Below are 50512 nucleotides of genomic sequence, written 5' to 3'. Positions count from 1 at the left end.
GTTTCCTCTCATTTTTAATGCTATTTATTCTCATTAAGCCTCTTAATTTTTGAGTGACCTTTAGTTATTATGTACTACTTCAATGGCTTTTTTGATCTGTGACAGTTGAGGGTGCGGAATGTGGGTTAGATAGGGTATGATTAATTCACTACCTTCAACAGCAGGAATCTGATCGGTATTCAGTGCTTCTGTTTGATATTCAGCAAAATTCATAATGCAATTCCTTAAATATTTGATAATTTATTTTTTGGAAGCCCCGTTTTTAATAAAAATCTTTCTTTCGTCAAGAGATCGATCACGTTGTAGCGGGTGGCGTGGATGTCCATTTTTTGTTAAATCATCACCATTACCTTTACTATCAACAAGATAATAAAGTGTTTTACAAGAAATGAGATTTAGCACTTCTTCCACACGATATTTCTTCGCACTGGAATTATCAAGCCCCGCTCCCCACGCTACAATAATTGAATCAGCACGTTTTGTGGCTGATAGAATATAAAGGTTATTTTTGTGTCCCACAATGTCATCTCCTTTTTTAAGTGCTTCATTGAGTTCTTTGGGTTCTGTTGCAATATAAGCGAATAAATTAACTACTTCAAGAGAACCATAATTCCATGACCTAGCCAAGTCAATACATTTCTTGATAGTGGGATCATTTTCCTCTTCCCCTGCACCAGCCGTACTTGGGTTAAGCATTACAAAGGTAACTTGCGGCAAATTTTCATCCCATATACGCCGTAGTAAATAGCGATATTTTCTCTTTTTTGGATCTTTATAGTCGAACTTAGCATATCCTGGTTTTCTTTTCTTATTCATGTTTTACCCTGAATTACTGTTGATTTATAAATAGTATAAGATATCAAAACAGACACAACTGTTGAGATTTTTCTGTATCTGGATTTTGAAAAAGGCTTGATTTTTTTATCGGAGTTTTTTGCCCATTTTTGTTATGTTGTTTTGATATACAATTCGGAATTTCAGATGTAGTTTTTACTAAAGAATCTAACTCTAAAGATAATTGCTGACCATTATCCTGCAAATTAGGAATTTCTAATGGTGGTAATCTCTGTGCTAAAGTTTCTTGAACTTTATCATTAATACACCATTTAGGTGGATAAAAATAATCAATTGGTTGAGGAGTTGCTGTGAATTTGGCTTTGATCTTTTTGCGATTACTTTTTAAATCAGGAAAAGCGGCTCGACAGTATTTATCAGTTTCACAAAAAAGATTTTGACAGTCTATAGCTTTGAGTGGACGACCCCAGAGAGATTTAAAATTTAAACCCAAACGTTGAAATTGATTTTCTTGATTTTCTGTCATCCAATAAATGATATCAGCATAACTTTTTCCTTTAGTATCAATAAAACATTTATCAATACCCCGTTCTGCACCTGGTCCTGCTATAGTAAAACTGTTATCATCAAAGTTGATAACTTCACTATAATTAATATCTGTTGCTAATTGGTAAGCCATAAACTTTGTATGTATTATGCCAGGGATGTACATGGCGAGGATTGCCAGGAGATTTCCCCCTTTGGCAAACAGTTTATGGTTATTTTTGGCGATGGAGTCAAGATGGTACATGGTTAAAGATTCACGACAAACTTTACCAGTGGGTTAGGGTCGCAGCGGGACGGGAACCTAGTCCATCAGAAGCCGCAGTTGATAGTCAATCAGTGGAAACAGCAACAATGATTTCCCAAGATGTAGGTTATGATGCAGGTAAAAAGATACATGGGCGCAAACGGCATATAAGTGTAGATATGTTAGGGCTGGTTTTGCGTGTCTTGGTAACGTCTGCGAGTCTTCCAGAACGGGAAGGAGCCAAAAAAGTTCTCCATCGAGTTCATAATACAGGGAATCAGGTTAAACGATTAAATACTATTTGGATGGATGGAGGATACCGAGGGGATGAATTTATGCGTTGGGTAATGGATATGTTTCGGTGGATTGTCACAATTGTTCTCAGACCTTTGGAGAAAAAGGGTTTTGTCCATTTACCTAAGCGTTGGGTTGTGGAGCGTACTTTTGGCTGGCTTAATTGGTGTCGCCGTTTAAGCTCTGACTTTTAAAACATCCTCTTAGAGATGTTACCATAAATCTATCAATAAAATCCTGAATATCTATGATGTGAGGATTTATTAGGAAAGGTACAAATTTATCTTCTATTAAACCTAATTACATACCTATTGATGTAACTCAGGTTACAATAACCTACAATTTGAAAATTTAATACAGTTTGTTACATAATTAGGTATTGTTTAGGATTAAGCTATTTAGATATTTTTAGACGTGCGATCGCACTAAATATTAATAACCTAATGAAAATAAATGATATCAAACATTTATTCCAATCATAACCAAATATCAATACGGCAGGTTTTATGCTTTAATCGTAAGGACAGATTGATTGGTTAAAAAGAGCTACAGTTGAGAACATAATCAAATCAAATTAAGTTTAGAAGATTCTCAATCTTTTGTAGAATCACTACTACATCCTCCAGCACCTAATGAAAGGATGATGAAAGCTGCGGCGGAGTATAAAAAAGCAATAGGATTAAAATGACTATTCCTAACTTTAATTACATTATTGAACCTATTTCATCTCAACACAACCGAGATGATTTTTCCTGTGGAATAGAAGCACTGGACTATTATTTAAAAAAGCAAGCTAAACAAGATGTACGACGATTTTTGACAGCAGTATTTGTTTTAATATGATTTGGAAAAACAACATATTGCTGGTTATTATACATTAGCTTACTTATATATTGTGAGTGTTTATACATATTTATAATGTATTAATCAATGTAAGAAAATACTAGTATAATTACTGTTGGTATTGGTAGTGATAGTGGTAAAATAAATATAATTGATTGAAACTAGGTTCAAAAAATGTATCAAAGTGAGTTATTATCTTAGATTTTCATATTTGGTATATTTATAAATATTTGGGTAATTAGACATTTTACAAAGTGATTTGTTTAATGAAATATTACCCAAAATATGCTCATTTTTTTGTCATTCAAAATAAAGGTTATCAAACATTATGAATGCAATTTCTCAGGTTTGGGATATTATTTGGGATAATGATCTATTTCATTGGACAACAGTTATAGTTCTTGGTGTAGCAGTAAGTTATGAAATATATACAGTTACAAACTATTGGAGACAATCAAATATAGATAAGAAAGCTGTTGAAAAGTTATCTGAACTTCTCAGAAATAAGGAAAGAATAGCAGGAAAAATCAAGAATCAAAAGAAATATTTAGATGAATGGATTGATGAACATTTAGAAACAGAAAATGATGAACCCATTATAACCAATAACAAATATATACTCAAACAATATCCAGAAATATTAACTCATTCTACTCGCAGTAACTTACGATTTGTTGGTACATTATGTACAGCTATTGGTGTGTTAGGAACATTTTATGGTATTCAAGCAGGTATAGGAACTATTCCCTTAAATAATCTGAATAATACACAAGCTTTACTATCAGGAGTAGCGGGTTTATTAGAAGGGATGAAAACTGCATTTTCTACATCTTTGATGGGATTAGGATCTGGCAGTTTATTTACTATATGTCTCTTTATTACAGACTCAATTAGGCAGTCACAACATGATAAAGTTAGCAGAAGTTTACACAGAATTACTGTTACTAAAAAAGATAGCAGTGATGATGCAGTCAATAGTTTAAAAGAAATAGCTGCAAGTTTTAAAAACTTTGATTTTAACGCTAATTTAAGAGCATCCCAAGCATTAGAAAAAGTAGCTCAAAATCTTGATGCTAGAATTATTGGTACAGAAGTAGGAAATGCAGTTAGTTTGCAATTAGATAGAACAATTGAAACTAGATTAACTCCTGTATTTAATAATATTTCTGATTCCCAAAAAACATTAACTGAAATTAGCACAGTTCAAAGAACTGTACTGGAAAACTTAATTATTGAAATGAAAAATCAATTAATTATTCCATTAGTAGATAGACTAGATCAAAGTGCAACTTTAACTCAACAAGCATCCGCAGCAGTAACTAAATTAAATAATGAATTAGGAGGAATTTCCGAAAAATTAGCTAATTCAATTGTGACCATTCAACAGTTTCAACAAGAGACATTAGGAGAATTAAATAATTTTGCTAATAGCTTACAATCTACCTTATATAATTTCCAAAGAGACACCACCAACGTTTTACAAGAAACTGGAGTTTCTATTACCAAAGCAGTGGAAACAAGTATTACAGGTATGGAATCTCAACGGGAAGCATTTAAAGAAAGTGCAGCACAAGCAGCAAATACATTTAGAGGTATTCGAGAAGATTTAGAACAATCTTTAACAAGTCAGTCTGAACAGCAAAAAGAGATATTACAAGTAGTTTATTCCCGATTTTTACAAATATTAAATCAAGCCAATGAGAACTTCACAACTCAAACACAAACATTAGAAACTGTAGGTAAAGAAGCATCACAATTAATGAATAATGCTAAGGAAAACTTAGAACAAACATTAACTAATATTGATGATACTTTACAAAATACCCGTGTCACTGTACAAGAGGAATTACAAACATTTAGAATTGAATATCAAAATAGTTTAACTCAATTTTTTAATGAACAAAATCAATTATTAGAAGGTACATTAGGAACTCAAAGAAATGCTTTACAAGAAGTTGTTGATAATTTACGTGATGCTTTCGCAGAAGAAACCCAACGGAGACAATCATTAATGAATGATTTAACTAATACTATTAATGAAGTCACTAGAGGTATGAATGAAATTGATAAGGTAACTAATACTATGCAAACAAGGGTGAGAGAAATACAACAATTAGCAGCAGCAATGGGTTTAAACTCAGGAGAAAGATTAACCCAATTACAAGAATTGTCTCGAAATATTGGTACAGCAACTCAAGAGTTTAATCTTTTGCTTCATAGTTGGGAAAATCATCTTAATAACTATATGAATGTTTCCACACAATGGCAAACTAAATTTTTTAATGAAGCTGATAGTTCAATTGCAAAAGTATGTAGTGGTTTATTAGAAACTGCTAACCTTTTAGTTAAAATTGAAAATGATCGTCGGTTGAATTAATAGTTGAATTAATAACTTATTTTCCTAAAAACAAATTACCAAAAAATTAATATCAACAGGTAAATTATCAAATGTTTAATGATGTCAATTTCAACAAAAATCATGATGATCAAGATGAAGAAAGTTCCGCAACTTATCTTTCTATTGGTGATTTAATGTCAGGTTTATTAATGTTTTTCGCTTTGCTTTTTATTACTGCTTTAATTCAACTAAATGAAGCCCAAAAATATATTAAAGTAACATTCATAGATGAGTTACAAAGAGAATTAAAAGCTAATAACATTCAAGTGAAAGTTGACCCTAATACCGGAGATATTAGCTTGAGAGATAGCATATTATTTGATACTAATAGTTCTAAATTAAATCCTCAAGGTGAAAAAACATTACAAAAATTAATCCCCATTTATAGCAAAGTAATTTTTGAAACTCCCAAAGTTAAAGATCAAGTTGAAAGAGTGATTATTGAAGGTCATACTAGCGCTGATGGTGACTCTAATATTAACATGGAATTAAGTTTAATGAGAGCGTGGCAAGTTGCTAAATATACATTATATCAAATGCCATTTTCTAATAAAACTCATAAATCACAGTTAGAAAGAAAAATTATGGTAGTAGGAAGAGGTGAAAATGATGCTAAAACAGGAGATTTACCAACAGATAGAAAAGTAGTATTTCGTATTCAATTTAAAGGACAAGACTTAGGTAATTTAAACACACCAAAAAAATAGGCTAAAAAATAGACTAAAAAAAAGAAAATTATGATTAATCAAAATCTCCAGGAAATTATTCCACCAGACCATCAACCCCATAGATTAATTGACCTTGCAGCAAAACAGAAACCAAGTAATATTACTCTATCTATATTAGCATTCAAAGAAAAAATTGATCAAAATAGAATTGAAGAAATTAGTTTAATAGAATGGATATGGTGTATTGATAATGATCAAGTTTGGGAGAAATTGCCAGAATTAGATAGAAAACAATTAGCTTTAAAAATGTGGCATATATCGTTAAATAACGAATGGTTATATTTTACCTTAGTTCGTCGTTTAGCTTGGTTTTTAAATGGTCAAAAAAATGTGATAATATCCGATTTAGTTAATAGTTTTTACACCTGGAGTAACTCAATTTCTGTACAGAATAATCTAGTTATTAAAATTTTGGTTACTTTAGGAACAGATCAAACAAAAACAGAATTGGTAAAAATTACCTGTGAACAAAATTTAACTCGCAATGAATTATTAAAGAAAATAAATAATGTATTACCAAATATTCCTATTTTTAAAGATTATGTTTTGGAAATATCACCTTATTTTGCTAAAGTTCTACATCCAATTACTTTGGATAAAGTCAATTGGTTATTACGTTGTTTTGATGAAATGGAAGAAACAACTGAAGTTACTTCAGTAGAGTATCTCTTAAATCATCTTTCTACATCAATAGTTGGTAATTTTCCTGAGTTGGTTAATTGGTTCAAAAATAACTATAATAATTCTAGTAAACAATCAAAATTATCCAGTCAAGCTAGACAAAAGTTAAGAATTTGGATCGGTGCAGTTAATTATCAAGACTTTTCTAATTTAGTAGATTTAATTATTAAGCGAATTGGTATCACACAGAAAGAGGAAAATCAATTAACCAAACGTCAAGGTTTTTGGGCTAATTATAGTAATAGTTTTATGAGAATAAAGATTTTACTACCTATGCAATCTTATCAAATTATTAATCATGATTTGAGAGTAGATCAAGATGTTCAAAAACTACTACCAGATGGTAGTGATAATACAGAAATATGTATTTTTGATTTAGGAAATCAAGGTTTAATTGTAGAGTTTTTTAGAGGTAGAGGAAGCGAAACTAGAATTTTTCCTCAAAATAATGATATAGAAAGTATTTTATTTGGTTCTCAACCATTATCAGTCAAAAAGATTAGAAAATTAGGAGGTGAAGCACATGATCATGTTCTTGGTTGGCAATGGTCTTGTGAAAAATTATTAAGAACTAAATATACAATTTTACCAAATACAGGAACTCTATCTTTTATTGGATTACCGATAAAATATGGTAAATATAATGTTAACTTGGGTTTACCACAACCTGACTATCAAAAATTAAATGAACGTGAAAATCAAGTAAGAAAATGGAAACAGATAATTAATCAATTAGAATTAGAAGCCAAACAATCAGTATTATAACCCTATAAATCACCATGAAAGATATTTTTAAAAACCCATCAATAGAAAGATTAGTTAATGAAATTGTTGCTTTAAATCATGCTTGGAAAGCTGCTGTAGAATTATTTGGAGATGATAGTCCTTTATCCCAAAGTGCAAGAGATTTAAAAGGATGTTTACAGGTAAGATTATTACAGAGTTATCCAGATCAAGTTTATTTAATCATAGATCAAGAAAGTTCAGAAACAGCAGGGGAAGAAGTATATAGTCTGCGTTTAGTAACTCCTATTAATAATCGCAATAATGCTGAACATCTACCTGTAAGAGTTGCAAAAAAATTACTTTCTCAGGAAGAAATTGCTAAACTTGAAAACGATGTGATATAAAAACATCAAGTTCCATCTAAAATACAAAATCAAACCATCAATTTATCAATAATATCCTGAAAATCCTTAAATCCTGGATATCCTGATTCAGACATTGCTGATTGTGTTAATATTTACAATCATTATAACCTCTGCTGAGTCGGAATAATAATCATCGAAAAATAAGGTACAGCATCAGGATCAACCTCATCTAATGCTAAAATACGCTGTTGTGTAGTAGTAGCACGTTCAATATATTTAGCCCTATCAATTAACCCTAACTCATGCAAAAGATCCCGTACCTTGCTAAAATGACGGCCAATCTTCATAATTGCCGCTGCATCAGTAGATAACAACTTACTTGCTAACACCTCTTTAGGCAACGTCGCAGGTAAAACCGTTAAAATATCATTATAGTATGTAAATGGTATACCTAACGCTACTGGACAAGCCATTAAAGAAGATACCCCAGGCACAACTTCCGTATCATATTGGTGAGATAAGCGTGTAAATAAATACATAAAAGAACCGTAGAAAAACGGATCACCCTCACACAACACCACCACATCACGACCAGCGGCTAAATGGACCTCTATGGCTTCTGTTTCCTTATTATAGACAGATGTCGCCTTTTCCGGTTCTAAGGCGCGAGGAAGGTGATATAACACCTCTATTTGATCACCGGGAAGATACTGAGATACTATCTTACGGGCAATACTTTCCTTATCCGTAGCTGATTGATAGGCCAGCACAGGGGCAGAACGTATTAATCGCAAGGCTTTTAACGTCAGAAGTTCAGGATCTCCAGGACCCACACCAATACCGTATAAACGACCTCCAGAGTGATTCATTATTCTTCCTCACTTGCTAGGGCGTTAATAGCAGCAGCAGCGATCGCACTTCCACCCCTTCTACCATGCAATGTAATATATGGCACACCTCGACTATCTTCCGCTAAAGCCAATTTAGACTCCGCAGCCCCCACAAAACCCACAGGAAAACCTAAAATTAAAGCAGGGCGAGGAATCTCTTCCTCCAACATCTCCAAAAGGTGAAATAATGCTGTAGGTGCGTTACCAATGACCACTATTGCCCCTTCTAAATGAAACCGCCATAATTCTAACGCTGCGGCGGATCTTGTAGTTCTCAGTCTTTTGGCCAGTTGGGGAATTTCAAAATCTCCCAAGGTGCAAATAACCTTATTTCTGCTGGGTAGTCTTTTTCTGGTAATTCCTTCCATGACCATGCGACAATCACATAAAATAGGTGCACCAGCAATTAAAGCCTTCTTACCTGATTCTGCCGCATCGTTGGAAAATTGTACATCCTTAACAATATCCGTCATACCGCAAGCGTGAATCATACGTACAACCACTTTAGCAATGTCTGGAGGAATGTGGTCTAAATTAGTTTCTGATCTGATGATCTCAAAAGAATGACGATATATTTCGTCAGCATCACGAATGTATTCAAACATAAGGTTCTCAAATGATTAATTTACTAGTAATTGGTTTAATTGGTCAGTAGTATAACGGAGAGTAAATTCTCTAAATGATTCATCATAACTAAAACGTTGATTTTGATAAACCTCTAACATTTTGGTCATTAAGTAAGGAATCTTATAACAAGAAACACATTCATACAACAATCTCCCACAAATATAAATTTGATAACTGGGTTCATTTACAGTAGTTTCTTCTGACTCTGCTAGTGTTACACCAATCAGAGTAATATCACCTTCTGTGTGTTGAGCGCAAGATTTGCTGCAACCGCTAAAATGAATATTAATCGGAAAATCTATGGTTAAGTTAGTCTTATTCTCCAGATATTCAGCTAACATCAAAGCATCTATGTTCGCCTCTGTATGTGCTGAATTACATCCTTTTCTTCCCGCACAAGCAACTAAATGACTTTTAATATTTTTGGGGTTAGTAGTTAAACCTAAATTAGTAATTTCTGTATTAAATTCCCTAATTTTATCCCCAGGAATATCTGTGATTAATAAATTTTGCCAAGGTGTTAATCTAAAATTATTTGTCAGATGATGATCATACTCTTGACTAACATTAATTAAACCACGAAGTTGCCAAGTTTCTAACTTTCCTAATGGTAAAACAACACCAAGATAATATAACCCTGGTTGTTTTTGAGGATGAATGCCTAAATGTTTTTGTTGTCTGAAAGTGAGATTTTCAGAACTTGCAATTTGCAGTGGATACGGTTGTAAAAAATTCAAAGATTTGAGATATTCTCCTAAACCAATATTATTGATAACCTCTCTTAACCTGGTTTTACGTTGTTGAGTAATATCAATATTTTCTAAATAGGTATTAGCTAAAACTCCTAAAACTTGCAGATATTTTTCCACAGGAAATAAAATTCCCGTATCCTGTGGAGGTTGTCTTTTTTCTCCATAACTTAAATACAGTCGAAAGTAAATTTGATCATTAATGATTTCTGCCAATAAAGTAATATCATTAAGTTGATTAATTAGGGAAATTGCACCTTTACCATCAAAGCAAATACTAAACTTAGCTGATAATTCACCTAAATGAGAATTTTCAGTAATATAATTATCCCATCCTTCAACAAAAGGAAGAGTATTAATAATTTCTTCACTGTCAATTCCGGCAATAGGACTAGTCATAATATTGCGAATATGATCTATTTGATAATTAATAGATCCTAATCCTAATTGTTGCAACTTTGCCAAAGTAGGCAAATCTATTTCTTGGTGAACTTCTCGAATTTGAATATTAGCACGATTGGTAATATTTATATATTTTTGACCATAATTATCAGCTATATCAGCAATAGTTAATAATTGTTGATGGTTAATTATTCCTCCCGGTATACGTAACCGATAAATAATACCATCTTGGGCAATTGTAGAATAATATAAACCAGGACAAGGTGTAACTAACAATGGAACTTTCTCCTCCTCTGTGCGACGCAGAGACAGAATATGATTAAGTTCTCTTTTTGGCGTTCTGACTTAGGCAATGTTTATCTGATCTTTGTGATCTTGAATCATCCAAAAATGCCATTACAGTTGCGGCACAGTCTCGGAATTTCACCGAAGTTTCCCAAATATAAGAGATGAATTATTCTAGCATAATTATCTACAAATAATATTCTCAGCTATCTTAATTTTTGTAAAGTGGTGCAGGCATCTTGCCAGCAAGTGTTATCTGCCTTAATATGATTTTTTTCACGCAGAGTCGCAGAGTGACAGAGAGTATATGATTGTATAATTATGTATACAGCACGTTTCATCTATCTGAGATATACTATTAGCACAGTAAGATGCCTGCACTACAAGGATTTTATCATTAATATCTGTACCTCGTAAGATCGAAAACTGCTGTAATTTCTTTTTTCTCCTGACTCGGTGACTCCTACTAGGTTAATACTAGGTTATCTCGATGAACTACGGTATCTGCACCTGCATAACCTAAAATATCACGAATTTCACGGGAATGACAACCACAAATTTTGTGTAATTCTTGACTATTATAATTTACCAAACCCCTAGCAATTTCCTCTCCACTACTATCACAAATCTGTACCGCTTCTTGAGTATCAAATTCTCCTGAAATACTTTTTATTCCTGCTGCTAATAGCGATTTTCCCCCTTGGGTAATTGCTTCAATTGCACCTGGATCTAAATATAATTGACCTTCTGGAATTAAACCATAGGCGATCCATCTTTTCCGGGCTGAAGTTGGTTCTGGTTGAGGTGTAAAATGTGTTCCTATGGGTTCTCCAGCAATGATTTTAGGGATGTTTCTAGGAAAACGCCCGTGAGTGATGACTGTGCGTACTCCTGCGGCTATGGCTATTCTAGCAGCGGAAATTTTCGTGATCATTCCTCCTGTTCCCCACTGTGATCCTTGTCCACCAGTTTTAATCTGTAATTTTGTTAATTCGTCAATGCTATTAACTATACTAATTGGTTTAGCATCAGCTACGGTTCGAGGATCGGCTGAGTATAAACTATCTACATCTGTTAATAAAAATAACCAATCTGCTTCTACTAAACTGGCTACTAAGGCTGATAATGTATCATTATCACCGAATTTTAATTCTTCTATGGCTACTGTATCATTTTCATTGACTATGGGAATTACTCCTAAAGTCAATAATTCCTTAAAAGTATTGTATACATTCAAATAGCGATTTCGTTGTACTAAATCAGCCCTAGTTAATAATACTTGGGCGATCGCCTGTTCTAAGGTAGTAAATAAATCATCATAGATCCGCATTAACCGCCCCTGTCCCACTGCCGCTACTGCTTGTTTAAGAGCGATCGATTTAGGACGTTCAGTTAAACCTAAACGCGCACAACCGACTCCCACCGCACCAGAAGAAACTAAAATTACTTGATGTCCTGCCCTACGTAAATCACAGATAGTTTCTGTTAATGTGGCTATAGTAGAAAGGGCTAGTTGGGATGTTTCTGGTTGCGTGAGACTTGAAGTACCAATTTTAATGACAATTTTTTGACCCATTGCTTATACCATCCCTCTCAAAATCCCAGATTTATCGCACTTTTGTCAACCATCAAGTCTGCTACCGCTGCCACATTAGTAGGGTGTGGTTCGACAAGCTCACCAACCACGTCAGACAGCATAAATCATGTAAATAAACATATTCTTGATATCTGACGCACCCTACATCAGATTTTTGGTGTGACACCTATGTAAGTCCTACATAAATTAAGGCAATTTTATCAAAAATTGGTGATGACATCATCAAAAAAACAGTACAAAACAGTAAATTACTAAAATAAATGATAAAATGAGAATGATTATCATTCTGATATTGTCTTCTATGTCACTTACAAATTCAACTGCTGACAAACCACAAAAGCCTTTCCAACGTCCTCGTCGTCTCCGTCGAACTGAAACGCTACGGAAAATGGTGCGGGAAACAATTTTAACTGTAGATGATCTGATCTATCCTATGTTTGTTATGGAAGGTGAAAACACAAAAGTAGAAATTTCTTCCATGCCAGGATGTTATCGTTTTTCTTTAGATTTACTCCTCCAAGAAATAGCCCAAGTGTCACAATTGGGTATTAATGCGATCGCACTTTTCCCAGTAATTCCCGAAGAGCAAAAAGACAATACGGGCAAAGAAAGCTACAATCCACAGGGATTAGTACAGGAAACCGTCAAAGCCATTAAAAAAGCAGTTCCAGAAATCATCGTTATTACTGATGTTGCATTAGACCCCTTCACAACTCATGGCCATGATGGTTTAGTTAGTGAAAATGGCACAATTCTCAATGATCAAACCGTAGAAGTGCTAGTAAAAATGGCACTATCCCAAGCGGAAGCAGGAGCCGATTTTGTTGCTCCTTCTGATATGATGGATGGCAGAATCGGCGCAATCCGCCAGGCTTTAGACGGTCAAGGTTATATCAATGTAGGTATTTTGGCATACTCAGCAAAATACGCCTCAGCCTATTATGGTCCATTCCGGGACGCTTTAGATTCAGCCCCTAAATTTGGGGACAAGAAAACCTATCAAATGGATGCAGCTAACGCTAAAGAAGCTTTAAAAGAAATTGAACTGGATATTGCTGAAGGTGCGGATATTATTATGGTTAAACCAGCATTATCATATCTGGACATAATATATCAAGTAAAAATAGCTACAAACTTACCAGTCGCAGCTTATAATGTTAGTGGCGAATATGCAATGATTAAAGCTGCGGCTCAACATGGTTGGATTGATGAGAAAAAGGTGATCTTAGAAACCTTAACCAGCATGAAGCGGGCTGGTGCTGACTTAATCTTGACTTACTTTGCTAAAGAAGTGGCTCTGATGTTAAAGTAATTGACTAAATTATCACAAAAAAATGAGTTTTTTTAATCCTAATTGTACTATTGAGGATTTTTTGGAGTTATAATGAGAACGATTCTCATTTTTTTGAATGCCTTGATCTGTGTAACATAACACAAGTACATTAGTCCTGCTTTCATTGCTCACATAAAACCACTAGATTTTGAGATGAATACCATAACTGTGGACACAACAAACATAATTCCTGAAATTCCCAAACAAGGAATGCCAGTGACTATTATTACCGGATTTTTAGGAAGTGGAAAAACAACACTTTTGAATCAAATTCTTCAGAACAAACAAGATGTAAAAGTCGCTGTCCTTGTGAATGAGTTTGGTGATATTAACATTGATAGTCAATTACTAATTTCTGTAGACCAAGATATGGTAGAACTTAGTAATGGCTGTATATGTTGTACAATTAATGATGGTTTAGTTGATGCTGTTTATCGAGTTTTAGAAAGAGAAGAACGCATTGATTATCTAGTAATTGAAACTACTGGTGTAGCCGATCCTTTACCGATTATCTTAACGTTTGTTGGCAGAGAACTAAGAGACTTAACTAACATAGATTCAATTCTAACTGTAGTAGATGCTGAAGCATTTAACGAAAAACATTTTGAAAGTGAAGCAGCTTTAAAACAGATTACCTATGGAGACATTATTCTCCTCAATAAAACAGACCTTGTTACCCTAGACAAACTACAAGAAGTAGAAAATTTCATTCATGATATCAAACATGGAGCAAGAATTTTACATACTCAATATGGTCAAGTTCCTTTACCTCTAATTTTAGATGTGAGTTTAACACCAAAAGATCATTATATTGCCATTGACGATGAAGATACTCATAAACATGAACATCATCATCACTCTACACATTTAGAAAATGATGGCTTTGTTTCCATTTCTTTCCAAAGTGATAAACCATTTGATATACATAAATTTCAGAACTTCTTGACCGAACAAATGCCTGAAAATATATTTCGAGCTAAGGGCATTTTATGGTTTAGCGATATCAACTTACGCCATATCTTTCAACTGTGTGGACATCGTTACAGTTTGAACACTGATCAATGGTATGCTTCACCTAAAAATCAGTTGGTTTTTATTGGCAGAAATTTGGATACTAATGACATTTACACAAAAATTAACAAATGTTTGTTATAATTCAAAAATGTTAAATCATTATCAAATTTACTCAATAGCTGTGGGTAAATATTCAACTATTAACTGCCGTTATAACTCATCATCCCATTAAACTCAAATCATGACTTTATCCATTCATCCACAACTAACCACTGCTGATATAACTTTATCTTTTTCTAACCACCAGCAACCAACTGTAACAGAAGCAGACATGATGCAAGCTGTACGCACTTTGCTAATTGGATTAGGAGAAAATCCAGATCGTGAGGGATTAAAAGATACTCCCAAAAGAGTCGTCAAAGCCTTAAAGTTTCTGACCAGTGGATATGATCAATCTGTAGATGAATTGCTAAATGGGGCGGTATTTACAGAAGATGCAAATGAAATGGTGTTAGTTCGGGATATTGATATTTTTAGTTCCTGTGAACACCACATATTGCCAATCATTGGTCGCGCTCATGTCGCTTATATTCCTAATGGTAAAGTGATAGGACTATCAAAAATTGCCCGCATTTGTGAAATGTATGCTCGACGTTTACAAGTGCAAGAACGGCTGACTTTACAAATTGCTAATGCACTGCAAGGTTTACTCAAACCTCAAGGAGTTGCAGTGGTAATTGAAGCAACTCATATGTGTATGGTGATGAGAGGAGTACAAAAACCAGGTTCTTGGACTGTTACTAGCGCCATGCGTGGTGTGTTTTCTGAAGACGCACGGACTCGTGAAGAATTTATGAATTTAATTCAACACAACGGTAATTTTAAATAAAAGGTTTTTCCTAATGCAAATCTAATGTAAATTTACTTTATGCCATGTAGAGATAAATTCTGATAAATTCTTTATTATTTCTACATGACTATCTTGGGAATAAGGATTATTGAAAACATCATCAACATTAAATATGGCTTTACCAAAGATTACGGTTGTTGCTGGATTATTTGGCTCTGGAAAAACTACTTGGATTTCTCAAAAACTTCGAGATATTCCATCTCTTGAAAAAGTAATTTATTTTAGTCCAGGAACGGGAAATTGTCCTATTGATCAAACTAAAATAGCCACTGAATTTCCTGATTTAAAAATATTTGGAGATGGTCAAGAAATTGAATTTATTTATCAAATACCCACAGCAGATAGCGTTTATGTTGAATTAGGTTCTTATCTAGAATTACATAGCATATCAAAAATATTAGATCATCTAAATTACCACACTATAGCAATTATTCCGCCAGATTTAAAAAATGATTTAAAAAATTCGGAATATGATAGTTGGGCAAACGAAATTATATATGGCGCACCTGCACCCAGTATAATGGTAGAAAATTTATGGCGGGTAGTAACTACAAGTCAAGTTATTGATGAAAATAGTTTGGAGGAATTTTGGTATGAAATAACTCATGGGGCCTATGGCATTGTTGCCCGCGCTAAGGCAATTTTCGATGTCAATGATGGGCGTTCCCTTTACTGTGATTTTGTTAGCGGTGTTCCGGAAATAGAGTTTTTAGAATTAGACTTACCACGACATTTACAAGGTAGACCTCATCGGTTTAGTGGCATAGAAATAGTAGGTAAAAATTTGGATGAAACAGCTTTAAAATCAACATTATCAGATTGCTGTTTATCTGAATCCTTAATTTTTCAATATCAACAACAAGTACAACAAATTTTGTTAGAAGTTCAACAAGTATGAAAATAGCCGTCATGTCATGTATTCATGGTAATTATGAAGCCTTAGATGCTGTATTATTAGATATTGACCAGCAAAAAGCCCAAAAGATATTTTGTGTTGGTGATTTGGTGGGATATGGACCACATCCTAATGCGGTAATTAACCAAATTCGCTCTTTAGATATTCCTACTTGCGCTGGTTGTTGGGATGAAGATATTGTAGAAGGATTGAATGCTTGTGATTGTAGTTATCCCTCATTATTAGCAGAAAAAAGAGGTATTCAAGCTCATGAATGGACTAATCAAGAAATTCAGCCAGAAAACCGGGAATTTTTAGCAAGTTTACCCTACAGTATGCAATGGGTAAATTTGGCTTTTGTGCATGGTAGTCCTCACAGCAACCATGAATATTTATTACCGGATTTGGATGCTTTTGTTGCTTTAGAAAGAGTAATTTATACAGGTGCAGATGTCCTATTTTGTGGACATACTCATGTGCCTTATATAAGAACTCTTGATGCTGGTAAATTAGAAGTGCGGGTTGATAGTTATACTCCGAAAAAATCACACAAAACTAGTTTTACATCTCCGATCAAGCGGATTATTAATGTTGGTTCTGTGGGAGAACCTAGACATGGTAGACCTAATGCAACTTATGTAATTTATGATGATGAAACTCAAGAAGTGATATTAAGAGAAGTTACTTATGACTATCAAAAAACCTGTGCCGCAATTATTGAAAAAGGATTACCTAAAATCTTTGCCTGGCGTTTAGCACAGGGGTTAGAATTTGCAGAAAGAGCAGATGACCCAACTCATGTTTGTACAAGATGATTAATGATTAAAAAATTAAAAATTATGTGGGTTATTTTGAGTGGAATTGAAGGTAATTTAGCAGCTTATGAAGCTGTAATGGTAGATATTAAGCGTCAACGTTATGTAGATGCTTTATATATTTTGGGTGATTTAGTTGGACCGAATAAAGAGTGTGAACAATTGATAGAAAGGGTAAAATCTCCCCGTCGAGGTGAGTTACAACCAATGATTTGTAAGGGTTGGTGGGAAGAACAATGTTTGATTTTGCATGGTTTGGGATCAACTGGGGATGCTCCTGATTTGTTAGCAAAATATGGAGGTGATACTGTTAAGATGCTTTGGGATTGTGTTTCTCGTCAGACTGTACAATGGTTGAGAAATTTGGATTTTGGTTTTTTTGAATTAGATTGCTTATTAATACACGGTTCTACAATGGATGTAAATGATGAGCTTACTCCCGATACTCCCCCTATTACAATGTTAGATAGACTGTCACGAATGCAAGCAAATAACTTATTTTGTGGTCGTTCTGGATTAACTTTTCAGTATCATTTACAAGCGGGATCTATTACAAGTGAAATTACTACTCTTGATCATCAATTTTCCCCACAAACAAGGACTATTACACCTCGTCAAGTGATTGGTGTAGGAAATGTGGGACGCACTCGTGGTCAAGCAACCTATACTATTTATCATCCTAGTAGTAATAAAGTAGAATTTAAAACGCTGTACTATGGAAATAGTAAGGGTTTTCAAGCACAATAGAATTAATAGGACTTACGCAAGCGTCAGACTAAAAAATCTATTGTAGGGTGCGTCAGATATCAACAATTTGGTTATTTACATGATTTGTACTGTCTGACGTGGTTGGTGAGCTTGTCGAACCACATCCTACCAATGTGTCAGTTGCGTAAGTCCTATACCTAGTACAAACTTGAAAATTTTGATCATAATTGTTGCTAATAATGATATAGTGACTACCATCGGTTCTAATGAGAAACAGCCATTGGACGTGAGGGGGAAAGTTTGGTGTAAATCCAACACTGTCCCGCAACTGTGAGCCACAATATGGTAAGTCAGAATGCCCGCCGATAAAAGGACGTTTATATAAATCTGCGAGGTACAGATAATGTCTAAAAAAAAACAGGGTTTCATTAGTTTAACCCTGATGGCAATTATTAGTTTTTACTTGGTAGTTGGTTTTCCTAAACCTGCTTACGCAATGCACATTATGGAAGGTTTTTTACCGGTGCAGTGGGCAATTTTTTGGTGGGTTATAGCATTGCCATTTTTTATTTTAGGATTACGTAGTTTAACTCACATTACCCAAGCTAACCCAGAATTAAAACTACTCTTAGGTTTATCCGGTGCTTTTACCTTTGTGTTATCGGCTTTAAAAATTCCTTCTGTAACTGGAAGTTGTTCTCATCCTACTGGTACAGGTCTAGGGGCAGTTTTATTTGGACCTTTGACAATGACAGTTTTAGGTAGCTTAGTCTTATTATTTCAGGCTTTATTACTAGCACATGGTGGTTTGACAACATTGGGAGCAAATGCTTTTTCAATGGCGATCGCTGGTCCATTTGCAGCTTACTGGATCTATAATCTCACTGTGCGATTCACGGGTAAACAAAAAATTGCCCTATTTTTAGCCACAACCTTAGCGAACCTACTTACCTATATCATTACTTCAATTCAACTTGCTTTAGCGTTTCCTGCACCTGTAGGCGGTATAATCGCTTCATTTGCCAAATTTGCAGGAATTTTTGCCATTACTCAAGTACCCTTAGCAATTAGTGAAGGATTATTAACAATATTAGTATGGAATTGGTTACAATCTTATAATCATCAAGAGTTAGAACTTTTGCAATTAATTAAGGTAAAAAAACAAACTAATGAATCAATCTCATAAAGTCCTAAATAACTGGTTTTTAATATTAGCAGTCTTAGGTTTAACAATAGCACCTTTAATATTTGTACGTCATGGTAAATTTGGTGGTGCTGATGATCAAGCTAAAACTGCTATTACAGAAATTCAACCACAATATAAACCTTGGTTTACAGCACCTTTTGCACCAGCAAGTAATGAAATTGCCAGTTTGTTATTTGCCTCTCAAGCAGCTTTAGGTGCGGGAATAGTTGGTTATGCAATTGGTGTTTATAAAGGACGTTCTCAACAACCAAAACGGGAAGAATGAGTCTACAATTAGATACTTTAGCTTACACGAATAACCTGCGAAAATTGCCACCAGAACATAAAATAATTTTCGCATTTACTAACTTGATAATTTCCCTTACTAGTCATTGTTTGTTGCAAATTCTCATAACAATATGGCTGGGTATATGGACAGTAACTTATGCCAAAATTCCTCGTAGTATTTATTGGCGTTTATTGTTATTTACCATAGTTTTTTGTTTGACAAGTTTACCTGCATTAATAATTAATGGGGTGACAATTGATAATTTACAAATTGTCAAATTAGATTCATTATATGGTTTAAACTTTGGACAATTTTATCTCTATGTTAGTCATGATGGTACTATACAAGCATGGGAAATTTTTACAAGAGCATTAGCTTCTACATCTTGTTTATATTTTCTCATGTTAACTGTTCCTTTCACAGAAATATTGCAAACTTTACATTGGTTTAAATTTCCTCCACTATTAACCGATTTATTATTATTAATGTATCGGTTTATTTTCATTTTACTCAACACAGCCAATGAATTATGGATAGCACAAAATTCTCGCGGAGGATATCTTAATTGGCATATTAGCATGAAAAGTTTAGCAATATTAATAGGACAATTATTACAGCGAACTTTACAACAATATAGTCAATTTTCCCTGGGATTACAAGCACGAGGTTTTGCAGGGGAATTACGATTTTGCCATTCTCGGCATTATCATCCATCTCCACGATATACTATGGAAGCAATTAGTGGTTGTGTATTATTAATAGGATTAGAAATTTGCCAAAATGCAGGAATCTTTACTTGAATTTAATCTTGAATTTCATCAAGTATATTATACTTATCCCGGTTCACAGAGGTTACAACCACCTGCTTTAAATGGTTTAACCATGAAAATTCCCACTGGGAAAAAATGCGCCTTAATTGGTCAAAACGGCTGTGGTAAAACCACACTTTTATTATTAGCAAATGGTTTATACAAACCCAATTCTGGGACTATTAGTTGGTGTGGAAAACCATTTATTTATAATCGGCATTATCTCAGTCAAATTAGACAAAAAGTAGGTTTAGTATTTCAAGATCCTCAACAACAATTAGTCGCTACTACAGTGGAAGAAGATATTTCCTATGGTTTGTGTAATTTAGGTTTACCAGAAGGAGAAATTAAACAGCGAGTAACACAGGTTTTAAGTGAATTTAAGTTAACTAGTTTAGCCCATAAACCAGTACATCATCTCAGTTTAGGGCAGAAAAAACGAGTTTCTATTGCTGATGTGATGGTACTAAAACCTGAACTTTTAATATTAGATGAACCAACGGCATATTTAGATATTAAACATACTCGTAATTTGATGAAAACTCTCCATAAAATTCATCAAAATGGCAAGACTTTATTAATGGCTACTCACGATTTAGATTTAGTATATCGTTGGGCAGATTGGGTATTTATCATGGATAAAGGGCAATTAATTTTAGAAGGAACACCTGAGAATGTATTTAGTCACCGTGCAGTTTTGGAAGAGTTAGAACTAGGTGTACCCTTAATATATAAAATGTTATATTCGGGTTTATCCTCCCAAGAGAAAATAATTATAGAAAAAGTCAGACAAAGAATATTAAATGATGATGATGAACTGTGATTATCTATATCAATTTGAACTATAGAATAGAACCTTGATTTCTAATCGCCTTGACAAACTTATTAATTTTGCTACGAGACACATTAATATGGTTTTAGCATAGCTGCCGTAGGTATACGCCACGCTGCGCTATTATTCCCAGTCTATGAATTTATTTTACATTAAGTTGACAGCAATGGATGTAATAAAATCAAGGACTTAACGCAGATGGCACATTGGTAGGTTGTGGTTCGACAAGCTCACTAACCACGTTAGACAGCATAAATCATGTAAATAACCAAATTGTTGATATCTGACGCACCCTAACCCTACAAAAGATTTTTTAGTGTGACACTTGCGTCAGCCCTAAAACTCAATACTTTTCCAAAAACCTTTTAGAACAGCCATCAATTTCTAATCCCCAACTTCTCTTAGAAGTCAGGGATCTAATGATCACCAAAAACCTATCATTGTACTACTGGCCAGGTACAAGATAAGCAGAAGGAATAGGTTGAGCGCGGCCTGCATTAACCAATGCTTGATAAACAAAAGCTGCTATTTCTGCTCTAGTTGCTTGACGATTAGGTGCAAGTTGATTAACTTGAGGGTAATTAATCACTAATTGTTTAGAAGTAGCTGCGGCTACAGGATCAACCGCATATTTAGGAATATCAGCAGCATCAACATAAATACCAAGGATAGTGCTACTGTTTGCAGTTAAACCTAGACCATTAGCTAAAGCAACCAGCGCTTGTACTCTAGGAATTTTTTGTTCAGGTTTAAAAGTTAAGTCTTTATAACCAGATAGAAATGGACTACTGGAAGCTACTTTAATGGCATTATAAGCCCAATAGCTAGTCTTTACATCTTTAAATTTAATTGCAGTGCGTATCGGTTGGGGATTAAAAGCCTTATTGATAATAGCTGCAAACTGAGCACGAGTTACTGGTTCATTTGGTTTAAAAGTACCATCAGCAAAGCCAGCCAGAATATTTTGACTAGCTAAAGCTTCAATGTATGCTTTTGCCCAGTAACCTGGTTGTACATCCTTAAAGGTAACAGTACCACCGGAATTATTAGGAGGATTATTATTACCAGTATTATCAGGAGGTGTCGTTATAGTAGTAGCAACAAAATCTACAGAGCCAAAAATTTGTTTTTGGTTGATATCATTACCAATGGCAACAATACGATTTTTAGTGGCATTATTGACATCATAACGAGCATTATTTTTAATTAAATTACCACCAGGACTATCCTGTGTTCCTAAGTCGGGAAATGCAGTAATAGTAGCAACAACACCATCTCGTTTATTCTTCTGAATAGCATTTTTCCGCAAAATCGGTTTAGCAGAGTCAGAAATAAACAAACCATCTGTATTTTCAGTAATATTATTTGATTCTACCAGTGGTGTAGAGTTACCACCGATAGCTAAACCAAATCCGGTATTTTGAAACAAGTTACTGCGAATTGTCCCCTGAGAAGATTTGGTAATAGATATTCCATTACCTTGATTTTTGAAGAAGATGTTATTTTCAATACGTGGGTTGCCTGTTCCTGTGACAAATATACCTTCTCTAAGGCTATTAATAAAGGTACTATTGACAATTACAGGATTACTTGATTCTACCCAAATAGCTGTACCTCGTGAATTAGGATTAGTAAAGGTAATACCTGAAAAATTTGTATTATCTTTAGCTAATACAGTAGTATCTTGTCTAGCAAAAGTAGGACTGGTAAAATAACCACCTCCAATTACTAATATTCCTTGTCCTTTGTTAGCTTCATCACCAAAAAGTGTAATACCTGAGTTGACAACTAAGGGAAATTTTTCACCAGTATCTTTACTGTAAGTACCAGGTGCTAATTTAATTACTGTTCCTGGTTGGGCTTTAGTCAAAGCAAAAGTAATGGTTTTATAAGGAGCAGTTGCACCACCATTACCACTATTATCATCTCCCTGTGCCGGATTTACATAAAGTACAGTAGCTCCAGCAGGAATTTGCGCTGTTAATAGTGGTGTCTGTAGCTGTTTATTTTCTGCTTTGACTTGCTCGGAAATAAGTCCAGAACTAGCAGCAATCAATAATACGGCTGTTAAACTGGTTAAAGGAGAAAAATTGATCATTGGAAAGTCCTGATGTTTGATTTTACTGTTGACTATTAAATGATTTTCTTTCAGTTTCAGTTGCATAGTGACATTAAAAAGGCACTAAGAGAGAAATTAGTTCATAAAAATTCAAACTTGATCCTTTTTAAGACTTACGCAAGATGTGACTGAAAACCTGATTCTTGCGTAGAGGTAATTTATGAATTACCTCTACTTTCGTTCCCTTTTGCGTAAGTCCTGGTTTTTTATTACCTGGCATTTTTGACAAAAGTGAGGTGTTTTTTGTTTCGCTGGATTTTTTTATTCCTTCTGTTATGTATTCCATATTTCGCACCTGATTTTGTAATATGCGAATATTTCCTTGATTTTATTTTTTATTGTTCTTAAAATTACATAGTTTATCAAATATTTTAAGTTTTAATACGTAATCCTTTAACCTTTTTTTGGTTGATATGAAGTACGCGAGTTAAATTACTTTCTAAAGTGTCTTTTTCCCTGGGACTTATTGCTTCAATTTCTTCTAGTAAGTTTTCAATATCTAATTGATCTAATTTTCTTTCTTTGAGAAGAATAGCAGTTTGTTCTAACCACAGATGAAAGTCCATTTCATCAAGGGTTATTACGTTTAAGATAGTGTAAACTCTCTTCTTGATCAATTAGATTTATCCTATCATAAATGCTAGAAATTCGGCACTAAAAGGCAATTACGGAGGGAATTATTTTCTCACAAATATAGCCCTATATACTGGTTCTCCTTTCTTGTGTGTTGCTATTTCTCTTTCTGTGGGAACTGGTAGGGGGTTCTCTGCTAACCAGGTGGTATTTCCTAACTGTTGAAAATTGGCATTTTCTCGAAAGCGATCGCACATTTCCACCGCTATAAATTGTACATCAGATTGAAGAAATACTTCTCCACCCACCGCTAAATATTTTGCTACCTCATTAACTAACTCTGGTTGTACAACTCGACGTTTTGCGTGACGAGTTTTAAACCAAGGATCAGGAAATTGAATACTCACTCTTTGCAAAATTCCTAATGGTAAACTTGATAATAATGACTCTAAAGAATTATTAGCATTAGTAAATATATAATGTAAATTTGTTAATCCTAATTCATCCCTAATTCTATTAGCTTCTATGACCAACGGTTCACGAATTTCTAAACCTAAAAAATTCCAATTTGCTTCTATTTGTGCCATTTGTAATACAAATCTACCCCTAGCGCAACCAATATCTAAATGTACAGGTTGTTGATAATTTTGATAAACTTCTTCCCATTTAGGTATATCCGTACTCCCTTGAAATTTACGGGCTAAAGGGTTAACGTGCTGACGAACTCTTACTGGTGACAAAATTGACACTCCTTTATTTGTATTTCAGATCCCCGACTTCTTAAAGAAGTCGGGGATCTGAATTTTAGGTACATATTAAGAGTTATACTAAAAATAAACCTAATGTCTGGCTTAATTTTTTTATAATCTTTGCAATTTTTAACATTCCTCTAATCAATATCACGAAAATGTCACTTAATTTCCGTTTTGCTATAGTTAGCGACTTACATATTGCACTTCCTCAAACTATTTGGGATCATCCTAGTAGATTTCATTTAGTAGAAGTTAGTATTTCTGCTTTTGAAAGTGTTTTAGAACATTTAACACAATTAGATTTAGATTTTTTGTTAATTCCTGGAGATCTAACCCAACATGGAGAAGCAGAAAATCATCAATGGTTACAAAATAGATTATCACAATTACCATTTCCTAGTTATGTAATTCCAGGAAATCATGATCTTCCCGTATTAATGGCCAATGAACAATCTATAGGATTTGCTGATTTTCCCAAATATTATCATAAGTTTGGTTATGATAATCCTCAACAACATTATTATAGTTGTCAATTGTCACCAGGATTAAGATTAATTGGTCTTAACTCTAATACATTTAACCATAAAAATGAGCAAATTGGTAGAGTAGATGATCAACAATTACAATGGTTAGAAAATGAATTATCAACCATCAGAAAACGGGATAAAAATGAATTGATTTTTGTAATGATCCATCATAATATAGTGGAACATTTACCAAATCAAGCGGATCATCCTCTGGCTAATAGATATATGTTAGAAAATGCCATTGATCTGCGAAAAATCTTAAAAAAACATGAAGTAAAATTAGTATTTACTGGACATTTGCACGTGCAAGATGTGGCTTGTGATGATGGTATATATGATATTACCACAGGTTCATTAGTCAGTTATCCTCATCCTTATCGAGTGTTAGAATATAGTCAAGATGAAGTAGGAAGAGAATGGTTACAAATAGTTTCTCATCGCGTGGAATCTGTTCCTGATTTTCCTAACTTACAAACATTATCACACAAATGGATGAGCGATCGCTCCCAACCTTTTTTAATTAAGTTACTGACCCTCCCACCTTTAAATTTACCGTTAGAAGAAGCGCGAAATTTAGCCCCTAATTTATGCGATTTTTGGGCAAAAATAGCTGATGGTGATGCTATGTTACATTATCCCCATTTTCCCCATCATGTGCGTAGTTATATTGAAGAATATAGTGCCATCAAAAATGGTAATAAAGCCTTAATTGATAATTACAGTACACTGTTAATTAGGAGTCAGGAGTTAGAAGTCGGGAGGAGGGAGAATTATATTTTACCTAATTACCAATTACCAATTGGTACTTAAAGAGCGACAAATAGCAAATACAGAAGTATAACCATGTAAAAAAGTTCTACCACCAACCGGACCAATTTCACCACTACAGAAAAAACCACTTATGGGAATATCAGGTACATATTTATGAAATAAACGAGAATCAAAATTAGCTTTATTATAAAGCCCAGTACCACGTCCCAAACAAGTAAACATTAACGCCCCTAAAGGAGCAGGTTTACCCATAGATTGATTGTGATATTCTTGTAGTAAAATTTCTAAATCTTCTGCCGATGCTTCACCATCTCTGAGATGAAATTGTAACCTTTGTCCGGCACGAATGCGATCGCCAATTGCGATCGCCCCACCATTAGGATCTACCCCCAAAATATTCCTAATTAAAAAATCACCTGATTGTAATTTTACCCTAAATTCATCCATAGCCACACCCACGAACAAAGAATGTTGGGCTAAACTGCGTTCTTCATCATTCAAACTATTAATTAAATTTCTTAAAACCACCAAAGGAACTTTTTCTGACAACTCAATAATAATATTTCTTTCTGCCTTAGTGACTTGTAAAGGTTCACCTATGGGTCTACAACCTTGGGCTACAATAGTTTCTAATACTAAATTACCACTTAAAGCAACTCCCACCGTTCCTTCTCGACACAACCGATCATTACAAAATAAAGCAATTCTCCCATTCATAAACCCACTACTGGCCAATCCTCCCACAATTGCCGCACCTGGATAAGCAAAATCTAAACCTTGTAATAAATCGTTAGTTCCTGCACCCAAAGGACTAGATAATAAAATAAACTGTGGTTTTTGTTCTGGTAATACACCTACTACATCCACCCAAGCCAGTGGTGAACTATCTAAATCTGGCAATTCTTCACCTAATATGTGAAAGGGTCTAATTTCCACACCAGGGAGGTGGGCTAAAGTTAAACTTAAAGCTGGTTCAGCCTCAATCTCCTCTGTATTACCTTGATCCCTTGTACCAATAACACCACCCCCACTACAACCAATTAACACACCAACAGACAGCTTCTCTTTTAATAAAGGTAAAAGCCGCGAATATTCACTCATAAACGCAGATGAAATAAACACTATTCCTAGATCCGCAGGTACTGTCAAAGATGAAACAGCTTTTTCTACCACTTCTGTTACTGCCGCTTCTAAAGAAGAACGATTTGATAGGGCATTAGCCCATTGCATTTGATCTGCCATGAGTTTTGGGCTTGTGAGATGAACTTGGTACTGTGTAGCTAAAGATTCAGAAAAAGGAAAAACACTGAGAAATGCTACTTTTTAGACCACTAATTATAGCATGACAAACAAATAATAAAGTTAAAACTGTTCTAAATATTGATTGACATCTTCAATAATTCTGGTTAATTCTGCCTCTGTAGTTAGTTTAATCCCTAGATTACGGATAGTTAACAACACTTTAGCCGCAAAAGGAGTTGGCCAAATGTTAGGATTACAAAATATTTCTACAAATACCTCCCCTGTATAACGATATTCTAAATTAGCTTGAGGTATGACCTTGACTCCACCAGAGGTAGATTTAGCCGCAACTGTTTTTAGTCGTTGCATTAGTTGATTAATTTCCGCTTTTAATTCCTCGGCAGCTTGTTGGGAAAAACTGAAGGAAACTGAACCTGCCACTAAATTTAATGTTAACGGTGTAGATGTCATATTTCTTAAAAAATAAATATTAATTAAATATATTACCCTAAATAGGTGATTCGTAATTGCTAATTGGTGATCAAATATTAACAGGACTTACTTACGGAACTGGTATATAGGGTGCGTCAGACTGTATAAATTACGCAAATAAACAGATTCTTGACATCTGATGCACCATACCACAGGTTTTTGGTGTGACACTTGCGTAAGTCCTGAAAACCTCATACAGATAAGTTCTTATCCATTCTCATGCAAAATTATTATCCAAATCAACACCAGATAACAATATGATTTATGATAACCGTGCGGAAGTAAAAAAAGTCCTGATTATTACCTTACTACTGAACTTGTTTGTCATGGGATTAAAAGCAGTAGTAGGATACTACACTGGTTCATTAAGTTTATTAGCTGATGCCTTGCACAGTGTTACTGATAGTGCTAATAACGTATTAGGCTTAGTTACTAGTAAATTTTCTTCGCCTATTCCAGATCGTGAACATCCCTATGGACATCATAAATTTGAAGCGGTTGGTGCTTTAGGTATATCCGCATTTTTAGGTATCGCCTGTTTTGAAATTCTCCAGGGAGCAATAGAACGCATTATTAAAGGTGGAGAACCCGTAAGAATTACACCAATAGAACTGTGGTTATTGTTGATAGTATTAGGCGTAAATATATTTGTAGCTTTTTATGAGCGTGGAGTAGGTAGAAGAGTAGGAAGTCCGATTTTAATAGCAGATGCAACTCATACCATGAGTGATGTTTGGGTAACTATTTCCGTTATGGGAGGTTTAATAGGTGTATGGTTAGGTTATCAATGGTTAGATATTGTACTGGCTTTTCCTGTAGCTTTACTAGTATTTTGGAGTGGATGGTCAGTTTTAAAGGAAAATTTACCTTCCTTAGTAGATGAAATGGCCATCCCACCAGAAACAATTCATGCGATCGCCACTTCTGTTCCTGGTGTAGTAAATTGTCATGATATCGCCTCTCGTGGTATAATTGGCCGTCAAGTTTTTATAGAAATGCATTTAATAGTCAATGCAGCAGATGTAGAAACTGCCCATACAATTACAGAAGAAGTGGAAAAACAATTAGAAGAACGTTTTACACCAGTAAGAATATTAATTCACGTTGAACCACCATCCTATCAATCAGAACATATTAGTTATGATCTCTAGTATTTGCTAGTTGTATAGCAATGCTCATAATTCTCAACATCCTTAGTTTACTTGAGTAAAATCCTTGAATATAGGTAATTAAGCTGACAAAATGAGAATTTTTTGCAAAATTAATGATAATTATTTGCATTTAATGTATACTTAGTTAAAGAGATAAAAATTATATAACTCAAGTTAATTCCTGGTAAGTAATGCAAAACAGGAGTTATAACCTTGTGTTTACTATTTCTTAACTGCAAATATCTCGCATTTTGTAGTATTTTTCTTGATTCTTGAAAAAATCCAGGTGAAATAATGAGTATATCTACTAGTTTGAATGTATCAAAATTCTGTTTAGAGGGTAGATTTTTAGATTTCGTGATCAAGGATGGTAATAGGCTAAAAGGTCTAATTTTAAACACTTCCGATGGTGAATATTATATAAAATTAGCTAAAAACTTACGAGTAGCTTTTAATTTAAGTTTACCTCGTGGTACTTGGTTACAAGTGGTGGGAAGTAAAAAGTATGATGTTAAAAAGGGTAAATTTACATTTAAAGCAGAATTGGTTATGACTGGAGGACACCGGGAATATGGTATTAAGCAGCAACAAGAAAATAAAAACCAAATTATTAAAAAACAAACAATTTTGTATTGTCAAAAATCAGACTGTATGAAGCGTGGTGGTAAAATGATGTGTGAAATTTTGGTTAAGGAGTTGAGCGATCGCAATTTACAAGATACAGTAGTTATTAAAGGTACTGGTTGTATGAAAAATTGTCAAGCTGGACCTAATTTAATCATGCCTGATAAAACCCATTACACAAAAGTCAAATCTGCACAACTTCCCATTTTAGTGGATAAGCATTTTGGGAAAGATGTAGAAATAGAGTCAAAATATAAAGTCAAAGTTTTACAGCGCATTCCATCTACATGAGGTACACTATGAACACAGCAAGATGCCTGTGTTACAAGGGTTTTATCATTAACATTTGTACCTCATAATAACGGAAAGTGCTATCGTAAGTTGGGTTAAGCAACAGCGAAACCCAACACATTTGTTAACCCAAATTCCGCACTTCATAATGCAGTATTACCCTTTTGCAAGATTATTATCAATAGGACTTACGCAAGTGTCACACTAAAAAATCTGTTGTAAGGTGCGTCAGATATCAACAATTTGGTTATTTACATGATTTATACTGTCTGACGCACCCTACATTTTATTTTTTTCTGTCCTTACAAATACTTTTGTAACAACAAACCTAACTTTTCCCTAGTCTCCACCGGAGCAACATCCAACCTAGTCAAAATAGCATACTTCAAAGCCGAATGAGCATCACTCACAGGAGGGTTTTCACCTAACCGCTTCACAGTTTGCTTAATAACCTCCTGAGCATTTACCGCATTTTTATGTAAATTAGCAACTACCATATCTACCGTTACACTATCATGATCAGGATGCCAACAATCATAATCCGTTACCAAAGCTAAAGTAGCATAAGCAATTTCTGCCTCCCGTGCTAACTTGGCCTCCGGTAAATTAGTCATGCCAATAACCTTAGCCCCCCAACTGCGATATAAATGAGATTCGGCCTTAGTAGAAAAAGCCGGACCCTCCATACATACATAAGTACCTCCCTCATGTAAAGTTACATCAGGTAAATTTAAAGCAGCGATCGCCTCCCCCAAAACCCTAGCTAAATTCTTGCAAATCGGCTCACCAAAAGCAATATGAGCCACAATACCCTCCCCAAAAAACGTCGACACGCGGTTCCTCGTCCTGTCAATAAACTGATCGGGAATTACCATATCCAACGGTTTAGCCTCAGCTTGTAAAGAACCCACAGCACTGGCCGATATGAGATATTCCACCCCCAGCTTCTTCATGGCGTAAATATTCGCTCTAAAAGGAATTTCCCCAGGTAACAAAGTATGGTTACGACCATGACGTGCCAAAAAAGCTACCCGCATATTTCCCAAACTTCCAAGAATGATCGCATCCGAAGGCGCACCAAAAGGAGTAGAAACTTCTACCTCCTCCACATTCTCCAGCGAGTCCATCTTATACAACCCGCTCCCACCAATAATTCCAACTCTTGCTACCGTCATAAAAATTAACCTATCATCCAATTTCTTACATCAGTAATTTTATCGAAAATCAGCCTTTAGATATATGTAAACACCAAGTAATAATTTTTTTTGTAATTCTGTAGGCATACGAGTGCAAAATATATCTCAAATCGTATATTCTAAAAATAAAAGTAATCATAAATCTTTCAGCGATCGCACATACAAAAATTAGTCAACAACAACAATATGCGGAATAATGAATCATCTCAACCAAATATTTTCCATTGGGAAAATTAGCAGACAATATCAACATTTACCCATGACTATACTGCCATCAAAACAAGGACTAGATCAAAGCGATCGCACACAAATAACCCACGTATTTGATGGACTATAAAGAGGATTAATTAAAGTAATAGATTAACTAACATGAATCAACATAAAAAACTGCTTTGTAGATACCAAATAACAATAAACAACTTAATAACAAACTAGTGCAGGCATCTTGCCTGCTATTATTCTAATTTGAGATTTTTGATGTTAGATGATGTTAGATTATTTAGCCTTGCTGAATTAGAGTATGAAATGGAAAAGTTACAAAAATGAAAATCTTACTCTTGTGTACCTGGAGTGCCTCTGCGTGAAACTTTCATCATAGCCTTAATCAGCAACGCCGATTATTTTAGAATCATCAATTGAAAATTGTCAATTGTCAATTATTAAAACAATTTTACCAGTAATAGAACCAGCCTCCAAAAAAGAATGAGCCTTAACCGCATCAACCAAAGGAAACTCATGACTTACATGAATTTTTAACTTACCATCATCAATTAAACCTGCACATTCTTTGAGAATTTCCCCATGATGTTCCAAAGCCGGAATATTATTTAATAACATTGGCGTTAACATCAACTCCAAACCAATACGTAAATTTCGATTTCTCGCCACCTTCCAAACAGTATTAGGTGCAGGTTCAAGAATAGTCACAATATCGCCATAAAGCCGCACCGCAGGAAAAGAACTTTGTAAAACATCCCCACCCACCGTATCAAAAACTAAATCTGCACCTTCACCATTAGTCCAAATTAAAACAGCATCTACAAAATTAGATTCCTTATATAGAATTATCTTATCAGCGCCCAACCGTTTCACAAAATTGGACTTTTCTAAACTACTAACCGTAGTAGCCACATCAGCCCCCTTAAGTTTAGCCAATTGAATAGCTACATGGCCAACACCACCAGCCCCAGCATGAATTAACACCTTTTCTCCCGGTTCAAGCCTCCCGCGTTCATATAAAGCCTCCCAAGCAGTAATTAACACCAAAGGAACAGCAGCAGCCTCCGCAAAAGAAACAGACTTAGGTTTTAAAGCCACAAAGCGGTAATCTACCGTAGTATATTCAGCATAAGTGCCTTGATGATCACCCAAACCACCATAACAGAAATAAACCTCATCCCCAGGTTGAAAACCTTGGACATGAGAACCTACAGACACAATAATACCCGCACCATCACAGCCTAGAATAGCTGGCATATTCTCAGGATAAAAAGTACCACGTTGACGTAACTTAGTATCAATAGGATTAACACCAGCGGCCAACAAGCGAATTAAAACTTCCCTCTGAGTAGGTAGAGGTTGGGGAACATCCTGTAATTGCAGGACTTCCGGCTTACCAGAATAGGACATCACAATAGCTTTCATAGTTTTTCTCACGACTTATCAAAGAAATACGCTACACTCATCTTATCGGCGAACTAATGTCAGTTTGTCCGAATACTTCTTGGAAGATATTTCTATCGCCGGAAGTGGGTATAAGCCCACTTTTTTTTATTGAATTTTCCCATGACTCATCCTTTAATTCCACAACTGATTGAATTAGCCACGCCAGTAGCAGCAGAACTAGGGTTAGAACTTGTTGGTATAGTTTTTCATACCAACCAAAACCCGCCAGCACTACGAGTAGATATCCGTAACCCAGAACAAGACACCGGACTGGATGACTGTGAAAGGATGAGCCGATCCCTAGAAGCCTCATTAGATGCGGCAGAAATCATTCCAGATGCTTATGTGTTGGAGGTATCCAGTCCCGGAATTTCCCGGCAACTAGTTACAGATAGGGAGTTTATTTCGTTTAAAGGATTTCCTGTAATTGTTGTAACATCACCACCTTTTAATCATCAAGAACAGTGGATAGGTAATTTAGTACGTCGAGATGAAACCACAGTTTATCTTAATCAAAAAGGTCGTATGGTAGCAATTCCCCGTGACCTCATTACTAAAGTACAACTAGAAGAAAAAGGCTAATTTGGTAATTAGTAATTGGTAATTGGTAATTGCACTTTAATACAATTCCCATACTTTACGTCACGTTATCACGCTTCGGTAAACTTTGTTATCAGGAGATTAAAGAAAGAATTAAATTTTAGAGTTTAAAAAATTTAGAACTTACATCAGTACCACACTAAAAATCTGTTTTCTTGTGATTTAGTACGCATAAATTCTGTAAATAAACAGAGTGTTGATATCTGAGGCCTCCTATGTGCCAGTTGGGTAAGTCCTGAAATTTTTAATTCCTTCCGCTATCTTTTCCCAAAAATTGCATCCAAAAAACTGAATTTAAAAAATTTAGACAATTTAGACAACTTGAAAATTCGTTAAAAATTAGGAGTTTGCGTATGTCAATGGTGACTTTATCTGGATTAAAAAATTTAATTGAAAGTATTAGTAGTGAACGTAATTTACCACGTCTTGCAGTACAATCAGCTATTAGAGAAGCCCTGCTTAAAGGTTATGAACGTTATCGTCGCGCTCAAAATTTAGAACGTAGACAATTTGATGAAAATTACTTTGATAATTTTGAAGTAGAATTAGATATAGAAGGAGAAGGATTTCGGGTGCTTTCCACAAAAACCATAGTGGAAGAAGTGAGTAATAATGATCATCAAATTTCCTTAGAGGAGGTTCAACAAGTAGCACCAGAAGCGCAATTAGGAGATTCAGTAGTTTTGGATGTTACTCCCGATCAAGGAGAATTTGGGCGGATGGCAGCCATGCAAACCAAACAGGTATTAGCTCAAAAATTGCGAGATCAACAACGGCAAATGGTGCAGGAAGAATTTCATGATTTAGAAGGTACAGTATTACAAGCAAGAGTGTTAAGATTTGAAAGACAATCAGTAGTTTTAGCTGTCACCAGCAATTTTGGGCAACCAGAAGTAGAAGCAGAATTACCCAAACGGGAACAATTACCCAACGATAACTATCGAGCAAATGCGACCTTTAAAGTATACTTAAAACAGGTATCCCAAGGACAACAACGAGGACCACAATTAATGGTATCTCGTGCTGACGCGGGGTTGGTGGTATATCTGTTTGCTAACGAAGTTCCCGAAATAGAAGATGAGGTAGTAAGAATAGTAGCAGTAGCCAGAGAAGCTAACCCACCATCTCGTTTTGTTGGACCAAGAACAAAAATTGCCGTAGATACCTTAGATCGAGATGTAGATCCCGTAGGTGCTTGTATTGGAGCGCGGGGATCACGTATTCAAGTAGTGGTAAATGAGTTAAGAGGTGAAAAAATAGACGTGATTCGCTGGTCTCCAGATCCAGCTACTTATATTTCTAATGCTTTAAGCCCAGCGCGGGTAGATGAAGTGAGATTGATGGATCCAGAAACTCGACAAACCCATGTCTTAGTAGCTGAAGATCAATTAAGTTTAGCCATAGGAAAAGAAGGACAAAATGTCAGGTTAGCAGCTAGACTCACAGGTTGGAAAATAGACATTAAAGATAAAGCCAAATATGATTATGCGGCCGAAGATGCTAAATTTGCAGAAGTGAGAGCGCAGCATCAGCAACAACAACAACAAGACGACAATGACACTCAAGCAAGGGAAGATGAAATTACGGAAGAATTAGAATTAGAAACAGATAATTTAGCTCCAGAAGAGGAAGCATAAATTCGCAAAAAACTCAATCATTTAGCGGTATACCCTTGGAGAGTATACAACAAATAGAGAACAAAACTCACGCATTAAGATACTTTCAACTCTTTTCCCTATTTCTTGTTTCCTGTTATGAAGCCAAATTATCGCCGTTGCGTCAGTTGTCGCCAAGTCAAGTTAAAACAAGACTTTTGGCGTGTAGTCCGCATCTTTCCCTCTGGCAATGTAGAATTAGATCAGGGCATGGGGCGTTCTGCTTATATTTGCCCACAGGAGAGTTGCCTACAAGCCGCTCAGAAAAAAAACAGACTAGGACGATCGCTCCATAGTACAGTACCAGATACATTGTATCAAATCCTATGGGAAAGAATAGATCCTAGCGATCGCCAACAACTTTCATAATGGTAATAACTCATAGCGATAATTAGTCCAAAATTGTGGGTAGTAGCCAAATATTTGCCACCTCACAATAATTCTTTAGAATCGCTAAGGTTAATGCCAAAATAGTAGGGGGGTGTAATTGCTAAAATTGTTACCCCTGGTAAAATTTGACAGCCCTACTCCCAGTCAGTTTTTCTTGATTGTGTCGTGGAAGACTCAGAATCAACAAAACAAAAACCTCAAATGTGGCAACCTGGTAGCGCATCGGCGCAATTTGACATTTACCACCCCTTGTGGAAACGTCAAGATTAAACCCACGCATCTTTCTTTCCTCAATGGAGGCACCGAGCATATCACCGAGGGCAACCTAAAAAACAGTGATCCCAGGGTGGAGATGTCACAGACCAGGCAACCATCCGTTAAAACTGTAAATTATAGGGGAAAGAGTGGATGAATAACGGAAAAGTTAGAATCTATGACTTATCAAAGGAAGTGAATTTGGATAATAAAGAGCTATTAGCAATTTGCGAACAGCTTAATATTCCTGTTAAAAGCCATAGTAGTACAATTTCAGAATCTGAAGCTGAAGAAATTCGCACTGCCGCCAAAAAATTGGTGGCCGCGAAAATAGCAGCCAGAAAAGAAAAAAGTACCAACAGGCATAGGCTAAATTCCCACTATCCTGGCTCACAAAACCGTCCTACTGCAAATCACAAACAACAAATCTTGGAAATTCTAAAACCTAAAGTATTGAGAAACCCTAATTCTCGTTCTGATAGCGATTTAGCTGCTAGTGCTTCATCTGAACTTAATCATCCTGCACCTCCCAAGCCTTTTGCAGCACCAAATTCTGCTATCAAGCCCCCTGCACCTGCATCACGACCAGTACCCCGAAATCAATCTGAAAGTCCGCAAAAATCCCATCCGTCACCGCCTGAACCAGCATCTAAACCTGAACCAGTGGCAGAAAAACCAGTAGCGGAAAAATCAGAACAAAAACTAGCGAAAGGGAAACCGGAAAAACCACAAAAATCCGCCAAACCCCAGTTATCATCGCCACCAGCACGACCAGGAGATGGTAAAGTGAGCAGTGGACAGGTATCTACTGGGGAAAAACCAATTCTTAAACGCGATCGCCCAGCGAAATCGGAAGAAGAGCGTACAGGAGATCGTCCCACAGCAAAAAACAACGAGCGTAGAGGCAACAAACCCAAAAGTGATCAAGGATCAGCCCCAGGTCCACAAAAACCAGGACGCAGCACTCCCGCACCGGTAAAATCTGAACGTGGTAGTAAACCATCTGCCCCCAGTGGAGATGTACAGCGACCCCGTCCATCCCGTCCGGTAGAAGCACCCATAGCTACTCCACCCAGACCAATGGCAGGCGGACCTGGGAAAAAGGATCTAGGTAAAAAGGAAATATTGGAAGAAGTTGCCGTAATTCCTGAACTACTAGACTTAAAACGTCCCACCCCACCCCGTGCTCCTAAAGGTGGCAAAAAATGGCAAGAAGAAGAGAGCCTGGACGAAATTAAAGAAAAGTCGAAGTCTGGAGTCAAGGGAAAACGTTCTAAACCGATCATTGATGATGATTTTGAAGAAGATGATTTCCTCGATGAAACAGGGCTGGAAATTACCTCAGCAGTTCAAGTTAGTCTGTCCATTGCCCGTCCACCTAAACCTAAATCAGCCCGTCCTGCTGCTACCCAAAGTCCGGCAGGTCCAACCACAAAAGGCGCGAAAAAAGCTCCCACAACCCGTGAGCAAAACCGCCGTCAACCCCAGGAAGCAGAACAGAAACAGGAGCGTCCCGCTATCCTCAATGTGACAGGTCCACTCACTGTACAAGAGTTAGCAGAGGCTTTAGTAATCGCAGATACCGAAATTGTCAAAATCCTGTTTATGAAGGGTATGGCAGTGAGTATCACCCAAAATCTGGACATTCCTACTATTACTCTCGTAGCTAAGGAGTTAGAAGTAGAAGTAGAAACAGTGGAACGGGAAGCAGAAGCTCGTAAAGTCACAGAAATGATTGAGTTCTCTGACTTGGATCATCTCATGCGCCGTCCTCCTGTGGTGACAATTATGGGTCACGTAGACCACGGTAAAACCACTCTCTTGGATTCTATCCGCAAAACTAAGGTGGCGGCAGGAGAAGCAGGTGGTATTACCCAGCATATTGGTGCTTACCATGTGGATATTGAACACGAAGGTAAATCCCATCAAATCGTTTTCCTTGATACTCCCGGCCACGAAGCATTTACAGCAATGCGCGCACGGGGTGCAAGGGTGACAGATATCGCTATTCTTGTGGTAGCAGCTGATGATGGTGTCCGTCCCCAAACTATTGAGGCTATTAGTCACGCTCAAGCGGCAGGTGTACCTATTGTGGTGGCTATTAACAAGATTGATAAGGAGGGCGCACAACCAGAACGGGTTAAACAAGAACTGACCAATTATGGCCTCACGGCTGAAGATTGGGGTGGTGAAACCATTATGGTTCCCGTGAGTGCCATGAAAGGTGAAAATCTGGATACTCTCTTGGAAATGATCTTACTCGTGTCTGAAGTCGCTGAGTTATCCGCTAACCCCGATCGCTCCGCTAAAGGTACGGTAATTGAAGCTCACTTAGATAAGGCTAAGGGCGCAGTAGCTACCCTATTGATCCAAAACGGTACTCTCCGTGTGGGTGATATGTTAGTAGCAGGTTCAGCCTTCGGTAAAGTCCGCGCTATGGTGGACGATCGCGGTAGAAGAGTGGAAAGTGCAGGTCCATCCTGGGCTGTGGAAGTGCTAGGTTTAAGCGATGTTCCCGCCGCCGGTGATGAATTTGAAGTGTTTGAAAATGAAAAAGAAGCTCGTGCTTTAGCTGGCGATCGCGCAGACAAACAACGTCAGTCCCGCTTGTTACAAGGTCGCGTTACTCTCACAACCCTATCTGCTCAAGCTCAAGAAGGCGAGTTGAAAGAACTCAATTTAATTTTAAAAGCAGATGTACAGGGTTCTGTGGAAGCAATTATTGGCTCTTTGAAACAAATACCTCAAAACGAAGTGCAAATCAGAATGCTTTTATCTGCACCGGGAGAAATTACCGAAACAGATATAGACTTAGCAGCAGCTAGTAACGCCGTAATTATCGGTTTTAATACCACTTATGCCAGTGGTGCTAGACAAGCTGCGGATGAAGCAGGTGTAGATGTAAGAGAATACAATATCATCTACAAACTGTTAGAAGATATCCAAGGCGCGTTAGAAGGTCTACTGGAACCTGAACTAGTAGAAGAACCATTAGGACAAACAGAAGTACGTGCAGTATTCCCTGTAGGTCGCGGTGCTGTTGCTGGTTGTTATGTACAATCTGGTAAATTACTCCGTAACTGTAAAGTCCGAGTACGTCGCCAAAACAAGGTAATTTACGAAGGTGTCCTAGATTCTCTCAAACGAGTCAAGGAAGATGCCCGTGAAGTTAATGCAGGTTATGAATGCGGGATCGGTATTGATAAGTTCCATGATTGGGCAGAAAATGATATCATTGAAGCCTATCAAATGGTAACTAAACGCCGTACCCTCACTCTGACAAGATAAGCCCGTGCATTCAGGGATGATTGCTGAGTTAATGAGTGTTGAATTGGGACAATTTTTAATTTCAACACTCAAATATTTACCAAAATATTAATAACTCAGCATTCTATGGCTAATACTCTGCACTTCTCGATCCAATTTTTTGTAAAAAAATATTACATTTAGTGACGATAGACACAGATTTACCAGGTATAGCGCCATTATCCTATATGAAGGATTCACAAGAATTTCACAGTTTAATGTGATACCAGTAATGGTAGATCAGAAATTATTTGACTGGTGGAAGTTATTAATCAGGAATGGCAAACTATGGCTCAATTTCCAACTTTTAGCAATGTGGTAGCTAAAACTGACATCCACAGCGATCGCCCATTTAATAATGATTCAGAGATATGGCATAATCTTAAGTATGCCATATCAGCAACTTCAGGATTTCAGCATTGGCAATTAGAAACTAAAATGGAATTAGAAGAATTGCTTTTAGAGCAACAGGTACAAATCTATTTGCGAGAAACTTTAGAAACCTTAGCTTATTAACCGTTAGTTTACCTTTTGAAAAGTAAAATATAGAACCGTTCGTGTTAAGCTGAACAAATCTCCATCTATTCAAAATAACACTTTATAAAGGCATAACCTTTATTGGTGTAACGGCGACACTCTCTATCCCATTTGCAAAAGCATTTGGGAATACTTTTCTGACAATATTAGCTGATCCATTGCAATCTGCATTTAAGAGGATTCCTTGAGCAGATTTGAATAGACCACGCTTTACTCTCTTACCAAGATAAGAGGAGTGTTTTTGTATAGGTTCTAGGTCTAAAGCACTGCATTTTGAGGTATAAGATTCTTCAGTTACTACAACTTTGATTCCTGCTAATTGACATTTATAAGTTAGTTGGTCAATTAATCTTGCATGGGGAATCTGTGTAAATGACTGATTATTCTTTTTACCTATATTGATATTCTGTTTCCAGTTATCATTCTTACCAATAACTAACGTACCAATATCACAAGTCTTAAGTAGATTAACAATCGTTCTACTTGTATTGTGTAGATAATTGTCAACGTAGTTGTTTCTATAAGCAGTCATCAATTGAATCCGCTTACTAGTCTTGTGTTTATCACCTAATTGAGCTTGTAACTTAGCTTTAGTTTTGTTATAGAACTGGTTTACTGATTTAAGTGGTCGTCCATTAACCAACAAAGGTTTGAATCCTGGTTGATTTGAAGTTAACGTTACTAAGTTAGTTAAACCAATGTCTATACCAGCTACATAATTGCTAGTACACTGTTCTTGTTCCTCTTTTTCATACACAATTTCAACTACATAATAGGTAGGACGTGGTACTAATCGTACTTCTATGACGTTATCTACCTTGGTTGGAATCTTAATATCACTCATTGATAGATGACAGATACCTTTCTTGAGTTCAGCTTTATATACTGACTCATGATAATAAATAACTGCATTGCGTCCTTTAGTCTTATCTTTGTAGCCTGGTATTCTAGGTTCTCCTAATAACTTAGAAGGATTCTTCTTCCATTCTTTATGAGCCTCAAAATACCCAGTCCAAGTAGATACTAGTCGTTTGATAATTTGCTTACTGACTTTAGTAGGTAAAGCATGGTAGTCTACATAATCTTTAACTAAATGATAAAGCTCAGGGAGACTATATTTCTTACCAGTGGCAAAGAAGTGCTGACGACAAATGTAATTAGCTACATTGTATAAATTTTTTGAGAGGAAAGATAGTTGATCAATCTCTTGCCAATGTTGGTGAGATTGTTTAATGATATGTCTTTCAACTAAAATCATTTCTTCTTCCTTCGTTCTGCTGAACGTTTCCCGTAAATCCTAGCTACAAGAAAGATTTTAATTGTGACGTTAAGCTGGTTGGCAACTTGTCCTATCGTCAGAAGTTTCTCTATCAGTTAAATCCTCAAATATGGAAAACCAATGATCATAGAACTTCTGGAAGTCTTGAGGACTAGGTACATCTTCCAACTCAACCGCGTGAGGAAAGATAGACCTATCATCAAGTTCAAACTCTGTAGAACTAACAGGAATAACTTTCTTCCTTAACATAATCTCGACCTTAATACTATAATCTTAGCATATCATCAGGAGATTTGTAAGGGTTTTACTAGAAATGTTTAGATATTTGCTTTACGGCATTAATCCCAACTTCTTGTGTAAAACTGAGGTTCAATTATTACTTCTAATAATAGATAACCAACCTACAGATAATAAACCCGCAATACTTAAAGTTAACCCAGTGACAGGAATTAAAAATGCAAATACAGGTAAAATTGCCCCGCAAATAGTAGAAATAATTGCTGCTAAATAAAACTGAATATTGCTGTGAGTATTGCTATTTAAACCCCTAGCTAAACCACAAATTAAACTTAATAAAATTACCGAAATGATTATCCAAGCATATTCAGCATTAATTAACCGAGAACTATAGGTTAAAGTAAGCAAACAAGCAAAGAAAATACCACCAGCAATAGCGACATTTTTTAAATTTATATGTAGGGATAAATAGAGTAATAATATCCACCATAAAAATATTGCTGGCGCTAATAATAATAACCGGGGAATAATGCCAGTTCTACCAACAGGTTTAACACTAGTAAACACACCAAAAGGATTTTTTACAGAGACATTTTCATCAAATATCCAAGTAAATTGAGTACCTTTAGCATCTGCTTTAATTTCACTAGGAACTATGCCACTAGCAAAGTCAGCATTATTAAAATTTGCCTTTGCTACTAAACGAAATTTGGATAATAATTGGTTATTAGCTCTATATACCCAACGGGGTCCTCCTTGGGCTTTATAGGTAATTTTAAAAGTGGTGTTTTTTCCTGGTTTTAACACAAAGGGAAATTTATAATCTCCAGGGTTAGTTTGTTCTAATTTTGTGCCGTCTCTTTCTACTTTATAATTAGATAAAAGTGAATAACCGTTAGGAGGAGGAACTTCTAAAAAGAAGCTATTAATATCTGTTAAGATATTATTAACTTTGTAATTAGCAGTATAATCTGTGAGATAAATAGAACTACGATTTTGCACATCTACACTTTGATCAATTTTTACTGTAATTTCTGAAGCTGATAAATTGATATAACGGGTTACTTTTTGTTTGTCATTAACTTTCACTATTTTGCCTTCAACTTGCGTTGTATAACTGTAAGGCTCTTCAGTGATATAACTAATTTGTGGTGCTATTTGTTCTAATTTATCTCCAGCAATACTAGCAGCAACTTGGGCAACTTTTGCCTGTTCCCAATTATGATAACGGTTTGCTAATGTACTACAGAGAAAAAAGCCAGTAATGATGATAATTAAAATTAGTGCTAAATGTTGTAATCCCTGTAATAATTGAGAATAACGAATAGACCATTGTGCAAAGAAAACTGCTTGTTCTGTAGGATATTTTCCCAGGGAAAAATTAATTAATGCTATGGCAATTCCTAAGCCAATAATGATGAATACTAGTAATAGGGAACTTTGTAATAATTGAGAACCAAATTTCATTAACTCATGGGGATGGGTTAAGTCTGGTAGGCTGGGAATACCTTGAGGATTAAATGCCATAACAACTAGGGTATAACTAGGGTGTAACTAGAGTAGGTGCGTAATGAGGAAATAAGACAGTCAAATTATAGCATCTATATGGTATAATGGTGTATTAAACAAAGTAAAAAAACAATTATCTATTGGTGTAAGTATTAAGAATTATGGCGATCGCAATTGATTTTGGTACTACTAATACAGTGATCACTCGCTGGAATGCTGTAACACAGCAACCTGAAACTCTAACTTTACCAGGGTTGTCAATTCAACAGTATATGATTCCTCCAGTAATTCCTAGTTTGGTTTATGTGGAAGATGCCAGATTACAACAAATTATTATCGGTAGAAAAGTAAGCGATCGCGGTTTAGATTTGAAAACAGATACCCGATTTTTCCAAAGTTTTAAACGAGGTATTGGTGCAAATATTCAAGGTTTTTTACCAGAAATAGATGAGGAGCAAATTACTTTTGAAAAAATTGGGCAATGGTTTTTGCAAAAAATAATTTCTGAGTTAATTATTCAAGAGGGAAATTTAGATTCTTTAATTTTAACTGCACCTGTAGATAGTTTTGAAATATATCGTCATTGGTTAGGAAAAGTATGTCAGTCTTTAGCGATACAAGAAATAAAAATGTTAGATGAACCCACAGCCGCAGCTTTAGGTTATGGTTTAAATGTTGGGGAAAATATTTTAGTAATTGATTTTGGTGGTGGTACTTTAGATTTATCTTTGGTAAATTTAGAAATCAATCAAGATACCAATGTAAAATCTGTAGGTTTTCTATTGAAATGGGGTAATTATTCATTAGCAGAAACTTCTAAACAAAAGGTAAAAACAGCCCGCGTTATCGCTAAAGCAGGGCAAAATCTTGGGGGAAATGATATTGATAATTGGATAGTAGATCATTTTGCTAAAACCCAAGGACTACCAATTAATTCATTAACTACAAGATTAGCAGAAAGATTGAAAATTCAATTATCTAGTGAATATAAAGCTAATGAAGTTTACTTTGATGATGAAAATTGCGAAAGTTATCAAATGCAGTTAGATCGAGAAACTTTGGAAAACATTCTCGATCACCATAAATTTTTTGATCAACTGCATAATTTAATGAATAAACTGTTACAACAAGCACGACGTTATGATATAGAAATTAAAGACATTAATAAGGTGTTATTGGTGGGAGGTTCGGTACAATTACCCACAGTACAAAATTGGGTTAAGGAATATTTTGAACCGCAAAAAATTAAATGTGAACATCCTTTAGAAGCTATTGCTAAAGGGGCATTACAAATTACCCAAGGCATAGAAATTAAAGACTACCTTTATCATAGTTATGGTGTACGTTATTGGGATCGTTTAAATCATAAACATAATTGGCATCCTATTATTAGAAGTGGGCAACCTTACCCGATAACAAAACCTATAGAATTGATTTTAGGCGCTTCGGTAGAAAATCAACCTAGCATAGAATTAATAATTGCAGAATTGGGAGTAGATAAAGGAACTACAGAAGTTTATTTTGAAGGCGATCGCTTAATTACTAAACAAATAGATCAACGTGCAACTATCGTTAAACCTTTAAATGATCAAGAAGGATCACGCCAAATTGCCCATCTTTCTCCTCCAGGTTTTCCTGGAACTGATCGCGTCAAAATTATGTTTCAAGTTGATGAAAAACGATTTTTAAGAATTACTGTGGAAGACTTATTTAATAATAATATCCTCCTAGAAAATCAACTTGTAGCACAATTAAGTTAACCCAGATCCCCGACTTCTTAAAGAAGTCGGGGATCTTGAATAGGATTAACTTTTGTTACCAATGTTCTCGCTAATTGCGTAATCATTGGCCAATTTTCTTGGCATACTAAATGATGGGGAAATAATTCTCCTCCTAAACCAACAGCGATCGCGCCTGCATCTAAAAAATCTTGAGCATTTTGTGTATTAATTCCACCTGTAGGAATTAATGGGATATGACTTAAAGGACCTTGTAAACTCTTAATATAATTAACTCCGCCTACGCACTGTATAGGAAACACTTTTACACAACTTGCTCCGTAATTCCATGCTGTAACAATTTCTGTAGGTGTCAAAGCACCAGGAATAATTGGTATATTTTTCGATACAGCAGCTTTAATTATCTCCGTATCTGTATGGGGACTAAAGATGAATTGCGCTCCGCAGACAATAGCTTCTTCTAATTGTTTAACATCAAAAATAGTACCAGTACCAATTAAACAGTGGGGTAATTCAGCGCGTAAATATGTAATCAATTCCCTTGCGCCATCACTGTTCCATGTAATTTCAATCAAGCGCATTCCTCCTTCAGCTACAGCCATGGCCATTTTTTGACAGATTAGCATTTTAGAGGCACGAATAACAGGAATAACGCGGTGTTTTTGTAAGGAAGATAACCAAATTTGATCGGACATTTTTGGAATAGTTTTTAATTTAATTATTTAATTTAATTAGAGTAGATATTATACAACAACATTCCCCAAAATCCCCGACTTCTTTAAAACTTAAAAGTTGTTTTTTAGTATTGTTATTGATATACTTACAAAAGTTAGTATCAGTATTTTTGATGAAGTTTTCTAATCAGGATTTGTAATTAATTCTTTATTGATAAAAACCAGGCGTTGCTGAACTCAGGTATGAAATTGAGAAATTCAAAATTTGAAACTTTGCGTCTAACGCAAGTGCTTTGCTGATGCGCGAAATAAATATCATACCCGCTAGTAATTAATGTATTCAGGACTTACGCAACTTGCACATTAGTAGGGTGTGGTTCGACAATCTCACCAACCACGTCAGACAGTATCAATCATGTAAATAACCAAATTGTTAATATCTGACGCACCCGACAACAGATTTTTTGGTGTGACACTTGCGTAAGTCCTAGTATTAAGACAATTACCTGAAGGAATTCCATTAAAAGTAATTAAACCCATTTCTGGACGCAATTATAAGTTAAACAACTATTATTAAGGAAATGATTGGCATGAAATTAATGTAAATGGTCAAAAAGCATATATTATTATTGATTTTGTAGATTTAGATGACTAATAATCATTAATTATATAAATCACAAGAATTAGAGACTCGATTTCTTGAAGAAGTCAGGTCTCTTTATTCTAATTGATGATATGATAAATATTACCTATTTTTTGGTGTAATCATACCACAATGAATTATATTTTTTGGATCGCCGCCCTAGTTACCCTAATTAACTCCATCAGCTTTACAATTTTAATTCCCGTAATTTATCTGTATGGTAAAGAATTTGGATTAAGTGATTTCCATACCAGTTTATTATTTTCTACATACTCCATCGCCCAATTTTTTGCCACTCCAGTGATAGGCAAATTAGCTGATAGATTTGGACGCAAACCATTATTAATTATTAGTTTAGCAGGTACAGTAATTGCTAATAGTATAGCAGGTACAGCTACAACATTTATTCCTCTATTTATGGGGAGATTTTTAGATGGTATTACCGGAGGAAATGTTTCCATTTCTCAAGCTGTTATTACTGATATGAGTACCCACGAAAATCGTGCTAAAGCCTTCGGAATTTATGGTGCAACAATGGGTTTAGGTTTTGTGCTGGGTCCTGTTATCAGTTTATTTGCACAACAGAGATCACTGGGAACAGCATTTTTATTTTCTGCTGGTTTTGCCTTTATTGGCATGATTATTACTATCCTATTTTTACCAGAAACCTTACCTAAAGAAATTAGCAAAAATCAGATCAAGTTTGATATTTTTGATTTAGGTTTAGACAAACTACTTACAGGTTTTTCTATTCCTGGCGTGGGTATTTTACTATTAGTCAACTTTTTAACAGGTACAACATTTACCATGTTTACCTACGCTTTTCAACCATATTTTATTCAAGTGTTGCATCAAAATAAAAATTCCTTAACTTTATTATTTTTATCCTTTGGAGTATTAGCAATTATTATGCAAACCTGCGGGATATCTGTGATGAGTAAAAAACTTAATCCTATGAAAATACTCCTGTTAGGTTTATTTTTTCGCAGTTTATCATTTATGATGATGCCGATCATTCCCCATATTTATTATTTTTTATTAATTAGTATCATGTTTTCTTTGTTTAATGCCTTAGTACAACCAATGATTAGTACATTAATTACTTTCAATTCTCAACCACAAAATCAAGCAATGGTATTAGGATTAAATGTGTCTTATTTGAGTATTGCTAATGGTATTGGTCCAGTAATTGCGGGAATTATAGTTAAACAATCTCAGCCTATTACCTATAGTTATCCTTTATATTTAGCAGGTTTACTAACATTTTGGGTGTTAATCTTAGCTATAGTTACTCGTAAACAGTATAGTAAAACTACATAAAAACTAAAAAAATTAACATAGATCAGTTTCGGTTATTATGAGGTACAGATGTTAATGATAAAACCTTGGTAGTGCGGGCATCTTGCTGTGCTAATAGTGTACCTCATGTAGATGGAATGTGCTCTAAATTTAAGTCATCAGTAATCCTATATGATAGTAGGATTAAAATTGTTTCTGAAATGTCTCATACATACCCTCCTGAGTGAAAGATGCTGTTTTTTTTCAAATTGATTGATTATATTCATTGATTATTTATTAATCGCATATCGGTTAATTAGAATAAAAAAATAATCAGGCTAAGTCTAGTATTGAAGTTTTTGTTTACCATGAATATAAGAAATAGCTGATTATTATGTTTATTAATAATTAACACCTACTAAATTTCACCATTACTAATCACCTATTAAGTTGTTGTGCATTTTTAATGCACAACAGCAAGTCAAAATTGAAGACACTTTCAGGCAACTTTTTTGTGAATTTTAGAATATACAATCTAGCTGCACATCAGCTTATCATGCATTTTTACGCCACCAATCAATAGTATTTTTCAACCCTTCTTTAAATTCTACATTTGCAGTAAAACCAAAGGCTTGTTTTGCTTTTTGGGTGTCTAAACAACGTCTAGGTTGCCCATTGGGTTTATCTGTTTCCCAGACAATTTCCCCTTCATATTCCATCAATTCACAAATTAAGGTAATTAAATCTTTGATGGAAATTTCATAACCGGTTCCTAAGTTCACGGGTTCACTATCATTATAAAATTGTGTACCCATGACAATACCTCGTGCTGCATCGGTAGAATATAAAAATTCACGGGTAGGAGAACCATCTCCCCACACAGGAATTTGTTTTTCTCCTTGTAATTGTGCTTCTTGAACTTTACGAATTAATGCTGGAATTACGTGGGAACTTTGAGGATCAAAATTATCTTCTGGTCCATACAAATTTACTGGTAAAAGATAAATACCGTTAAATCCATATTGTTGACGATAAGATTGTAATTGCACTAAAAGAGCTTTTTTTGCAACTCCATAGGGTGCATTTGTTTCTTCTGGATAGCCATTCCAAAGATCATCTTCTTTAAATGGTACAGGTGTAAATTTAGGATAGGCGCAAATTGTACCGACACAGGTGAATTTTTCCACTCCTGCTTGATATGCAGCGTGAATTAATTGCGTTCCCATGATTAAATTATCATAGAATAGTTCACCAGGTTTTTCTCTATTTAAACCTATACCACCTACATGGGCTGCTAGATGAATAATTACGTCTTGATTTTCTACTGCACGTTGACAATTTTCCCAAGTTCGTAAGTCACAATCACGCGATCGCACTACTGTAATTTTCTCACGGTTTGCGCCATTTTTACATAATTGATCTATCACTTGGCGACCTAAAAAACCAGCACCACCGGTTACTAAAATCCGTTTTGTTTCTAATTCTAATTTCCTCATAATTCCATCTATTTTCTATTAGTTTCAATTTGGGAAAGTACGGAGTATGTTTGATGTTTTTCGGGTTTAGCAGTGCTTATTGGTGTCAATTTAAGGTACAAATGCCTTATTTGTTTGGCTTTTACACCCGCCATGAAATGAATTATGGCATACCCCAGGCTGCGCCATCATTCCTAGTCAGTCCATGCACGTTAACTTAACACGAATCAGCAATTTACTTTACCCATACATAGTAATACCTAAAAATGTATACCTAAATTTTCACGAACAGTAGCTATATCTTGGAATTTTAATGAACCATTAGCATTAGGCGAAGTACATCCTAAAGCCTGTAAGTCAGCTTCTACCATTAAATACACTAGTTCTTTGAATGTTACTGAAGGTTTCCATCCTAGTTTTTGCTGTGCTTTAGTGGGATCACCAATTAATAAATCTACTTCCGCAGGTCTTAAATAACGTTGATCAAATTCAACATAATCTTCCCAATTTAGATTTGCATAATTAAATGCTAACTCTAAAAACTCTTTCACAGAATGCGTTTCTCCTGTAGCAATTACATAATCATCTGGATATTCTTTTTGTAACATCATCCACATGGCTTTTACGTAATCTTTCGCATAGCCCCAATCTCGTTTTGCGTCTAAATTGCCCATATACAGCTTTTTCTGCTTGCCAGCGACAATTTTAGCTACTGCTCTACTAATTTTGCGTGTAACAAAAGTTTCTCCTCGACGCGGTGATTCGTGATTAAATAGAATACCATTACAAGCAAATAAGTTATAAGATTCACGATAGTTTACAGTTTGCCAATGGGCGTAAACTTTAGCACATGCGTAGGGACTACGGGGATAAAAAGGAGTAGTTTCGCTTTGAGGTACTGCTTGAACCAAACCATACATTTCTGAAGAACCAGCTTGATAAAAGCGTACTTCAATTCCTGTGCGACTTTGATAATCACGGACAGCTTCTAGTAAGCGTAGTGTTCCCATACCTACAGAATCAACAGTATATTCTGGAGAGTCAAAGCTGACTCTAACATGAGATTGTGCGCCTAAATTATAAATTTCCGTAGGTTGGACTTCTTCTAAAATGCGGCGGAGGGTAGTACCATCGGTTAAATCACCATAGTGAAGTAATAGGTTTACTCCTTCATTGTGAGGATCTTCATAGATATGATCAATGCGATCTGTGTTAAAGGTAGAAGTACGACGGATAATACCATGTACTTGATAACCTTTTTCTATTAAAAATTCACTTAAATAGGAACCATCTTGACCTGTTATACCGGTAATTAAAGCTATTTTTTGTTGACTCATTATTAAAATACCTCTTAATTGTGTGTAAATTGCTGATCTCAGGAACAGATCATGAGAACCAGAAATAAGGGTTTTGCCTATTAACTACTTTTTGGTAGACTAGTTATATCATAATGAGATTGCGATCATCTCAATATAGGTAACTGAGTTTAATAGTATAAACGATAATCCTAATCTTATATTTGATCTTCGGTCTTGAGGTGATCTGGGACTGATCAGTTCTTTCCTATAATTTGGTTAAAGGCAGTATTTCACTATACAATATACTTAGGCAAGAGTTGTGAGAGAAATGTAAATAAATGTAAAACCTTTTATGGCCGTCCGGTAAGTCACTGACTGCGGTAGTCTAGTCAATGTTAATGTATTACCTGGTTTGACATTTTGTTTTATGACTTCAGTTTTTAGTTCTGCGCGTGTTATTCGTATTGGTTCAAGAAAGAGCCAACTTGCTTTGGTTCAAACTCACTGGGTACGCGATCAATTACAACAAGCCTATCCTGATATCAAATTTGAAATTCATACTATGTCTACTCAAGGAGATAATATTCTGGATGTAGCATTGGCTAAAATTGGTGATAAGGGATTATTTACTAAAGAGTTGGAATTGGGGATGATCAATAATGAGGTGGACTTTGCAGTTCATTCTCTCAAAGATTTACCTACTAAGCTACCTGATGGGTTAATTTTAGCAGCTATTACCGAGCGGGAAAACCCGGCAGATGCAGTGGTATTACATGAAAAGTATAAAGGTTCAACTTTGGCTAGTTTACCTGTTGGTGCGGTAATTGGGACTTCTTCTTTACGAAGATTAGCGCAATTAAGAAATAAGTTCCCCCATTTTACTTTTAAAGATGTGCGCGGTAATTTAAATACACGCATGACTAAATTAGATAGTGGTGATTACGATGCATTAATTTTGGCGGTAGCTGGTTTGGAAAGACTAGGTATGAGCGATCGCATACATCAAATTTTAGATCCAGAAATTTCTCTCCATGCAGTAGGCCAAGGTGCTTTAGGTATAGAGTGTCGTGCTAATGACACGGAAGTGATTTCTATTCTCAAAGCTATTGAACATCCAGAAACACGCGATCGCTGTTTAGCAGAAAGAGCTTTCTTAAGAGATTTAGAAGGTGGTTGTCAAGTCCCTATTGGTGTAAATACGGAAATTAGTGGTGATAACAATGAAAATTTAACACTAACTGGTATTGTAGCTAGTGTAGATGGTCAAAATATT

The 50512-nt window shown here is 35.4% G+C and carries 49 protein-coding genes, 1 pseudogene and 2 riboswitches (1 of these 52 only partly in view); of the genes and pseudogenes, 29 read left to right on the top strand and 21 right to left on the bottom strand.

The features are described from left to right. Positions 1-60: 60 nt before the first annotated feature. From H6F32_RS01895 to H6F32_RS01885, 3 genes are read right to left on the bottom strand one after another with little or no spacing between them, the layout of a single operon-like run. Entirely contained in the window at positions 61-213 is a 153-nt protein-coding gene (locus H6F32_RS01895; RefSeq protein WP_190367651.1) for a hypothetical protein, read from the bottom strand. 27 nt (positions 214-240) lie between these two features. Continuing rightward, positions 241-816: a DUF1643 domain-containing protein gene (locus tag H6F32_RS01890; RefSeq protein ID WP_190367634.1), complete on the bottom strand. Its 576-nt coding sequence runs from the start codon at positions 814-816 to the stop codon at positions 241-243. Positions 817-859: 43 nt separating this feature from the next. Continuing rightward, the gene (locus tag H6F32_RS01885; RefSeq protein ID WP_242031017.1) at positions 860-1474 is read right to left on the bottom strand and encodes a nucleotide kinase domain-containing protein; all 615 of its coding nucleotides are present in this window, start codon (positions 1472-1474) and stop codon (positions 860-862) included. 8 nt (positions 1475-1482) lie between these two features. Here H6F32_RS01885 and H6F32_RS01880 point away from each other — a divergent pair. The 7 genes and pseudogenes from H6F32_RS01880 to H6F32_RS01850 form a co-directional block, all read left to right on the top strand. Then, positions 1483-2070: pseudogene (locus tag H6F32_RS01880) on the top strand (IS5 family transposase); the annotation flags it as partial. Between the two features lie 377 nt (positions 2071-2447). Further along, entirely contained in the window at positions 2448-2567 is a 120-nt protein-coding gene (locus tag H6F32_RS20820; RefSeq protein WP_190367649.1) for a DUF1778 domain-containing protein, read from the top strand. Beyond that, positions 2564-2722 carry a hypothetical protein gene (locus H6F32_RS01870; RefSeq protein WP_199294439.1) on the top strand — a complete coding sequence of 53 codons (159 nt, stop codon included), beginning with the start codon at positions 2564-2566 and terminating at the stop codon, positions 2720-2722. The genes H6F32_RS20820 and H6F32_RS01870 overlap by 4 nt, the downstream gene beginning before the upstream one ends. Positions 2723-3050: 328 nt before the next feature. After that, positions 3051-5099, top strand: a complete 2049-nt coding sequence (locus tag H6F32_RS01865) for a hypothetical protein (RefSeq protein WP_190367632.1) — start codon at positions 3051-3053, stop codon at positions 5097-5099. A gap of 71 nt (positions 5100-5170) precedes the next feature. Next, positions 5171-5827: an OmpA family protein gene (locus tag H6F32_RS01860; protein WP_190367631.1), complete on the top strand. Its 657-nt coding sequence runs from the start codon at positions 5171-5173 to the stop codon at positions 5825-5827. 30 nt (positions 5828-5857) lie between these two features. Continuing rightward, positions 5858-7294, top strand: a complete 1437-nt coding sequence (locus H6F32_RS01855; RefSeq protein WP_199294438.1) for an EH signature domain-containing protein — start codon at positions 5858-5860, stop codon at positions 7292-7294. Between the two features lie 14 nt (positions 7295-7308). After that, positions 7309-7659 (top strand): hypothetical protein, encoded by a 351-nt coding sequence (locus H6F32_RS01850; protein ID WP_190367630.1) that lies wholly within the window; start codon positions 7309-7311, stop codon positions 7657-7659. A 122-nt stretch (positions 7660-7781) separates the two neighbouring features. On the opposite strand, the gene H6F32_RS01845 is transcribed toward H6F32_RS01850, so the two are convergent. The 4 genes from H6F32_RS01845 to proB form a co-directional block, all read right to left on the bottom strand. Further along, positions 7782-8489 (bottom strand): precorrin-2 C(20)-methyltransferase, encoded by a 708-nt coding sequence (locus H6F32_RS01845; RefSeq protein WP_190367629.1) that lies wholly within the window; start codon positions 8487-8489, stop codon positions 7782-7784. Continuing rightward, positions 8489-9115 (bottom strand): precorrin-8X methylmutase, encoded by a 627-nt coding sequence (locus tag H6F32_RS01840; protein ID WP_190367628.1) that lies wholly within the window; start codon positions 9113-9115, stop codon positions 8489-8491. Before H6F32_RS01840 ends, H6F32_RS01845 begins: the two co-directional genes overlap by 1 nt. A gap of 15 nt (positions 9116-9130) precedes the next feature. Next, on the bottom strand, positions 9131-10564 hold the full coding sequence (gene cobG / locus H6F32_RS01835) for a precorrin-3B synthase (RefSeq protein ID WP_242031016.1): 1434 nt from the start codon (positions 10562-10564) through the stop codon (positions 9131-9133). A gap of 4 nt (positions 10565-10568) precedes the next feature. After that, positions 10569-10752: riboswitch (adenosylcobalamin (AdoCbl) riboswitch) on the bottom strand. Between the two features lie 287 nt (positions 10753-11039). Then, positions 11040-12149 (bottom strand): glutamate 5-kinase, encoded by a 1110-nt coding sequence (proB, locus tag H6F32_RS01830; protein WP_190367627.1) that lies wholly within the window; start codon positions 12147-12149, stop codon positions 11040-11042. A gap of 322 nt (positions 12150-12471) precedes the next feature. On the opposite strand from proB, the gene hemB reads away from it, so the two are divergent. The 10 genes from hemB (at position 12472) to H6F32_RS01780 (ending at position 20952) form a co-directional block, all read left to right on the top strand. Then, positions 12472-13482: a porphobilinogen synthase gene (gene hemB, locus H6F32_RS01825; protein WP_190367626.1), complete on the top strand. Its 1011-nt coding sequence runs from the start codon at positions 12472-12474 to the stop codon at positions 13480-13482. A gap of 174 nt (positions 13483-13656) precedes the next feature. Further along, positions 13657-14658 carry a GTP-binding protein gene (locus H6F32_RS01820; RefSeq protein WP_190367625.1) on the top strand — a complete coding sequence of 334 codons (1002 nt, stop codon included), beginning with the start codon at positions 13657-13659 and terminating at the stop codon, positions 14656-14658. A 100-nt stretch (positions 14659-14758) separates the two neighbouring features. Next, a complete protein-coding gene (folE, locus tag H6F32_RS01815) occupies positions 14759-15406 on the top strand; it encodes a GTP cyclohydrolase I FolE (RefSeq protein ID WP_190367624.1) in 648 nt (215 codons plus the stop codon). A 133-nt stretch (positions 15407-15539) separates the two neighbouring features. Beyond that, positions 15540-16325 carry a GTP-binding protein gene (locus H6F32_RS01810; protein ID WP_190367623.1) on the top strand — a complete coding sequence of 262 codons (786 nt, stop codon included), beginning with the start codon at positions 15540-15542 and terminating at the stop codon, positions 16323-16325. Beyond that, positions 16322-17137: a metallophosphoesterase gene (locus tag H6F32_RS01805; RefSeq protein WP_190367622.1), complete on the top strand. Its 816-nt coding sequence runs from the start codon at positions 16322-16324 to the stop codon at positions 17135-17137. The genes H6F32_RS01810 and H6F32_RS01805 overlap by 4 nt, the downstream gene beginning before the upstream one ends. 24 nt (positions 17138-17161) lie before the next feature. Further along, positions 17162-17884, top strand: a complete 723-nt coding sequence (locus H6F32_RS01800; protein ID WP_190367621.1) for a metallophosphatase — start codon at positions 17162-17164, stop codon at positions 17882-17884. A gap of 202 nt (positions 17885-18086) precedes the next feature. Then, positions 18087-18227, top strand: a riboswitch (cobalamin riboswitch). Between the two features lie 21 nt (positions 18228-18248). Next, complete coding sequence (locus H6F32_RS01795) at positions 18249-19031, top strand: energy-coupling factor ABC transporter permease (RefSeq protein WP_190367620.1); 783 nt, start codon at positions 18249-18251, stop codon at positions 19029-19031. Continuing rightward, positions 19015-19317, top strand: a complete 303-nt coding sequence (locus H6F32_RS01790) for an energy-coupling factor ABC transporter substrate-binding protein (protein ID WP_190367619.1) — start codon at positions 19015-19017, stop codon at positions 19315-19317. The genes H6F32_RS01795 and H6F32_RS01790 overlap by 17 nt, the downstream gene beginning before the upstream one ends. Then, positions 19314-20120, top strand: a complete 807-nt coding sequence (gene cbiQ / locus H6F32_RS01785) for a cobalt ECF transporter T component CbiQ (protein WP_190367618.1) — start codon at positions 19314-19316, stop codon at positions 20118-20120. Before H6F32_RS01790 ends, cbiQ begins: the two co-directional genes overlap by 4 nt. Continuing rightward, positions 20101-20952 (top strand): energy-coupling factor ABC transporter ATP-binding protein, encoded by an 852-nt coding sequence (locus H6F32_RS01780; protein WP_190367617.1) that lies wholly within the window; start codon positions 20101-20103, stop codon positions 20950-20952. The genes cbiQ and H6F32_RS01780 overlap by 20 nt, the downstream gene beginning before the upstream one ends. Positions 20953-21406: 454 nt before the next feature. On the opposite strand, the gene H6F32_RS01775 is transcribed toward H6F32_RS01780, so the two are convergent. The 4 genes from H6F32_RS01775 to trmB form a co-directional block, all read right to left on the bottom strand. After that, complete coding sequence (locus H6F32_RS01775; RefSeq protein ID WP_242031015.1) at positions 21407-23059, bottom strand: DUF1565 domain-containing protein; 1653 nt, start codon at positions 23057-23059, stop codon at positions 21407-21409. Between the two features lie 127 nt (positions 23060-23186). Then, the gene (locus H6F32_RS01770) at positions 23187-23366 is read right to left on the bottom strand and encodes a hypothetical protein (RefSeq protein ID WP_190367650.1); all 180 of its coding nucleotides are present in this window, start codon (positions 23364-23366) and stop codon (positions 23187-23189) included. An 85-nt stretch (positions 23367-23451) separates the two neighbouring features. Next, a complete protein-coding gene (locus H6F32_RS01765) occupies positions 23452-23697 on the bottom strand; it encodes a DUF29 family protein (protein WP_242031014.1) in 246 nt (81 codons plus the stop codon). Between the two features lie 60 nt (positions 23698-23757). After that, positions 23758-24393 carry a tRNA (guanosine(46)-N7)-methyltransferase TrmB gene (gene trmB, locus H6F32_RS01760; protein ID WP_190367615.1) on the bottom strand — a complete coding sequence of 212 codons (636 nt, stop codon included), beginning with the start codon at positions 24391-24393 and terminating at the stop codon, positions 23758-23760. A gap of 167 nt (positions 24394-24560) precedes the next feature. Here trmB and H6F32_RS01755 point away from each other — a divergent pair, with 167 nt between their 5' ends. After that, positions 24561-25742, top strand: a complete 1182-nt coding sequence (locus H6F32_RS01755; protein ID WP_190367614.1) for a metallophosphoesterase — start codon at positions 24561-24563, stop codon at positions 25740-25742. Here the strand turns inward: H6F32_RS01755 and H6F32_RS01750 are convergent. Next, a complete protein-coding gene (locus H6F32_RS01750) occupies positions 25725-26945 on the bottom strand; it encodes an FIST N-terminal domain-containing protein (RefSeq protein ID WP_190367613.1) in 1221 nt (406 codons plus the stop codon). The two genes, H6F32_RS01755 and H6F32_RS01750, sit on opposite strands and share 18 nt — an antisense overlap. 120 nt (positions 26946-27065) lie before the next feature. After that, on the bottom strand, positions 27066-27416 hold the full coding sequence (locus H6F32_RS01745) for a hypothetical protein (RefSeq protein WP_190367612.1): 351 nt from the start codon (positions 27414-27416) through the stop codon (positions 27066-27068). A 278-nt stretch (positions 27417-27694) separates the two neighbouring features. Between H6F32_RS01745 and H6F32_RS01740 the strand changes: the two genes are divergently transcribed. Together H6F32_RS01740 and H6F32_RS01735 are read left to right on the top strand one after the other, a co-directional pair. After that, positions 27695-28588 carry a cation diffusion facilitator family transporter gene (locus H6F32_RS01740; RefSeq protein ID WP_190367611.1) on the top strand — a complete coding sequence of 298 codons (894 nt, stop codon included), beginning with the start codon at positions 27695-27697 and terminating at the stop codon, positions 28586-28588. 294 nt (positions 28589-28882) lie between these two features. After that, complete coding sequence (locus H6F32_RS01735; RefSeq protein ID WP_190367610.1) at positions 28883-29503, top strand: (2Fe-2S) ferredoxin domain-containing protein; 621 nt, start codon at positions 28883-28885, stop codon at positions 29501-29503. Between the two features lie 302 nt (positions 29504-29805). Here H6F32_RS01735 and H6F32_RS01730 read toward each other — a convergent pair whose 3' ends face one another. Next, positions 29806-30678 (bottom strand): S-methyl-5'-thioadenosine phosphorylase, encoded by an 873-nt coding sequence (locus H6F32_RS01730; protein ID WP_190367609.1) that lies wholly within the window; start codon positions 30676-30678, stop codon positions 29806-29808. A 217-nt stretch (positions 30679-30895) separates the two neighbouring features. Between H6F32_RS01730 and H6F32_RS01725 the strand changes: the two genes are divergently transcribed. Continuing rightward, entirely contained in the window at positions 30896-31036 is a 141-nt protein-coding gene (locus tag H6F32_RS01725) for a hypothetical protein (RefSeq protein ID WP_190367608.1), read from the top strand. A 308-nt stretch (positions 31037-31344) separates the two neighbouring features. Here H6F32_RS01725 and H6F32_RS01720 read toward each other — a convergent pair whose 3' ends face one another. After that, positions 31345-32343 carry a zinc-dependent alcohol dehydrogenase family protein gene (locus H6F32_RS01720; RefSeq protein WP_190367607.1) on the bottom strand — a complete coding sequence of 333 codons (999 nt, stop codon included), beginning with the start codon at positions 32341-32343 and terminating at the stop codon, positions 31345-31347. 141 nt (positions 32344-32484) lie between these two features. On the opposite strand from H6F32_RS01720, the gene rimP reads away from it, so the two are divergent. The 5 genes from rimP (at position 32485) to H6F32_RS01695 (ending at position 39086) form a co-directional block, all read left to right on the top strand. Beyond that, entirely contained in the window at positions 32485-32946 is a 462-nt protein-coding gene (gene rimP / locus H6F32_RS01715) for a ribosome maturation factor RimP (RefSeq protein WP_190367606.1), read from the top strand. Positions 32947-33317: 371 nt separating this feature from the next. Next, entirely contained in the window at positions 33318-34601 is a 1284-nt protein-coding gene (nusA, locus tag H6F32_RS01710) for a transcription termination factor NusA (RefSeq protein WP_190367605.1), read from the top strand. 117 nt (positions 34602-34718) lie between these two features. Beyond that, complete coding sequence (locus H6F32_RS01705) at positions 34719-34988, top strand: YlxR family protein (RefSeq protein ID WP_190367604.1); 270 nt, start codon at positions 34719-34721, stop codon at positions 34986-34988. A 429-nt stretch (positions 34989-35417) separates the two neighbouring features. Further along, positions 35418-38552 (top strand): translation initiation factor IF-2, encoded by a 3135-nt coding sequence (infB, locus tag H6F32_RS01700; RefSeq protein WP_190367603.1) that lies wholly within the window; start codon positions 35418-35420, stop codon positions 38550-38552. Positions 38553-38858: 306 nt separating this feature from the next. Beyond that, entirely contained in the window at positions 38859-39086 is a 228-nt protein-coding gene (locus tag H6F32_RS01695) for a hypothetical protein (protein ID WP_199294437.1), read from the top strand. Positions 39087-39168: 82 nt separating this feature from the next. Here H6F32_RS01695 and H6F32_RS01690 read toward each other — a convergent pair whose 3' ends face one another. From H6F32_RS01690 to H6F32_RS01680, 3 genes are all read right to left on the bottom strand, one after another. Further along, positions 39169-40365 (bottom strand): RNA-guided endonuclease TnpB family protein, encoded by a 1197-nt coding sequence (locus tag H6F32_RS01690; RefSeq protein ID WP_190367602.1) that lies wholly within the window; start codon positions 40363-40365, stop codon positions 39169-39171. Positions 40366-40434: 69 nt separating this feature from the next. Next, positions 40435-40635, bottom strand: a complete 201-nt coding sequence (locus H6F32_RS01685; protein ID WP_190367601.1) for a hypothetical protein — start codon at positions 40633-40635, stop codon at positions 40435-40437. A 120-nt stretch (positions 40636-40755) separates the two neighbouring features. Continuing rightward, positions 40756-42150 carry a hypothetical protein gene (locus tag H6F32_RS01680; protein WP_190367600.1) on the bottom strand — a complete coding sequence of 465 codons (1395 nt, stop codon included), beginning with the start codon at positions 42148-42150 and terminating at the stop codon, positions 40756-40758. A gap of 143 nt (positions 42151-42293) precedes the next feature. Between H6F32_RS01680 and H6F32_RS01675 the strand changes: the two genes are divergently transcribed. Continuing rightward, a complete protein-coding gene (locus H6F32_RS01675) occupies positions 42294-43892 on the top strand; it encodes an Hsp70 family protein (RefSeq protein ID WP_190367599.1) in 1599 nt (532 codons plus the stop codon). 17 nt (positions 43893-43909) lie between these two features. Here H6F32_RS01675 and H6F32_RS01670 read toward each other — a convergent pair whose 3' ends face one another. Next, positions 43910-44566 (bottom strand): bifunctional 4-hydroxy-2-oxoglutarate aldolase/2-dehydro-3-deoxy-phosphogluconate aldolase, encoded by a 657-nt coding sequence (locus H6F32_RS01670; RefSeq protein WP_190367598.1) that lies wholly within the window; start codon positions 44564-44566, stop codon positions 43910-43912. A 754-nt stretch (positions 44567-45320) separates the two neighbouring features. On the opposite strand from H6F32_RS01670, the gene H6F32_RS01665 reads away from it, so the two are divergent. Then, positions 45321-46508, top strand: a complete 1188-nt coding sequence (locus H6F32_RS01665) for an MFS transporter (RefSeq protein WP_190367597.1) — start codon at positions 45321-45323, stop codon at positions 46506-46508. A gap of 512 nt (positions 46509-47020) precedes the next feature. On the opposite strand, the gene H6F32_RS01660 is transcribed toward H6F32_RS01665, so the two are convergent. After that, positions 47021-47962: a GDP-L-fucose synthase gene (locus H6F32_RS01660; protein ID WP_190367596.1), complete on the bottom strand. Its 942-nt coding sequence runs from the start codon at positions 47960-47962 to the stop codon at positions 47021-47023. A 239-nt stretch (positions 47963-48201) separates the two neighbouring features. Next, on the bottom strand, positions 48202-49278 hold the full coding sequence (gene gmd, locus H6F32_RS01655) for a GDP-mannose 4,6-dehydratase (RefSeq protein ID WP_190367595.1): 1077 nt from the start codon (positions 49276-49278) through the stop codon (positions 48202-48204). A 388-nt stretch (positions 49279-49666) separates the two neighbouring features. Between gmd and hemC the strand changes: the two genes are divergently transcribed. Further along, positions 49667-50512: the 5' portion of a hydroxymethylbilane synthase gene (gene hemC / locus H6F32_RS01650; protein WP_190367594.1), read on the top strand. Its footprint extends 132 nt past the window's final position; the window shows 846 of its 978 coding nt (coding positions 1-846); it begins with the start codon at positions 49667-49669; the stop codon falls past the right edge of the window.

Source organism: Anabaena sp. FACHB-1237 (genome assembly GCF_014696225.1).
GTDB lineage: Bacteria > Cyanobacteriota > Cyanobacteriia > Cyanobacteriales > Nostocaceae > FACHB-1237.
This window is presented reverse-complemented; position numbering and strand designations above follow the sequence as displayed.

Excerpts from the sequence above, each read along its gene's own strand:
- H6F32_RS01895 (WP_190367651.1), bottom strand. The coding sequence starts at position 213 with ATGAATTTTGCTGAATATCAAACAGAAGCACTGAATACCGATCAGATT.
- H6F32_RS01890 (WP_190367634.1), bottom strand. The coding sequence starts at position 816 with ATGAATAAGAAAAGAAAACCAGGATATGCTAAGTTCGACTATAAAGAT.
- H6F32_RS01885 (WP_242031017.1), bottom strand. The coding sequence starts at position 1,474 with ATGGCTTACCAATTAGCAACAGATATTAATTATAGTGAAGTTATCAAC.
- H6F32_RS01870 (WP_199294439.1), top strand. The coding sequence starts at position 2,564 with ATGACTATTCCTAACTTTAATTACATTATTGAACCTATTTCATCTCAA.
- H6F32_RS01865 (WP_190367632.1), top strand. The coding sequence starts at position 3,051 with ATGAATGCAATTTCTCAGGTTTGGGATATTATTTGGGATAATGATCTA.
- H6F32_RS01860 (WP_190367631.1), top strand. The coding sequence starts at position 5,171 with ATGTTTAATGATGTCAATTTCAACAAAAATCATGATGATCAAGATGAA.
- H6F32_RS01855 (WP_199294438.1), top strand. The coding sequence starts at position 5,858 with ATGATTAATCAAAATCTCCAGGAAATTATTCCACCAGACCATCAACCC.
- H6F32_RS01850 (WP_190367630.1), top strand. The coding sequence starts at position 7,309 with ATGAAAGATATTTTTAAAAACCCATCAATAGAAAGATTAGTTAATGAA.
- H6F32_RS01845 (WP_190367629.1), bottom strand. The coding sequence starts at position 8,489 with ATGAATCACTCTGGAGGTCGTTTATACGGTATTGGTGTGGGTCCTGGA.
- H6F32_RS01840 (WP_190367628.1), bottom strand. The coding sequence starts at position 9,115 with ATGTTTGAATACATTCGTGATGCTGACGAAATATATCGTCATTCTTTT.
- proB (WP_190367627.1), bottom strand. The coding sequence starts at position 12,149 with ATGGGTCAAAAAATTGTCATTAAAATTGGTACTTCAAGTCTCACGCAA.
- hemB (WP_190367626.1), top strand. The coding sequence starts at position 12,472 with ATGTCACTTACAAATTCAACTGCTGACAAACCACAAAAGCCTTTCCAA.
- H6F32_RS01820 (WP_190367625.1), top strand. The coding sequence starts at position 13,657 with ATGAATACCATAACTGTGGACACAACAAACATAATTCCTGAAATTCCC.
- folE (WP_190367624.1), top strand. The coding sequence starts at position 14,759 with ATGACTTTATCCATTCATCCACAACTAACCACTGCTGATATAACTTTA.
- H6F32_RS01810 (WP_190367623.1), top strand. The coding sequence starts at position 15,540 with ATGGCTTTACCAAAGATTACGGTTGTTGCTGGATTATTTGGCTCTGGA.
- H6F32_RS01805 (WP_190367622.1), top strand. The coding sequence starts at position 16,322 with ATGAAAATAGCCGTCATGTCATGTATTCATGGTAATTATGAAGCCTTA.
- H6F32_RS01800 (WP_190367621.1), top strand. The coding sequence starts at position 17,162 with ATGTGGGTTATTTTGAGTGGAATTGAAGGTAATTTAGCAGCTTATGAA.
- H6F32_RS01795 (WP_190367620.1), top strand. The coding sequence starts at position 18,249 with ATGTCTAAAAAAAAACAGGGTTTCATTAGTTTAACCCTGATGGCAATT.
- H6F32_RS01790 (WP_190367619.1), top strand. The coding sequence starts at position 19,015 with ATGAATCAATCTCATAAAGTCCTAAATAACTGGTTTTTAATATTAGCA.
- cbiQ (WP_190367618.1), top strand. The coding sequence starts at position 19,314 with ATGAGTCTACAATTAGATACTTTAGCTTACACGAATAACCTGCGAAAA.
- H6F32_RS01780 (WP_190367617.1), top strand. The coding sequence starts at position 20,101 with ATGCAGGAATCTTTACTTGAATTTAATCTTGAATTTCATCAAGTATAT.
- H6F32_RS01775 (WP_242031015.1), bottom strand. The coding sequence starts at position 23,059 with ATGATCAATTTTTCTCCTTTAACCAGTTTAACAGCCGTATTATTGATT.
- H6F32_RS01770 (WP_190367650.1), bottom strand. The coding sequence starts at position 23,366 with ATGGAATACATAACAGAAGGAATAAAAAAATCCAGCGAAACAAAAAAC.
- H6F32_RS01755 (WP_190367614.1), top strand. The coding sequence starts at position 24,561 with ATGTCACTTAATTTCCGTTTTGCTATAGTTAGCGACTTACATATTGCA.
- H6F32_RS01750 (WP_190367613.1), bottom strand. The coding sequence starts at position 26,945 with ATGGCAGATCAAATGCAATGGGCTAATGCCCTATCAAATCGTTCTTCT.
- H6F32_RS01745 (WP_190367612.1), bottom strand. The coding sequence starts at position 27,416 with ATGACATCTACACCGTTAACATTAAATTTAGTGGCAGGTTCAGTTTCC.
- H6F32_RS01740 (WP_190367611.1), top strand. The coding sequence starts at position 27,695 with ATGATTTATGATAACCGTGCGGAAGTAAAAAAAGTCCTGATTATTACC.
- H6F32_RS01735 (WP_190367610.1), top strand. The coding sequence starts at position 28,883 with ATGAGTATATCTACTAGTTTGAATGTATCAAAATTCTGTTTAGAGGGT.
- H6F32_RS01730 (WP_190367609.1), bottom strand. The coding sequence starts at position 30,678 with ATGACGGTAGCAAGAGTTGGAATTATTGGTGGGAGCGGGTTGTATAAG.
- H6F32_RS01725 (WP_190367608.1), top strand. The coding sequence starts at position 30,896 with ATGAATCATCTCAACCAAATATTTTCCATTGGGAAAATTAGCAGACAA.
- H6F32_RS01720 (WP_190367607.1), bottom strand. The coding sequence starts at position 32,343 with ATGAAAGCTATTGTGATGTCCTATTCTGGTAAGCCGGAAGTCCTGCAA.
- rimP (WP_190367606.1), top strand. The coding sequence starts at position 32,485 with ATGACTCATCCTTTAATTCCACAACTGATTGAATTAGCCACGCCAGTA.
- nusA (WP_190367605.1), top strand. The coding sequence starts at position 33,318 with ATGTCAATGGTGACTTTATCTGGATTAAAAAATTTAATTGAAAGTATT.
- H6F32_RS01705 (WP_190367604.1), top strand. The coding sequence starts at position 34,719 with ATGAAGCCAAATTATCGCCGTTGCGTCAGTTGTCGCCAAGTCAAGTTA.
- infB (WP_190367603.1), top strand. The coding sequence starts at position 35,418 with ATGAATAACGGAAAAGTTAGAATCTATGACTTATCAAAGGAAGTGAAT.
- H6F32_RS01695 (WP_199294437.1), top strand. The coding sequence starts at position 38,859 with ATGGCTCAATTTCCAACTTTTAGCAATGTGGTAGCTAAAACTGACATC.
- H6F32_RS01690 (WP_190367602.1), bottom strand. The coding sequence starts at position 40,365 with ATGATTTTAGTTGAAAGACATATCATTAAACAATCTCACCAACATTGG.
- H6F32_RS01685 (WP_190367601.1), bottom strand. The coding sequence starts at position 40,635 with ATGTTAAGGAAGAAAGTTATTCCTGTTAGTTCTACAGAGTTTGAACTT.
- H6F32_RS01680 (WP_190367600.1), bottom strand. The coding sequence starts at position 42,150 with ATGGCATTTAATCCTCAAGGTATTCCCAGCCTACCAGACTTAACCCAT.
- H6F32_RS01675 (WP_190367599.1), top strand. The coding sequence starts at position 42,294 with ATGGCGATCGCAATTGATTTTGGTACTACTAATACAGTGATCACTCGC.
- H6F32_RS01670 (WP_190367598.1), bottom strand. The coding sequence starts at position 44,566 with ATGTCCGATCAAATTTGGTTATCTTCCTTACAAAAACACCGCGTTATT.
- H6F32_RS01665 (WP_190367597.1), top strand. The coding sequence starts at position 45,321 with ATGAATTATATTTTTTGGATCGCCGCCCTAGTTACCCTAATTAACTCC.
- H6F32_RS01660 (WP_190367596.1), bottom strand. The coding sequence starts at position 47,962 with ATGAGGAAATTAGAATTAGAAACAAAACGGATTTTAGTAACCGGTGGT.
- gmd (WP_190367595.1), bottom strand. The coding sequence starts at position 49,278 with ATGAGTCAACAAAAAATAGCTTTAATTACCGGTATAACAGGTCAAGAT.